Source organism: Formosa haliotis (assembly GCF_001685485.1).
GTDB classification, from domain to species: Bacteria; Bacteroidota; Bacteroidia; order Flavobacteriales; family Flavobacteriaceae; genus Formosa; species Formosa haliotis.
Genome location: NZ_BDEL01000001.1, coordinates 1,215,857 through 1,273,527 on the forward strand (window position 1 = coordinate 1,215,857; position 57,671 = coordinate 1,273,527).

32 protein-coding genes (2 of these 32 running past the window's edge) are annotated in these 57,671 nt (G+C 37.8%); all 32 read right to left on the reverse strand.

The window, feature by feature from the left end; all coding sequences use genetic code 11:
- Positions 1-848, reverse strand: the 5' portion of a protein-coding gene (locus tag A9D35_RS05145; protein ID WP_083191619.1) for a sulfatase family protein. 523 nt of this gene lie to the left of the window's left edge; only the first 848 of its 1,371 coding nucleotides appear in the window; the start codon lies at positions 846-848; its stop codon lies off the left edge, out of view.
- A 271-nt stretch (positions 849-1,119) separates the two neighbouring features.
- The gene (locus A9D35_RS05150; RefSeq protein ID WP_066219905.1) at positions 1,120-2,322 is read right to left on the reverse strand and encodes a glycoside hydrolase family 88 protein; all 1,203 of its coding nucleotides are present in this window, start codon (positions 2,320-2,322) and stop codon (positions 1,120-1,122) included.
- Positions 2,323-2,662: 340 nt separating this feature from the next.
- Positions 2,663-4,759 (reverse strand): T9SS type A sorting domain-containing protein, encoded by a 2,097-nt coding sequence (locus tag A9D35_RS05155; RefSeq protein WP_066219908.1) that lies wholly within the window; start codon positions 4,757-4,759, stop codon positions 2,663-2,665.
- Between the two features lie 355 nt (positions 4,760-5,114).
- Positions 5,115-6,749, reverse strand: a complete 1,635-nt coding sequence (locus tag A9D35_RS05160) for a GH39 family glycosyl hydrolase (protein WP_066219911.1) — start codon at positions 6,747-6,749, stop codon at positions 5,115-5,117.
- Between the two features lie 15 nt (positions 6,750-6,764).
- Positions 6,765-8,264 (reverse strand): glycosyl hydrolase family 28 protein, encoded by a 1,500-nt coding sequence (locus A9D35_RS05165; RefSeq protein WP_083191620.1) that lies wholly within the window; start codon positions 8,262-8,264, stop codon positions 6,765-6,767.
- A 170-nt stretch (positions 8,265-8,434) separates the two neighbouring features.
- Positions 8,435-9,802 carry a family 43 glycosylhydrolase gene (locus tag A9D35_RS05170; RefSeq protein WP_066219913.1) on the reverse strand — a complete coding sequence of 456 codons (1,368 nt, stop codon included), beginning with the start codon at positions 9,800-9,802 and terminating at the stop codon, positions 8,435-8,437.
- A gap of 37 nt (positions 9,803-9,839) precedes the next feature.
- Positions 9,840-11,210 (reverse strand): hypothetical protein, encoded by a 1,371-nt coding sequence (locus A9D35_RS05175; RefSeq protein ID WP_066219919.1) that lies wholly within the window; start codon positions 11,208-11,210, stop codon positions 9,840-9,842.
- A complete protein-coding gene (locus tag A9D35_RS05180; RefSeq protein WP_066219922.1) occupies positions 11,210-12,736 on the reverse strand; it encodes a sulfatase family protein in 1,527 nt (508 codons plus the stop codon). Before A9D35_RS05180 ends, A9D35_RS05175 begins: the two co-directional genes overlap by 1 nt.
- A gap of 36 nt (positions 12,737-12,772) precedes the next feature.
- A complete protein-coding gene (locus A9D35_RS05185) occupies positions 12,773-15,532 on the reverse strand; it encodes a GH116 family glycosyl-hydrolase (protein WP_066219924.1) in 2,760 nt (919 codons plus the stop codon).
- Positions 15,533-15,577: 45 nt separating this feature from the next.
- Positions 15,578-16,984: a right-handed parallel beta-helix repeat-containing protein gene (locus A9D35_RS05190; RefSeq protein ID WP_066219927.1), complete on the reverse strand. Its 1,407-nt coding sequence runs from the start codon at positions 16,982-16,984 to the stop codon at positions 15,578-15,580.
- A gap of 15 nt (positions 16,985-16,999) precedes the next feature.
- A complete protein-coding gene (locus tag A9D35_RS05195; protein ID WP_141675478.1) occupies positions 17,000-20,524 on the reverse strand; it encodes a COG1470 family protein in 3,525 nt (1,174 codons plus the stop codon).
- 5 nt (positions 20,525-20,529) lie between these two features.
- A complete protein-coding gene (locus A9D35_RS05200; protein ID WP_066219932.1) occupies positions 20,530-21,984 on the reverse strand; it encodes a hypothetical protein in 1,455 nt (484 codons plus the stop codon).
- Between the two features lie 187 nt (positions 21,985-22,171).
- The gene (locus A9D35_RS19435) at positions 22,172-23,407 is read right to left on the reverse strand and encodes a glycoside hydrolase family 31 protein (RefSeq protein ID WP_369692200.1); all 1,236 of its coding nucleotides are present in this window, start codon (positions 23,405-23,407) and stop codon (positions 22,172-22,174) included.
- Complete coding sequence (locus A9D35_RS19440; protein WP_066219937.1) at positions 23,404-24,801, reverse strand: TIM-barrel domain-containing protein; 1,398 nt, start codon at positions 24,799-24,801, stop codon at positions 23,404-23,406. Before A9D35_RS19440 ends, A9D35_RS19435 begins: the two co-directional genes overlap by 4 nt.
- Before the next feature lie 21 nt (positions 24,802-24,822).
- Positions 24,823-26,472, reverse strand: a complete 1,650-nt coding sequence (locus A9D35_RS05215) for a glycoside hydrolase family 172 protein (RefSeq protein ID WP_083191622.1) — start codon at positions 26,470-26,472, stop codon at positions 24,823-24,825.
- 11 nt (positions 26,473-26,483) lie between these two features.
- On the reverse strand, positions 26,484-28,013 hold the full coding sequence (locus tag A9D35_RS05220) for a sulfatase-like hydrolase/transferase (protein ID WP_218017727.1): 1,530 nt from the start codon (positions 28,011-28,013) through the stop codon (positions 26,484-26,486).
- 318 nt (positions 28,014-28,331) lie between these two features.
- A complete protein-coding gene (locus A9D35_RS05225; RefSeq protein ID WP_141675479.1) occupies positions 28,332-29,708 on the reverse strand; it encodes a right-handed parallel beta-helix repeat-containing protein in 1,377 nt (458 codons plus the stop codon).
- A 33-nt stretch (positions 29,709-29,741) separates the two neighbouring features.
- Complete coding sequence (locus A9D35_RS05230; RefSeq protein WP_066219947.1) at positions 29,742-31,559, reverse strand: sulfatase-like hydrolase/transferase; 1,818 nt, start codon at positions 31,557-31,559, stop codon at positions 29,742-29,744.
- Positions 31,560-31,866: 307 nt separating this feature from the next.
- Complete coding sequence (locus tag A9D35_RS05235; protein WP_066219949.1) at positions 31,867-33,927, reverse strand: hypothetical protein; 2,061 nt, start codon at positions 33,925-33,927, stop codon at positions 31,867-31,869.
- Positions 33,928-33,973: 46 nt separating this feature from the next.
- Complete coding sequence (locus tag A9D35_RS05240) at positions 33,974-36,418, reverse strand: glycosyl hydrolase family 95 catalytic domain-containing protein (RefSeq protein ID WP_083191624.1); 2,445 nt, start codon at positions 36,416-36,418, stop codon at positions 33,974-33,976.
- A gap of 11 nt (positions 36,419-36,429) precedes the next feature.
- Positions 36,430-38,085 (reverse strand): hypothetical protein, encoded by a 1,656-nt coding sequence (locus A9D35_RS05245; protein WP_066219955.1) that lies wholly within the window; start codon positions 38,083-38,085, stop codon positions 36,430-36,432.
- Between the two features lie 356 nt (positions 38,086-38,441).
- Entirely contained in the window at positions 38,442-40,976 is a 2,535-nt protein-coding gene (locus A9D35_RS05250; protein ID WP_235817856.1) for a glycoside hydrolase family 95 protein, read from the reverse strand.
- Between the two features lie 15 nt (positions 40,977-40,991).
- Complete coding sequence (locus A9D35_RS05255) at positions 40,992-43,448, reverse strand: heparinase II/III family protein (protein WP_066219958.1); 2,457 nt, start codon at positions 43,446-43,448, stop codon at positions 40,992-40,994.
- Positions 43,449-43,464: 16 nt separating this feature from the next.
- A complete protein-coding gene (locus tag A9D35_RS05260; RefSeq protein WP_066219960.1) occupies positions 43,465-44,400 on the reverse strand; it encodes an alpha/beta hydrolase fold domain-containing protein in 936 nt (311 codons plus the stop codon).
- Between the two features lie 14 nt (positions 44,401-44,414).
- Positions 44,415-47,156, reverse strand: coding sequence for an endo-acting ulvan lysase-like protein (locus A9D35_RS05265; protein WP_218017728.1), 2,742 nt, complete (start codon positions 47,154-47,156; stop codon positions 44,415-44,417).
- A gap of 62 nt (positions 47,157-47,218) precedes the next feature.
- Positions 47,219-48,718 (reverse strand): sulfatase family protein, encoded by a 1,500-nt coding sequence (locus tag A9D35_RS05270; RefSeq protein WP_066219963.1) that lies wholly within the window; start codon positions 48,716-48,718, stop codon positions 47,219-47,221.
- 94 nt (positions 48,719-48,812) lie between these two features.
- Complete coding sequence (locus tag A9D35_RS05275; RefSeq protein WP_141675480.1) at positions 48,813-50,726, reverse strand: hypothetical protein; 1,914 nt, start codon at positions 50,724-50,726, stop codon at positions 48,813-48,815.
- Positions 50,727-51,042: 316 nt separating this feature from the next.
- Positions 51,043-51,870: a 3-keto-disaccharide hydrolase gene (locus A9D35_RS05280; protein WP_066219965.1), complete on the reverse strand. Its 828-nt coding sequence runs from the start codon at positions 51,868-51,870 to the stop codon at positions 51,043-51,045.
- A 23-nt stretch (positions 51,871-51,893) separates the two neighbouring features.
- Complete coding sequence (locus tag A9D35_RS05285; protein ID WP_159427042.1) at positions 51,894-54,446, reverse strand: beta-glucosidase; 2,553 nt, start codon at positions 54,444-54,446, stop codon at positions 51,894-51,896.
- 263 nt (positions 54,447-54,709) lie between these two features.
- The gene (locus A9D35_RS05290; protein ID WP_235817857.1) at positions 54,710-55,666 is read right to left on the reverse strand and encodes an SGNH/GDSL hydrolase family protein; all 957 of its coding nucleotides are present in this window, start codon (positions 55,664-55,666) and stop codon (positions 54,710-54,712) included.
- Between the two features lie 90 nt (positions 55,667-55,756).
- The gene (locus A9D35_RS05295; protein ID WP_066225819.1) at positions 55,757-57,124 is read right to left on the reverse strand and encodes an alpha-L-fucosidase; all 1,368 of its coding nucleotides are present in this window, start codon (positions 57,122-57,124) and stop codon (positions 55,757-55,759) included.
- Positions 57,125-57,151: 27 nt separating this feature from the next.
- Positions 57,152-57,671, reverse strand: the final stretch of a protein-coding gene (locus tag A9D35_RS05300) for a PDZ domain-containing protein (RefSeq protein ID WP_066219970.1). Its footprint extends 1,850 nt past the window's final position; only the last 520 of its 2,370 coding nucleotides appear in the window; its start codon lies off the right edge, out of view; it ends in the stop codon at positions 57,152-57,154.

Sequence of the window (57,671 nt, forward strand, 5' to 3'; positions counted from 1 at the left end):
TGTTTTAAAGTCTTTAAAATTTCACCTACAGACCAATCTATTTCTTCTAACACATCGCCAAATAAACCGCGTTTGGTTTTACCCTTAAATTGTGACGATGCATACAAAGGCGTGTGTGGCATACTATGCGCTACATATAAAAAAAAGGGTTGATTTTTATGTTCTGTAATAAATTGGGTGGCTTTAGTGGTGTATTTTTTTGTGAGTAAGGATTGATCCACTGGCCATTCTATCACCTCATTTCCTAACATTAATGGTACTTTATTTCTAAAATTTTTCTTCGGATTTTCTGTTTTATAATCTGATTCGGTAAGATTTTCATTGAACACAACGTCCTTAGCTAATGGAGTTTCTGGATCTTGCCACATATCGTTACTATATGGGATCCCATAGTACATATCGAAACCCTGTGCTGTTGGCGAAAATTCAGGTTTATGGCCCAAATGCCATTTCCCAACCATACCGGTTTGGTATCCGTTTTCTTTAAGAATCTCTGCAATCGTTAGTTCCGAAGCCGGCATACCATCTTTGCTATAGGGCCAAAACACACCATCATCCTGTCCCCAGCGCTGCGCATATCGTCCGGTTAAAAGTCCAGCTCGCGACGGTGTACAAATGGAACTAGACGTTGAAAAATCGGTAAAACGCATACCTTGAGCAGCCATGGCGTCTAAATGCGGTGTTTCATAATCTTTAGCGCCGTAACACGATAAATCGCCATAGCCCAAATCATCGGTATAAATAATAATTACATTTTGATGACGCTCTAAGGGTGTTTTCGATTGTGATTGACACCTTAAACTGAAGATAAGTAGTGCTATTTGAACACATACAATTAGACCTTTCATAAATACCTTAACTTTTTGAATATATACCTAAATCGATTAACAACTCAAAAATACAAGACAAAAAGATTTTAGGCTATAAGCTATGTAGCTTTTACTATAAGTTATGACCCTTTAATTTGGAACCTATAGTTTTACTTCGACTTTTCTCTATAAATTAATGTTCAGTTCTTTTAGTATTTAACCGAGTTAAGCCCAATCCGAAACAATTCTTAAAACAATTCGTTACTAGAAGTAATTATGAATGTATTCCTAATATTTTCTAGAGTTGATGTTAAGATTTACTTTGTCCTTCGAATGCTCTCAACCGTAACAAAGCTTCCATAAAATAATAATCGGCATAAATGATGGAGGCATCAACTTCTGAATTTCGTGGATGGTGACCTGTAGAGTGTAGCAATAACGCATCATTTGTATCTTTACTTAGATAAGCATCAGACGACAGCACCGTTATGAAGTATTTAGCGGCTTTAGCATATTTTTCTTTAAGTTGATGGTCTTCTATTAAAGTAGCCAACTCTAACATACCACATGCAGCAATAGCAGCGGCCGAAGCATCTTTAGGGGCATTTGGAATTTTTGGGTCGTCGAAATCCCAATACGGAATACCATCGTCCGGCAAACGTTCTAGATATTTATCGGCTAACTTAATAGAGGCTTCTAAAAAATCTTTACGTCCTGTTTCTCTATACGAAAACGCAAAACCATATATCCCCCAAGTTTGTCCGCGCGCCCACATAGAATCGTCGGCATATCCCTGATGAGCAACCCCACGAATAAATTCGCCTGTTTTGTCATTAAAAGAGGCTAAATGATAGGTAGAATAATCAGGTCTTATTAAATTTTTCATGGTGACTTCGGCATGGCGTTCTGCAATATCATATAATCGCTTTTCTCCACCGTTTTTAGATGCCCAAAACAATAATTCCAAATTCATCATATTATCGATAATGGTATTATGAGGGTATTGCGGTTTACTAGGCCAAGAATGTATGGTACCAACTTGGGGGTTATATAAGGTTGCTAAAGTATCTGCAGCGGCAAGCATCACGTTTTTATAAGCTTGGTTGCCAGTTAAACGAAATCCGTTTCCAAAACTACAATATACCTGAAACCCAATGTCATGATCTGTTGCTTTAGAATATGCGATACTTTTAATAGGTTCTGTAAATTCTTGGGCTTTTAGTTTAAGCATTTCATCTCCAGAAAACTCATAAGCATACCATAAAACTCCGGGCCAAAAGCCAGAACACCAATCACGAACTCCTACCAATTCCCAAGACGTATCGCCTTTTAATATCGTTCTAGGAAAACTATCCCTTACCCGTAAATGTTTTACTGTTTGAATAATTTTATTGGTATTGGCTTGTAATACGACCTGGACCTCTATTGTTTCAGGTTTTTTTTGCGCCTCATTACAGCTATTAAACAAGAATACAAGTAATAGCACTACAAGAGTTTTTTCTAAAATATGCATGCTCTTCTAATTTTGGTTTTGCTTAAAGATTGATTAAATACTAAAATTAGCTTTTAAGATACAGACTATAAACAAATTAGCATTCAATATATATTAATTATGGCCCATTTGTGAATTAGAAACACCTTAATACTACTATTAAAAAAAAAAAAAACATGAGACCTAAAAGTTATAAACTTACTTTAGATTAGTTTAAAAAAACTGTATATAAAAATCTAATATTTATATATCGGATGCAAAAACAACTGTGTTTTTAAAATAGGAAAAGGTGAAATAAAAATGAAAAACATTTTATTTCACCTAAATCCTTAACAGATTTTAATTACTAGATATCAACCAGTTAGTGCTTGACAACTTTTTTAACTTGAGTTCCTGAATCTGATTCAATTTTAACGATATACATACCATTTAATAACTGACTTAAGTCTAATTGACTCATTCCTTTTTTCATAAATTTTGAAATAACCTTTTGTCCCGTTAAACTAAAAACCTCAACTTGAGCAGATCCTTCTTGTTTAATCTCTACATTTAATATATCGGTAGTAGGATTGGGAAACATTAAAATATCATTATTTAAACTTTCATTTTTAATACTAAGTGAATAATTTAAAACTTCAATAACTTCGAACCGTGATTGGTTGGTTGTATTTCCTGGAGCAACTAAAATAGCTTGATTAGATTCTGAATTAGCTCCAATTAACCTAGCATTATCGTTTGTTATATGATAAGTAAGTCTACCCTCTGGTTGCACTACTGACCACTGCACAGAAGCATCAGTTACTGTTTTAGCCGACATTACAGGTAATCCACTATCCATAGTTGCTGTTAACCTTGGTTTTTCACCTCCTCCAATACAATCTATATAAAAATATCCCTCTCTACCTTCTACTGGAGTAAAAGTCCAAAATGATTCCGTACTTGTTGGGAATAAGGTTTCAAAATCGTTTATTGTACCAGAATTAATATCGTCATGATAACTTAAAGAAAAAGCCTGATCTGTTCCATTAGCCATTACCCAAAATCTAAATCTGTTATTACCTAATCGATATGCTTTTTCTGGATTTGGAAATCCAGAGGCTTCTTCCGAGCAATCTAGAAGACTATTACTTACCCCTTTGTCTATTATCTCTCCAGCCCCACAAGTTTTTACAACTACACTCGTACTCATCTCATCTAAAACCACTGGCATATCTGTATAATTATTTAATTGTAACGAAGAAGCAGATAATGGATTTTGATTAGAAGTTACCCCCAACAATCTAATATTATTTTTATCTCCACCCACTTGAATTTTAAGGTCGTTATTAGACTCTCCTCCTCTTAAAGTTATATTGTGTGCTTTCCCTCCAATATAAGCAACCGTTCCACTACCATTATAATGATTATCACTTGGCAAAACTGTGATATCGATATCCGTATTACTATCGCTAGAATAGGCAAAACTTAAAACTGGTCCGTATTGCGCATCTGCACTACAATTAGACACCGTACCGCTACCTATAGAATAGCCTTGTTCGCAACCTAAAAGTGTGACATTATCTACTATTTTCGTTCCTGAGGCATGAGCTAAAGTCACCCCCGTTCTGGCATTTTTAACCGTACAATTTAACACAGTAGGATTGTCTGTTCCGCGTTGAATTTCTTCGCCGTCGATATAAGTGGTACCTGCATCGTAAGCTCTAATACCGCCTTCTTGAAGACTCATCATATATCCGGCAGGTAATTTATAGCCCCAAACTGTCATAAAATCTACATTATCGGCTGGTGTACCTGTTCCCGCTTCAGCCAACATATCGTCTGTAGAACGCATTTCGCCTTCAATATAACAGCCCTCAACAGTTGGATGACTTGCTGCTTGCATAAACACGATGTGCCCATACGATCTAGAAATAATATTACAATCTTTAAGGTGATTACGCAGTCCTCTTATTAAAACTCCAGAATGTTTTCTATGATTAATTACAGACCCGCCGCCTTTTCCAAACGCATCGCCATAACCATACGGAAAGGATCCTCGGATGGTTAAATCGAAACCTTCTATTCTATTATCTCTTCCATCCATTACTATAGATTGGGCTCTATTGGTAGGCGCCGTTGTGCCGATATCTTCAATCGTTAGATTTTTCAGCACATTGTCATTTCCTAAAATTTGAAATTCATTCACATCAACATTTCCGAATTTCGTTAAAACCTCTGTGCTAATTTCAATTTTTACATCGGTAAAATCGTAGACATTATTGGAGCCTTCAAATAAAAATAGCGGATTGGAGAATGTACCATCATCGATATCGGACCCGTTTATAGAATAGGTCCCTGGAGCCAGTTTTACATCAACATCACTTTGTTTTAAATACGGCAATAATTCTTCAAGTGAGTTTACTGTTACCGTTTGGGCAACGGCATGTCCCATCATAAAAAATAAGATAGGAATAAACATAAATAAAGTAGTTTTTTCATTTTGAAAATTTTAAAGTTCACCTGCAATGTATAATGAGCGACCTTAATTGATTATAACTTAGCGTTCAAAGTCTTTAAATTATCGGTCTTATATGCGAAATTCGCTATATATTGTTAAAATTTTACACAATGAATGATTTACAAACCCAAACATTTAATTATTTACAAAAAAACTCAAAAGCCATATTTATAAATTTCATTCTTTTAAACAGAAAGAGGCTGTCTAAAAAGTTGAAATTTCGTCAACCTGAATTTATTTCAGAATGACGGTTTAACACTTTTAGGACAGCCTCCTTTTGCTATTTATTGAGAGCTTAAAACGTATAAGTATAGGCTTAATTAATCTGCTCGATCAAGACCAAACTCCAAGGACTCAATTCGCGATCTAGAGTTAATTTTCCATTTTCACCTACTGTAACTAGTTCTGTCTTTAGGCCTTCGGCAGCTTGTTTCATCACTTTAATTTGCTCCCGTGTTGGCGGCTCTGGTTTTCCCATTTGTTCCCAATAATTATAAATATTCCCGTGATCTTTGTCTAAAGTTTCCAATTTAAATTGGGTACCCGGTTTTAAATCGGTAAGCTCCATTTTTAATTGACGTGGTTTTCCGTTTTCATATTTATCTATTTTTTTGATACTTGAAGGCACCGCATTATAATGGTCTTCTGGATAATTATAAGCCAAAGCCACTACTTTTCCATCTCCTGATTTTTTACTTACAAACAGATAATCATTTTTAAATAATTGTTCATCGCCTAAATGATGTAACATTCTATATGCATGATACGAAGGCTTCACTAAACCTTGATAATTAATCATACCGAAACCACCATGGAAGATACTTTCTCCTCCGCCTTTTTCTTCAAAAATATCTGTAAAGGTCCAAAACGCTAACGAATTTGTTAACCCAATACAATCTAAGTTTACTTTGGTAATATACGCTGCTGGTGGTAAAAAGTCGTGCATGGCATCTCTACTATTCGGACTCGTATTCCATTCGGTTAAATGGATTTCGGCATTTGGGTAAGCACTTTTTTTAATGGTTCTTTTTAACCATTCGATATCGTCTTTGGTAGAATTTACATATCTAGAAAAATCCTTCCCTTTTCCTGTGGTAGGATTAAACGGATAATCAGTTGGATAAGGATGTGTCGACACAAAATCAACAGGAAGCTTTTCCTTCTCGCAATATGCTAAAAAGTCTTCTATCCAAGAGCCTTTCCATTCTAGATCGTTAATATTATCTGCAGTAAACGTAATTAAATCCCCATCTCGACTTTCGACTTCGCCATCGTAACGCCCATCGGCTACAAAATTACTGCTTGAGGGTCCCCCTACTTTTAAGCGATTATCTACAGATCTCACTGCCAAAACAGATTGTTTATACAGCTCGAAATATTGCGATTTGGTACCATCAAAAAAGCCGTAATGTAAATTTGGCTCGTTCCATACCTCAAAATACCAAGTTAATACCTCATCAATACCATAACGGTCTACACAGTGTTGTGTAAAAGCTTTTACTAAATTATGCCATTCGCCATACTTCGATTCATCTGGTGTAATATTGGCTTTCCACCAAAATTGCGTTTTACTATTTTCGGCTGCCAATGGGGTTGGAAAAAATGCCAACTCTACAAACGGACGCACATTTAAATCTAACATTCTATCAAACAAATCGTCTATATATTGCCAATTGTAAGTGTATTTTCCTTCTTTTTCGAATACAGGAAACATATCGTCGTGAAAAATTCCGTGAAATCTTACAAACTCAAATCCGCATTCTTCTTGTACCTTTTCTAACTGCTCTAACCAACCGGCACGTAAACCTTCGTTTGCACGACCCGCGCCTACACTTTTGCTCCAAAAATGTTCAAATTTTTCGCCTGATTGGTTGGCTTTTACCTTTACCTCTTGAGCAAATGCCGTGAACATGGCCAACATAAAAACTCCGGTAATCCATAATTTCTTCATATTAATTTTATCTATTTATTTAAATTCAACATCCTTAACAAACGCATTCGTAGTTACTTGTTTTGCTTCTACTTTTTTGCCATCTAAAATCACATTATCAAATAGGATATCTTCTACTAAATGCTCAGCATCGTAGCCTACTAACTCCATACTTGCGTGGTCTTTTATCGTATACGGTTTCCAATCTGGCCCATCTTGAAAACCTGTAAGTGAGGTATCTATAGGTGCCGAGGTCGCCGTAATATTTTTAAAAGTTACATTTTTAATATGGCCGCGTTCTTCGGTTTCTGTCCATCGTGTTTTACCGATCCAACACGAAATTAATCGACGCGCTTCTTCAATTCTGATATTATCAAACATGACACCGCTAATTACAGCATCGTCACAATGATATACTCTTAAGGCAGTTTCCCTCCCCACATCGTGAATGACATCGCAGTCTTCGAAAAGCACATTGCTAATATTTTCGTGCACTTCAGCACCAATACTTAATGCGTGCGCCAATTCATTCCACACGACACAGTTGCGCGTATGTACATTGTTTACCTCTCCATAACCGCCAAATGATTTAATAACAACCGCATCATCAAAGGTTCTCATAAAGCAGTTTTCAACCAAAAGATCGCTACTGCTAGTAATATCTACACCATCGGCGTTACCGCGCCAACCAAAAATTTTAATATTATCGACATGAACCTTATCGCAACTCTGGATCGGAATGGTCCAATGGCTCGGGTCGAAAATGGTTACACCTTCTATGGTAACATCCTCTGCTTTATGAGCCAAAATAGTATAACGTCTTATTTTTTTAGGAATCGTACTTTGATCTATAATTCCGCGCCCTCTAATGCTCACGTTATTCCCTTCAAGAATAAAAGTTGGCTTTTTTCTTAAATGGCCACGGATTTCAATTTCGTCGTCCTGCTCTGGTACAGTACAACGGATATATGCCCCTCCTGCCAAATAAATAGTCTGGCCATCGGAAATAGTTAATTGGGAAACTTCATGAAGTCCTGGGCCAAAATAAATAACGTTCGGGTCGTCTGGATTTGGCACATTTTTTTCAAACGGATTGGCTAATATGTGTAAAGATTCGTGCCATTCGCCATTCACTTCAACCGTTACATGACCAGGTTCTGTTAATTGAAATGTGATTTTAGTGCCATCAACCATTGGTGTAATACCATAAGACGTTGGTAAAATTTTAACCGCATGCACTTGTTCTGGAGATTCTACCGTAACGGTAACCGCAGCATTCATATCTAATGAAGCAACTGAAGCTAATCCGAATTCACCTCTATTGGGGTTTAAACGCGGAATCGGATTATCGGGCGGAATTTTAGTGCTGTAAACCGGCACTTGTTGGTCTTCAACAGTCACTTTATATTTTTTAGACAATACAATCTCTTTTGGTGCAGGGTAGACTTTTACCTTGCTTACGGGTTGCTCTGCACAAGCGGATACTACTAACAGTAATATTCCTAATAATGTCATATGTTTTAATTGCTTTATCATAATTGAGGTTGATCTTTTTTGATATTCTACTTTAAGTTAAAATATTTTGTTTTCGTCATGCTGAACTTATTTCAGCATCTCATTTGTTTTATTAATCAAACTCTTATGTAGAGGCACTGAAACAAGTTCAGGTATTGAACAATGCTATAAGTGATTAATAATTTTCAGCTCTATTTTGAATCTATCTCATCTTCAAAAACTTGTTCTAACTTCACATAGTCTACAGCCAATTGCCCTGAAGAAGGTTTCCAATCTTTTTTGAAAATACGGATAAGATTATCGCCTGCTTTAAGTTCTACAATACCAAAATCGATTTCTGTAAAGGTTTTAGATTGTGGGAATTTAAACTCGCGGTACAAATGACTATTGATTAATACATTGTGATTAGACTCCCCTTCTGGTGATGCATAGCTCACTTTAAATCTAAATTTAGATGGCTGGGCAACTTGGGCTAACATAGACACATGGTCGTACGGATTATCGAAATTGGTTACATAGCCTTTTCCGCTATAGTCTTTTAAATACGTATCTACAAACACATTGTACAAGTTGCCTCCTGCCGCAAAACCGCTTTCGGCTTCCAATTTCATTGTCACTCTAGTACGTTCTGCTTTTCCTAAACCTTTTTTTGAAGGGATAATCGGAATGATATTGCCTGCTTTATCGTATTCTAAATAATCTGCCATTGCAGACCGTGTTTCACTCAAACCGCCAGACAACCAAGCGCTGTGATAAAACATAATATCTTTCCCTTTATAGTTTACAACTCCGCCGTGATTGGTCCCGCTTTGTCCTTCAAAATCATCTATAAACACACCTTTAAACGTGTATGGTCCTAATGGCTTATCAGCTACCGCATAAAACATTTTTTCTGGCCAGCGTCTCGGCGTTAAACCCGGATAGGTTAAATAATAGGTGCCGTTACGTTTGTGTACCCAAGGCCCTTCAAATACATGGGTTAACTGCTTGGTTAAATCAACATAGGTTTCGGGTTTTATAGACATAAGGTCCTCATTCAATTCTGCAGCATAACACTGTCTATCGTGACCCCAATACAGATAAGGTGTGCCATCGTTGTCAATAAAGATAGCCGGGTCCTGCCCAAACTCTACCCCCTTAACATAACCTAAATCTGTAAAAGGACCTTGCGGGACATCGCTACGTGCAATTCCGGTTCTAAACAATCCAATACCCGCTTCTTTCATACAGTACACCAAATAATACTGCCCACGATAATACGCGGCATCCATGGCCCAAGCATGACTCTCTGCCCAATCTACATTTTCTATATGAAGAATACGGCCGTGGTCTGTCCAATTCACCATATCTGTTGTAGAAAAGGCGTGGTAACCGGTCATGCCGTAATGGTTATTAGACCCAGGCTCATCGTGAGAGGTGTACACCCATAGTGTATTGGGATCGTCTGGCCACACATGAGGTGATGGATCTGCTGTAAATACGTTTGTGAAAATGGGATTTTGAGAGACCCCAATTGTCACACTTAAAAGCGCTGTTAACAGTAATAATTTGGTTTTCATTTTTAAATAGTTTGTCTGTAATTGTTTTAAAAGGCTATTATCTTTTGGTAACTTTTATAAGCGTTCCTTTGTTTTCTATAATCTCACCATTGGTGGTTATCATGCTATTACTAGCCTGAACACCTATTTTAATAGGCATTTTGGTTTCGTTTCTTAAATTTAAATTTGTGGTTTCAGCCTCCCCGTAAGGAGACATCGCTTCCCCATGCTCTGGATGCGTATATCCCACCAGAATGGGTAAATCTGTTTGACGCGTTTTTCCGTTTTCCGATTTTAATACTATGGTATTATCAGCCCCTTGAATGGTTGCTAAAGCATGCACCAGACGATCTGATTCAGCATCATCTACAATTAAATCGACTTTAACGCCACTACCCTCAACAAATAATAATGGTCCGTAATTAGCATCGCCTTTACAATTTTTAACCACGGAATTATCTCCGATCCAATACCCGCGTTCTGTCCCGATAGTTATACAGTTTTCTACGTGTGCTGTGTTAAAACGCAATTCGAATCCGGCACGTGTGTTTTTAGCGGTACAGTTTTTAAAGCTGATATTTTCGCAAACCCCATAGGTTCTAAAACCGTCTTCGCAAAGCGATTTCATATAGCCAGGAGTCACCACATATTCGCCTTCACGATTCTTTGTCCAGGTTTTAAAATTTACATCGAATGCTGGCCCTGAAGTTTCAGCCAGAATATCGTCGGTTGACCGGACTTCGCCTTCGGCATAACAATCTTCAAAATAGACATTCTTAGGATGTTGTTGAATAAAAAAACAATGCCCAAAAGACCGGTTATACACCTTACAGCCATACAGTTTCGTTTCATCTCCGGTCACCAAAAGGCCACTGTGTTTACGGTGTTTTATCGTGGTTTCTTTTTGTTTTCCTTTTCCAAATAAATCGCCATACCCATACGGATAAGACCCTTTAACATATAATGTAATGCCTTTTATAACATTAGATTCTCCAGCCACTTGAAGCACTGTACCACCTCGTGAGGTGCCTTGTCCGATACATCTAATCGTAAGTCCCACAACCGTGTTATGAGCACCTGTAATTAAAAATTCGTCTGTGTGAATAGGCGGATTTAATATCGTTCTAATTTCGGTATCCAATTCTATTTCTACACCTTCTAGGTTGAACACATTATTACTCCCACTAAACGTAATGTATTGATAGTCCTGATTTTCTTTACGTTTTTTAAGCTTGTCAGGAGTTAAATAATCGGTGAGTTTATATACTCCAGGCGCCATGGTAATGGTATTGCCACTTGCCGCTGCGTATTTGGCAAGCTCTTTAAGGGAACTGATTTTAATATCTTTGGCATTGCTGTTAGCACTTAGCAGCAATAATCCTAAAATCAACATTAGAGATTGTATTTTTATGTGAAATAGATGTTTCATTATGGTTTTGTTTTTCTGTAATTGCTTTCTTCTTTCCAGATATCAATATCGACGTCATTTTCTAGCAGGGTTCCTGTAGTGCTTCTTCCATTTTTTATATATTCTTTTAGTATGCCGACTAAAGCATCGACCTTTTCTGGGTACTGCGCCACCAAATTAGTTGTTTCACCTAAGTCTTGATTTAAATTATAAAGTTGCATCTCGGGTAAACTGGCTTCTAAAGCTTCAAAATCTTTAGGCGAACTCCAGCCTCCCGAACCTGGTGCCAATAACAATTTCCATTCATTTTGACGTATTGAAAAACGACCTTCAATAGAATGATGTACAATTTCGTTTCTCGGGTATTCTAACGATTTTCCGAACAATGCATTTAAGAAACTCTTGCTATCTTCTGCATTATATTCTGGAATTTCAAAAGAAAAATAATCTGCAAACGTAGCCATCAAATCCGCTAAACAGATTAATTGCTCAGATTGCGAATGCGCTTCAACCTGGTTTGGCCAGCGCACAATAAACGGCACCCTATGTCCGCCATCCCACAAATCGGATTTTGAACCACGTAAGCCCGCACTAGGATAATGCCCTTTAGACTGTAATTCTGGAATGTTTGCTAATTTAGACGTACCATTATCGGAAGTAAAAATTACAATCGGATTTTCACTTAATCCATTGCGTTCCAAAGCTTCTAAAACCTTCCCTACCGAACCATCGGTTTGTGCTACAAAATCGCCATATTTACCTAAATCGGTTTTACCGACCCATTCTTTAGATGGCACAATTGGTGTATGCGGAGCGTTCTGAGCAAAATAAATAAAGAACGGTTTTCCGTTTTTTGCGTCTTGAGCCTTTGTATCGATTAAACGACTTACTTCTTGTGTTAATGTTGGTAACACATCAACCACAGGTATTTCTTCGGTAATTTTATCGTTTCTAACAAAACTACTCATCGCTCTAGAATGATGAAAACCATAAAAAGAATTGAAACCTCTTGTTATGGGGCCATCCGGAATTTTAGTACCGATAGGAACATTCGCTAAAAATTTTCCTGCCTCTTTTTTAGGTGTAATAGCTTTTAAGCTGTCCGGCACTTGATACTGATACTCTAAATGCCATTTCCCAACTAAAGCCGTGTTGTATCCTTGCTTTTGAAACAAATGCCCCAAAGTCATTCTATCTGCTGCTATTAAAGGTTGCGCCCCGCCTTGAACCACCCCGCTTTGTAATCGCGTGCGCCAATTGTATCGTCCGGTTAACATGGTATATCTAGACGGTGTACAAACCGACGAACTGGTATGCGCATCTGTAAAAACCATTCCTTCTGAAGCTAAGCGATTAAGTGTTGGTGTTGGTATTTTACTTTGTTCTGGGTCTAGAGCTTCAATTTCTCCATAACCCATATCGTCTGCCAAAATAAGTACCACATTAGGCAATACCCGAGCTTCTACTTTCGATGTTGACGTACAACGACAACACAAAAGCAATAAACCTATACCAACGACTACAATTTTTAAATCACTTATTTTCATTTACTATTAGTTTGCGTCCCTGCAAACATTTATATTTTATACACTGTACTTTATTTCTAATTTTGAATTCAAATCCATACGTACCCCATTCTTGAATTGAATAACATAGGTATTTTGTTCTGCTTTAAAAACAGCATCTATCTTTTTCCCGTTTAATGTTACAATCACGCGATTTACCTGTATGCCTTTTACTTTATCTAAGGTAAATTCATGTAATTTTAAGTTTCCATAACGCAGGTTTAATTCTGCTATCAGCGTTTCATTTTCAATTTTTTGAATAAACTGTCCCCAGCCTTCTGCAGTTGTAAATGCCGCTTTAAAATGATCTTGTTGCATACGCGGTCCAAAAGCAAGTTTCCCTTCTGGGCCATCATATTTATAACCACACATCGCCATAAAAGCACTATAACTTGCTAAAGCTCTAGCGTAATGATCACCACATTCTACTTCGTTATAAGGGTTACGAAGGTTGGGTTGATAACGATCGCTAATGGCTTTACCAATAGCCAATCCTTTTTCTAGCATACCTTCCCAAATCATGTGTGCGGATACCTGCCATTCAAATCCAGACATGCACTCATTATAATATTTATGGAAATTTGTTTTTTGTGCATTTTCTTTTCCAAAAGGCCAAGTACACATTACCAATCCCGCATCGCCTTCAGCAGCATACCAACGTCCTTTAGGATGCTCTTTTCTGAAATCGCCAACATTTGGAGCGAAATTATAGGTCCATAGCGACTCTAAAGCTTTCCGAGCCTTGTCTCTTGGCAACAGCGGCTCTAATCCGACGTTATACAGCCAAAACTCACCAAGAACTTGATCGATATGGCACCCCGTAGTAGAACCTCGTGTTTTTTCTGGTTCTAATTCTGGAATATGAATAAAGTAATTAAACTCGTCTTTCCACATTAAATCTACCATCGCGGCAGCTCCTTTTGTAGCAAGCGTTTCGTAACGTTGTGCTACTGCGGTTTCATTCATTTGTTTGGCCATAACCGCCGATGCTCTAAGTGCTGCGATATACATATTTGTTAACCAATGTACTTTACCAAACCAGTTGCCATCTAGTGTGTTGTGTTGTGCCCCTGTCATAACCCCATCTTCATCCTCATCCCATGTTTTTATCACATAATCCATGGTTAATTTGGTACGTTCCCAAACACTTTTTAAGAAGGTATAATCTGTAGTCATTTGGCTTTCGCGAAGCACTCTTAAAATGGTTCCACATTGCCCATCTGGCGCCTCCTTAAATGCTTTGGTAGAACAGCGAAAATTCATCGCGCCTGTATCGGCTTTTAAACTTAAATCTAAATCTACTTGTTCGCGACATTCGCGTTCTATTACAGGAAATAAGCGGGATACCCCTTGGGCATAATGCCAAACATGTGTACAATTTCCTTCGCAACAGCTCACACCTTCGTCCAAGCCATATCTATTATTTTGCATCGCCAAGCGTTTGGCTAATTGGGTTTGCATACAATCTATCGGAATAAAAGTGCGTTCTAAAAACCAATAGGGCAAAGTTGAATCGTACCAGGTCTCTACCCATTTTTGAGTTTCACTTCTAAGCTCGTCTTCTTTTAAGGCGACAACCTTTGCAGAGGTACTGGCATTAGGCCATTGCGTCGCATAATAATTGATATCTCTAGACCATTCTGTTTTTCCATAACCTTCTACATATCTGGCATTAGGAAAACGCCATGATAGTGTAAAGGCAATGGTTTTACGTGCTCCGGGTTTTAATGTAAACTCACGACCTAAAGATGCATAGGCCTTATCGTTGAACGGGCGTTTTTGTATGTGTTTAGCTTTATTGTTCGGTTTATTGGCTGTAAACAGATTAACTTCTCCAGCTTGAGAGCGCATGGTATCTACAAAATCGGCTTTCTCCTCGCCTAATACCCCGAGTGCTACAGCGCCAAAATCGTTGGCGTGATGAAACGGGATTTTGTGGTCTTCACCGTCATCATCTAAAGATTCGGTCCAACATTCTACAACCGATAGTCCTTCTAATTCTTGATACTGACTTAAACGAACGCCGTTACTATTTTCTTTTCCTGTTCTATAATTAGAGAAATTCTCTATCCATCCGCCAATAGCGATATCCTGTTCTTCTTCAGATGTATTTTCGATGGTGTATCGCATCACGATTACCGGATAACTTGAATCATCTCGATTTAACGGAATAAAAGGGGTATAAGCTTCTAGGTGCACGGTTACAGGGCAATTGGTATCAGCATACTGCACATCTCCCATAGGGTACTTATTGGTAAACTTAATATCTTGAAAACCGTTCGCATCTAACCTAAACACCCGTTTCGATTTACCAGACCCTACTTGCAAGGCAAACCCCTGGTCTATTGGACTGTAAGGCGTATCCGGTTTCATATATTTATGTCCAGACCCCATTTCTTTCCAAACGTCATCCGGCTCCCCATCCAAATTCCAACGCCATAGTCGGCCATCGCCTCCTAAATAGATTTGCCCCGTACCAATACCATTTATTGGCATACCTATATATTTTAAATCTTGACCCGTGGCATGCATGGCCTCTCCTCTTGCATACAAACTTTCAATCCATGCTTTGGTGAGTTTTTTATCGGCAGGAATGACATGATCGAAATCCGTTTCACTAAAAGGGCCTGCCATAAGTTTAATAGGATTAATTGCTAACATAGCAGCCGATAAACTAACCGTTTTTATAAAACTTCTACGACTGTTATCTGTATTCTGGTTCGTTTCACAACAGCCTGAACCTGCGCAACAACTATTTTCATTATCCTTATTAGCCATATTTTTTAAAATTCTGTTTTACAATCAATACTTTATCAAACGTCCTTAGCGTTTAGTACGGTTGGCATCATTTACCATATTTTCAGCCTCGGTGGCGGCACGTACTGGTCCTACACTTTTAATTTTTGCATTTTCGGTACCTTTAAATTTGATGACCTCAGTTTCAGTTTGGTTGTCTAATTTAATATCTGTAGCATGCATCTTCGCGTTTTCATCAAAATTGCCATAGCCTTCCCAAACCGATAATTTAATAGCCATAGTTTCAGGAATAAATTTTGGGTCTGCCGTTTTAATAACAACATCGTGACCTGTACCATTTATTTTTGCCAATAAGGTATTCGCTAATCCATTCCGGCTATCTAAAATCGTCATCTCCACTTTCGCATTTTTGGCATTGGTATACGGAATACAAAAGGCCTCGCCATATTTAGCATCGGCACTACTATTTATTACTGTATCGCCATTCCCAATATTATACCCTGTAGCCACACAATCGCGTACCACACAATCAATAATGGTATCTCCCGACGTGCTTAAACCGGTACAAATCCCTCTTCGCATTTGGGTTACCGTACAATTTTTAATGGTCGTGTTTTTGGTTTTATGTCCATTATATTCTGGATACATACGGATACCATCTTCGCTGAGCGAAATGATTTCTCCTGGTAATATTTTACCATCTGCTGCCACAATGGTACCTTCTATATAATTGCCTTTAGCCGCGTAGAACTTTTTATCGAAACCATAACCTGAAGTTTCAGCCAACATGGCATCTGTGGTTCGTAACAGTCCATCGACTTGGCAGTTTTCGATCAGGGTGTTTTCCGCACCTTGTAAAAAGATAGCGTGCCCCATGGCGCGCATATGCACTTGGCAACCCAATAATTTTACATTTTTAGCAGGATAGCCTACGCGAATACCGTTCATTTTACGAACATCGCCGCCACCTAAACCATACAAATAGCCATAACCCCACGGATTAGACCCTGTGGTTCGGACTTCTACATCCTTTAAAGTCACATGTTCACCAACGATATTAAACATCTTGTTTTTACTTTGAAGTCCCGGTGTATCACCATACGTTTCAATATATAATCCTTCCAACGTCACGTGATTTCCAGAAATTTCGATGGCGCAATACATGCTATTACCATCATCACTTTTAACTAAATCGGGACGACTAAATAACTTAGTATCTACCATAAACCGAGCACCTCTTAAATCGTAATACGCATTATTACTGGTGATTTCAATGAATCTTATCTTTTCAGCAGCATCAATTTGATAATTACCCGGACTGAGTTTTACGTGAACGTTATCCTGATTTATATACCTTTTAAAATCCTTAAGTGTGTGTACTTCTATAACTTTAGGCTCTTTATTTTTTTCTTGCGCCTGACTTGAAAACCCCGTCAAAAAAACGGCGAGTAGTACTAAAATATATCGTTTCATAAGTTCTTGTAAGTTTTAATTTGTTTGTTCTTCTCTAACTAACTTTCCGTTTTTGTATTCTTTTACAGATACTTTTACCTTACCATCTTCAGCGTCTATATTTTCTATTTTAAGCTCTTGTACACGACCATCTGTTAAAGTAACAGTTAATTCACTTTCGTTTTTAGCTTCTACAGATTTTACTAAAGACTCCTTCTCATAAGGTTCTATTACAGAAAGGTATCTGGCTTGTTTTCCTTTAGACCTTACCGCCATCGATTTTAATCTTGACGCTTCATCACCCAACGGAAAATCGCCCCCTATTTTAGCTTCAAAACGTGCCACATCTAATCCGTTTAAATCTACGGTAATTGTCGCCAATCCTTTGTTATTTTTAGGCATAGCTGGTGTGGCATAATCCATAGGTTCGCCGGCTATTTTTATAGGTCCGCCATAATAATCTTTCCCTTTTACTTCTGGAATTAAAACATTGTCGTAGGTCATCGGTAACGTCGATAAACTCACTTTAGAACCATCTTTTAAAATGACTTTAGCGTCTCCCAAAAAAATGGTATTATTCCTAATTTTCCCTGGCGTTTTTGTGGTTAGTTTTAGCTTTCTACTTCCTGACACATCAACCGAAACATTTTTACTTCCTAAAATCCAGGCACCTGTACTATCATTTAGCACTTCTTTTTCATCAGCCAAAACGGAATACCACAATTTTTTATTGACATAAAACCCTTCTGTAGAAGTTCCTATCATGACCTCTGCTTTTTTAGGCCAGGCATTAAATACATCAATTTTTAAAGGACCATCTATACTATTTGGTAAGCGCACACCTTCATTATCGCAACCATCTCCCCAACACATTTCAAATTGTGTTCTTGAAGTCCCTTCTACATCATACCAATTACAATCGGTAATAAATTGAGCACTACTTAACGGATTAGCATTCATTTGATTGGTGTGACGATTAAACGTTGTTTTATTGGAAGTAATATTTTTAAACCCTTTAGCTTGAAACATCCAATCGAACTCATGTTCTTCGTCTCCTTTTAAGTAATCCGCTAATACAATATAATCATCCAGAACCACCATGGCACGACGTTGTAATACCGGTTCTGTATATGCTGTAACCTCACCAAATTCGGGCTGTGTTTCTGGCAAATCTATCGTTCTACTTTCTGCCCACATTTTTTCAGCAAAAGTTTGCTTATTATTAGGGATTCCGCCGTAAGGTGGATGACTCCATTTGGAATCGGTTTCAATGACCGTCGCCTGCATCATAGCGCCTGAATGAAATAACAATCTTGAATTTTCTACTGGTTGTTGCATTTTTTGATCAACGACAACCATATTTTTATTTATAGAGGTTTGTTTCCAAAATTTATACAAATAACTTCCGTAGCCATACCAAAACATAAGCGTACCGTAAAAACTTCGTCCATACCTACTCATGTGTACCAAATTAGTACGGTCGAAATGCCCATGATAACCACCGTGAGAACCGTAATGTAATGCTGCTTGAATTTGTTCGGGTTGTTCTCTATCTGCTGTTTGAGACCTCAATTGCACAATCCCCATATTATCTGCATAAGCCGAAACTTTCATTTTTTCTGAAGTCACTTGTGGTAAATCTGGAACCCCATAAAGTAAGTCTCGTTTATCACTTCTATTAATAATGGCTGCATACTCTGGATCCTTATACAAATAATATGCTAACTCGTATGATTTCCCCGAAAGCTTATCCTCAACAGCGTCGTTTACAGCTAACAATACGCCTCTAAAATCCATAAACGGAATTGAAGCATCCCACATGTCTTTTATTTTAACACTGTTTTTTTCAATTTTTCCCCATTTTTCAAATTCCATCCCCATAATGCCACCTTGTCGTCTGCTAGATAGTAATGAAAAGTGTTTTGTAGTCCCTATCGGGAAGGTTCTATCTTTAAAATTAATGCCCCAAGGTTCTAAGGCTAATGCAATTTCTGAAAATTCTGTTGCAACCCAAGTATTGTATCCAACAGCACACTCGTACCACCAACCATCGCTCATAATACCGTGCTCGAGATGCTTGTATATCCCTGTTGGTCCTTCTAAGAGTTGATTGATTAAGTGCCAATCTTGTAAATTTAAAGCACAATAAAAGGCCGCTGTTAATTCGGCTACATTCCAATTACTAATAGCCCCTTTCGTATTGCCTTTTAAAGTTTGGTTAACAAATAATCTAAATGTTTGCGCTGTTAAGGTTTTATCTTGTGCTGTAACTTGTGGGCTATTTCTAATTAAATCGTACATTCTTCCCACAGCTTGCCAGAATTTACCCTCGCCTACAAACGAATTACTTCCCCCAACCAAAGTCGCTGGATATCCTGTTTTTGGATCTATTAATCGTCGTAATAATTGTAAACACTTTGCTGCGTATGCTTCGTTCCCGGTTAATTGATAGGCAATAGCACAATTATAAATTTCTCTCCCATCTGTATGAAAAACCGACTGACCTAAAGGACGTTCGGTTGCCTTAGTAAAATCTGTTCCGTTTGGCACCTGCCATTTTTCGGCTTTGTTTACATACTCTTGCAAACCGTCCTTGGCCCAATCATACCTTTCTACTTTGTCTCTTACCTTTTGCCAACCCGTTTTGGTAAATACAATATTTGGAAAAGGAACCTGTATAGCTGTTGTAAACGTTATGGTAGACAGCGCTTCACCTTTCCCATTGGCAATAGCATTTACCACCTGATGCTCTCTGATCCCTTCTGGTAAATGCTTGGGAATATAAACGGTTAATTCGGCAGTTTTAACTTCTCCTGGTTCTAAAAAGATCTTTCTAGGATTCAGTTTACTGGTCATGGATTCCCATCCCATAGTTTGAAGTGTTAACTGAATAGCTTGTGGGGTGTTGGTCGTATTACCGACTTGAAATTCATACGTTACTTCGGTGTCTACTGAAGCTGATTTTCCTTGAATTTCAGCCTCTAAATAAGCGGTTTTCCCTTTAGACACCCGAATATTTTTAATTTTATACGTCTTATTTGTATCCGATTGTATTGACAGTAAGAACTCTTTTACCGCAAAAAGTGTTGCGGTACGCTGCCCAAGATCCACATCAAACACATCCCAAGGTATATAAACCGATTGCCAGCCTTTTCCAACAATTTCTACATGGGCTTTACTTATCGGATTTAAATCGCCATAATCTAAAGAATCGACTTTAAAGGTCGCTTGAATTTGAGCTACTGTTTCTTTCTCAAAATATACATCGAAAGCAACCCCTTTGTAGTTTGTCCAATCTGCCGCGTCGCCTAAAAACGGTCGACTGATCCCCGGAAAATATATTCTATTTTGATTGGAATAGGTGTACGAAATGGTATCCTTAGCTGCAACCGTAGCAACGTCCTTCGTTACTTTAGATAGCCCTTTCCAATCGGAAAAATCGGCGCTACCAATTAAATCCTTATTTTGAGCAATACCAACCTGAACACAAAACAATACGACACACCATACGATACGGTGTAAACTATTTAAATGATTTTGCTGTGAATTCTTATGTTCCAAATCGATTATTTTTTAATGTATTGTATCGTATTATCCGTTCCTAAATCTGTAATTTCACCTTTAGATGCTCCTGAAACTCCAGAGCTTTTATCTGATAAATACACCGGATAGGTTGTAAGATTATGAAGTTCGAAATCGAAACCTTTAAAATCATTTTGATTGGGTAGGTTCCCATGAAGTAATCTGATGTTCTTTTTATCGCCTCCCACTTTAATTTGTAGACCTTGATCTACCCCTTGGCTAGAACCCTGAAGGCTAATAGTATGCCCACTACCACCAATATAAGCCACAGCACCAGAGCCATTATAATAAGGTTCTTCGGAAGGTATCAGTGTGATATCCGCATTATACCCCTTATCGCTTTCGTAGGTTGAAGCGTAAGCAGGGCCATAAGTTACATCGGCTTTACAATTCACGACGTCACCAGAACCTAAAGAAAATCCGTTTTCACAACCTTTGGCAACACAACCTTCAACATATTTTTTTCCTGTGGCATGAGCAATCGTTACCCCTGTACGCATGTATTTTATAGTGCAATTTAACACCGTAACATTAGAGGTACCACGTCTGTAATTTTTACCATCAATTACGGTTTCTCCGCCATCGTAAGCTCGAATCCCGGCCTCTCCTGTACTTAGCATATAGCCTTTTGGAAGTTTATAACCCCAAACGGTCATAAAATCGACATCGAAAGCAGGTCCAGAAGTTTCTGCCAACATATCGTCAGTTTTTCGAACTTCCCCTTCCACTTCACAGCCCTCTATAATCGGATTGTTAGCGCCTTGCATAAAAATGCAATGCCCATAACTTCTGTGAATAAACTTTGAATTTTTTAAGTGATTAGATTCCCCACGCACCAAACACGCACTGTGCTTGCGATGCGGGATAACCGACTTCCCACCTTTCCCAAAAGCATCGCCATAGCCATACGGGAAAGACCCTTTGGTGGTGACATGAAATCCTTCAATTTTATTATGAGACCCGTCCATTACAATATTGGTGGCGCGACGTGTTGGCGCATCGTGTACCGAACCGACATCTGCAAGCGTTAAATTTTTAAGCACATTGTTATTTCCTATGATTTGTAATTCGTGAATTTGAAAATTACCAAAGGCTTGCAACACTTTTGTATCTACATTTATAGTTACTCCTGTAAAATCGTAAGTACTATTATTCCCTTCAAAAAGCAATAATACCTTGCTCGTATTTTTAATTATGGTTTCATCGGAAAACAGCCCCTTTTTAACATCTTCTGCAGTTATGGAATATACACCCGGTTTCATCTTTACTTGTACATTGTTCTGCTTTAAAAACGGTTTTAAGGCTTGTAATGAATTTACCATAGTTTGCGCTGTTAATTGAACGCTAGAAACACTAAAAAGTGCTATACTTAGTAATACTGCAAATTTTGAAAATGCCGGAATTTGTTTTGATTTTAATTGAAAATTAAATGTCGTCATGGTTTGATTTTAAGCTTAATTTTATCGTACGCTTTGAGAGATAAAAATAAAGAAGCGCTAGGGAATTCGATATAAACTATGATTCAATCGTTATAAATTATATCCCTAAACAGAAAAGGTGAAGCAAAAGGCTTGAAAAACCGTTACTTCACCTGCACCAAAATAAAAAGAATACTAATTTTAATTCTTATAATTTCAATTGTGTTTCTGCACCATTAAAGCTAATGGTTTGAATTTGTCCACCAATCAATTCAACTTTAAAGTTCATCGGGTTTGCAGAAAAATCTATATAAGAATCCTGTCCTTTTTTTATTTGAAGTGTTTTCTCAGTTTCGCTATAATTTAAGTGAATCTCCGAGTAAGCACCCTTTTCGTAATCGTAGGTTTCGCTATCATCAAAATACAAGGTAAATTGCGCATCTGCTCCAGGATATACTTTTATGGTGATAGGCTCGTTGGTTTCTTGCGTAGCGTACTGCACTTTTGGCCCGAATGGTATAATAGATCCTGCTTTAACAAAAAGTGGTGTTTCATCTAAATCGGCTTTTACAGCATGCTGTTCTCCGCCATTAAGCATTTCATTGGTCCAGAAATTATACCAAGTTCCCTTTGGAAAATACATGTTTTTTTCACGTTGTTTATATTCGGTAACGATGCCAACCATAATAGATTCTCCAAATAAAAACTGATCTTTAATTCCCCATGTCTTGTTATCATTTGGATAGTGATAAGCCAACGGACTCATTAATTGCTTACTATTGGTTGTGATTTGCCAGGCTTGTGAATAAATGTATGGCATCAGTTGGTAACGTAAATCGATAAATTTTCGGGCGGTACGTTCAAAGGCTTCATTATAGCGCCAAATTTCTGTTTCCGAAACATAGCCATGAATTCTAAAGATTGGACTAAAGGTTCCAAACTGAAACCAACGGGTTAATAGTTCAATAAACTCCGGATTGGTATATTGATTATCGAATTCTGGATTTATCGATTTTGAATCTCTAAAAAATCCACCAATATCATGCGTCCAGTACGGAACTCCTGCCATGGTAAAATTAAGTCCCGCCGAAATTTGCTCCTCCAACTGTTCCCAAGACGCTTCTACATCGCCCGACCACGACGTTGCACCATAACGCTGCTGCCCAGCATAAGCTGAACGCGTTAAATTAAACACACGTTCTTTTGGAAATTCCTCGCGGCGACCATCGTACATGGCTTTGGTTACGAGAAGGGAATACGGATTTTGAACTTCTTCAAAACGCCCTACGGCAGTCATTTGTGTTGCATCGTTTACACCTTCGGGTTCTGTCCCATCTAACCAAATAGAACTGACACCTTTATGAAACATGGAGTCGCTTAACATACGATAAAATCGTTCGCTTACCCCATCGTCGTAAATGTCGATGTAGTTACTACTCTTTATTTTTTAAGATTGTATTTTTTCTCTAACGCTTCGTTTTTCACTTCTGGCCAAACAGATACCATGAGTTTTAGGTTTAACGCTTTTAGATCTGAAACCATAGCATCTGGATCTGGATATTTTGCGGGATCCCACTCTGGCCCTTTCGTGCCTTTTGGCCAATAAAACCAGTCTTGAACAATATTATCAAACGGAATTTGGCGTTCACGCATTTCCCGTGCATTGACTAATAATTCCTCCTGATTGTGATACCGCTCGCGACATTGCCAAAACCCATAAGCGCTTTTTGCAAATAAAGGTGCGGTTCCCGTTAATTTCTGATATTGAGAAATTACAGCTTCAGGATTTACCCCCTGAACCATATAATAATCTATCGCCTGACCCTGTGTGCTACTAAACACCGTTTTGTTATAATCTGGCTCGTTGTAATACAAATTTCCAGGAATTTTAGCACCGGAATTTTGAAATATCACCTGATACGTTTTTCCGGCTTCTAAATGTTTTTTACCAGAATATCTGCGAGGCATCCAAATGGTTGAATAATTAATTACAGCATCGCCATCTATACTCACATTAATTTCGCCACGCATGCGACCGCCATGATCACTTAGGGCTAAAAATGTGTATTCTCCTGTTTTCGTAGGCGTGAATGTGGTTTCACGGATATTTTTTTCTGCCGCATCCGATTTCTTAATATGTGCCGCAACATCTTCTTTTTCACCTTCTACAGCAACCGTAGCAGAATCAGTTGATTCGGTAACAGTCTTCATGTCTTCAAATATAATTTCATGTTGGGGTGAATTAAAATCGGTTAGACTATAATTATGCCAATAAATACCATAACCTTTGGTAGACACCACAAACGGAATAGCGATTTCTTGATTGTATTGTTGCAGTCGGATGGGTACATGTTTCCAATTCATAATACCACTTTGAAACTGCCCTAAACCATACAACGCTTCGTCACCTGCTACAAAACCTTGAGACACTTTATGCTGATCTCCTTCAGGTTGAATATATGTTAGTTCTTCGGTTTCTGACAGTAACTCCCGATTCGCTTTCGTTGAATAGCTTATAATGCCATCGCTAGAAATAGTAACCTCTAAGGAATCTGTGCGCAACGTTAACAGGTCTTCGGATTCCTTTAGCTCCCAAGACACATTCTGAGGTTTTAAAACCGTAACATAATCTGGAAGTGCAGAAGATTCGTCGCCTAACTTTATCTTTTTAACGTGAATTATGGAAGGGTTTATAACCTCAACTTGAATACGGATACTGTCTTTGTGAATGCTTAGGCCATGCTCATTTTTTTCAAATTGATTTTTGAATTTCGATTGGCAGCTAACTACTACACTAAGTATAATTAGGCATAAAAGTAATTGAATTGGTTTTGTCATTTTTAGCTAGGTTTCGTTAATTTATTGTTTTGGAAATCCTTCTGGTAAAGGTGGTATGTTTAAAACTTCTTTTTCATTAGCAGATCTGTTAGATGTGGTTTGTTTATCACCGTACCAATACACGCCTACACCATACCCCATATCGCAATCGGTGCCGCTCCAAACTTCCATATCTAATTGTAAACTATGTTCAAAAGGCATAACATCTAGCGCTCTACTTCTAGTTTCTGTACTATAACCCTGTGTGTTTCGCTCTTGGGTCGTTTTTCTGTTTAGCTTATTATAAACATGGCTTTTAGGTTGCGCATGAAAGGGGTGTTCGTAAAAATCGGTACTTACGCCACCCCATGAATACGCATAATAATCTTCGGTTCCTGTACCAAAAATGGAAGGAAAATCTTCCCCGTCTACCCAAATGCGTTCATCGCCTTCTCCCCACCATTTTTTTACTGGATTCATTATGGTAAGCGCATCACCTACATACACGCCACGTCCTTTTAGTGTGACGTAATTCCAATCTGAAAACGGCCGTGTTGGCACCGGATATTGTCCTTTCCAAGCAGCATTAAAATACATGCTTTCAGCATCCCATTGCCAGTCTCCTACTGTTGCTTTTAAATCCACTTGAATAGATTCATCTCCCAAATTAACGACTGATATTTTAACCGACTTCTGGTATGGCATAACCCATCTACACGTCATCGTGCCATCTTCTCTTACCGTTCTATACCAACCTTGGTAGGGATTTAAACCGATGCCACTTCCGAAAAAATCGCCAATAGGACACCATACGGTTTGTTGGCCATCACATTCAATTTTTAAAACAACGGTCCGAGTAACTTCTGGATTTTGATAATTATCTAATTTTAAACGCAATTCCCGAATAGCCGCATGGCCTTTTGGTAAGCTTACCGACTTTTCTGTATTGGAATCCAATTGAGCTGTGAACGACACAACTTCTCCTAAATGTGCTACTTTAGGCTTTAATAAACGTTCCCCAACCTGTTTAACTAGGGGCAGGCTATTTTTAAAATCTGCCTTGGTAAGTGTTTTAACCGATACCTCATCATTGTAAGCACGATAGGTGAATTGATAAAAGAACGGCATCGCATCCGTGGTAATTTTACAACGCTTCGCAAAAGGAATAGGATAAAAAGAAACTGCCGAACGCATGGATTGGTGGGCTAAAGGATAAGGAATGGCGCCAGTACCATCTAATAAGCCCAACATATTGCCTTCAAAAACAGGCTCGTCGTTACCATCCAAAAAGATTTTAATTTGAATATCGGTATCGGGTTTATCCGATTTTAAAAACGGCATCCAAGTCCGTACGATAGCCCCTGGTCCCGTATAATCCATCAACACCCAAGATTTTTTACCGTTTTTTTCTTCTATTCTTATAAAATTACGATCCTTATCACTGCTGTTATAATCGTGATTTGTAAACCACCCTACGGTATCTTTCGGGGTTTTAGAAGCTCTGTTATAGCTACTTTCTTGTTTGAGTCTGAAATTGTGTTTAGGAAATCGAGCAACAGCATCACGGTCTACCATATCCTGAAGCAAGGTTTCAACCGTTATTTCAGGAGTCTTTTGTGCAAAACTCATCACCGTAAACAAGACACAAAATACGGATAAGGAATACGATCTTTTTGATAAGGGACTACGCATAAGGTTTCGGTTTAGTTTTTCTGAATAGCCTCTTGGTACAAGGTTTCGGTTCGTGTTCTCAAGGTGTTTAAAATATCGTTGTACGCCGGATTGTTGGCTAAATTTTGCTGTTCCATCGGATCTTTCTCCATATCGTACAGTTCCTCGATCCTAGGTGTATGCTCGTAATACACAAAATATTTCCAACGCTCGGTACGGACCCCATGTGCACGATAGGATTTGTTAGTTTTAATTAATTCCTGATTTATAGCATCGACATTGTCTTGGTAGCGTTCTTTAAACATAGCCACCAAAAACAAATCTTCCATAAAGACGGCATCTCGCCATTGCGACATATTTTGAGTATGATTTAATACGCCTGTAATATTGTTTCCTTGCATACTTTTTGGAGGCTCTATGCCTGCTAGCGATACAATGGTTGGCGCCATATCTACCGAAGACACCAAAGCTGGTTCCCGATATTTGCGTTGCGATTCGGCTTTGCGTCCGTCGTAAACAATCAATGGTGCTTTAACCGATTCGTCGTACAACAAACATTTATCAAATAATCCGTGAGATCCTTGAAAACGGCCGTTATCGCTAGTATAAATGATGATGGTATTTTCGAGCATGTCTTTTTCTTTCAGTTTTTCGATCAACTTACCTACTTGATCGTCTACCGAATATCCTTGAGTTGCAAAACGACGCACCAAACGCTGGTATTGCTCTGGCTTTGCCGATCGCTGACGGTGTAAATACACGCCTCTCGCATTTTCTTTTACAACCTCTGGTAACAGTTCGTTATCGCCTGCCACATAATTATCAGGCACCGAAAAGTCCTTGTTTTCAAACTGTTCAAAATGCGGCATATACATATCCTTATTGGCATCGTGCTTTACGGCATAAAAACTAACCGACAAACAAAACGGTTTATCTTTAGGCTGAGTGTCTATAAATCGTAACATGGCCTCCCCTGTTCGTAAGGTTCGTCCGGAATTCTCTCTATCTGCTTTATATATTTCTTGTAATGCAGCATCGTTTTCGGGCCAGAACACAAAACCTTTATCATCACGGGTTTCGCTACCGGCAAAGAAATCGAAAACATCACCTACATTATCCTTGTAGAAATGCGCTTTGGGTGTACTTGGTCTCACTGCCTCTTTAGTTACCGTAAAACCAAACTTACCTATAAAACCAGTTCGATACCCAGCCTTTTTCAAGATGGCGGGATAACTTTTATCAAAATCGGCTTGAGACAAGGTATAATCGTCGGGCGCTACAAAACCCACTCGGTGATTAGAATTGTAACGCCCCGTCATCATAGTTACCCGGCTAGGCATGCAAATGGCTACGGCATAAAAGGCATTATCGAAAGTAACGCCTTCTTGCGCTAATTTATCGATATGGGGTGTATTAAATTCTGGTCGTCCGTAACAGCCCATATTATCCCAACGCTGATCGTCGGTCATTAAAAAAATGATATTTGGTTTTTGGTCTTCCGAAGTCGAAGTAGTCGTTTGTGTTTGCCCACCACTCTGCGCATACCCTAGTATGACCGACAAAAAAAAGAAACTAAAACTTAATGTGTTTTTCAATTTATAGACTATCATTTTCCGCTGCTGTTTTTACACTCCTATTAGGGCTTTTCAATACCGTACCAGTTTTATTTTTGATGGATTTTAAAAAGCACAGAAGTCCTAAAACAATACTATAAAATTCTATTCAGGGATTCTATAAATCATGATTCATAAGTTATAAGCTATGATGTATTACTAGCCCTAGCGCGGGCTATAGCATAACATAATGTTTAGGAAAAGTAAAGCATTATAGAAAAGTTAGTTTTCAAATTCTTCAATTCGACACAAAACCAATCCTAGTTTTTACCACAAAATCTTGACATCTTTTGGCCACTGCTCAACATCGGTATACGCTTGATTGCCTGTTTTAAAACTGCTATTTTGAAATTTGACATCGCATTTTAATAAGCCCATATCAATTTTTTCATTATCAAAATAACTATTAATCACATACGATGGGCCACGAACAATGCGCCACATAGCACCCCAAGTGTTATTTACAATTTTGCATTTATTTAAAATAACATGTTGTGGCACCCACTTTGGATCTTCAGTATATTCAAATTTATTATAGTAGGATTCGCAAGGAAACCACAGCGCTACACGCTTAAAATTGGCCATATACAACTTATGAAAAAACAGATAGCCAGCCATATTATTATCTGCCTGTATGCCATTACCTTTGCCTTCTTGCATCACACAACGTTGGCTAAAGACATATTTCGCCGATGTATATTTATTCGATTTTCCTTCGGAAGGAAAAGACATATCGCAATCGGATTGTAACACATGGCCCACAAATAAAAAGTAAATATTATGATGAAGGCCGCCACGTGTTCCGTTATGTTGAAACACACTATTATCCATTATAATATGGTTTACCCTACTTATACCCACACCATGCGACCCCATGTTTTTAACGGTCACATTTTGCCACATTAACCGTTCGTGCCTGTTGTTATCGTCGCCGCGTAAATTTAAGCCACTTCCCGTTTCATTGCCCCCTAAAAACGTTAGGTCTTTAAACACCACATCGGTTAATTTCATCTTAGGCACTTGATTGATAAAATTGCCAGAACCAATATGTTTTATGGTGGTTAAATCGCGACCAGCACCACACAGTGTAACCCGACTTTTAATGATTAAATCGCCTGTTTCAAATACGCCCGACTCTAATAGCACGATACCTCCACCAGCATCATGCACCTCGTCAATAGCCCCCTGAATATCATCTCCAGGATTTAAAGTTAGTACCCGATCTAAATATTGCTTAGGATACTGCGCATGTTTAAAATCAGTTCCCCATTTATCATCCATTACTTTTAAAACCTCCTTCTCTATTTTAACCTTAGTTATAATATAATTGGGTCGCGGATTTGGCAATGGCTTCAGTTTTATTGCTAAAAGAGTATCTAACGCATCATCAACAAGAACAGGTTTGCTTTCCGGATAATACCCAGCCTTTTCAATTTTAAAGTGTATTGTTTTTGAAAGGTTATCTGTAATTGTCCAAATAAATTGGCCATCAGACTTCGTCTTCAGTGCTTCGTCATTATAACTTATTTCAACACCATCTAAAGGCGTATTATTTGCATCTGTAACAAGCCCACGCAAAACGTTTTGCGCCATGAGTATGGGAGCCATTACTAGAAAACAAAAGGAAGATAGAATGTACTTCATAAGTAATTCAAACCATTAATTTTTTAAAAAACCTTAATTCTGGACGGGTGTTACATAATTATAATACACAGCGCCTTCCATTTCACCCGTTTGATTATAAAACCAGGTTTGGATAAATGCTGGTCCTTTTGGTAGATTCTTCAAACTGAATGTTACACCATCTGCCTTAGGGTCTGCGGCTTTCTTTTCGTCGACATAAACCGTATCGCCATTCCAGATTTTTATTCTAGCACTCGCTATATCTAAAGCCTTTCCAAAATCGCCTCCAGAAGTTAAGTCCGTTTGCTTTTCAATTTCTTTTGGCCAACGGCGTAAATCAAAATTATACGTACCTGTTTTATCAAATTCTACTGCTATAAAACCGCTACCCGAATCTCCTTTTTTCACATTACTTTGATCCCAAATAAAGGTACCATGAAAATCGTGTGCATGCAGCGTTGTTTTAGGCTCTGCTTTATTGCCTATAATAATTCTCGTATACTCGTCGGAACGCGCCTCAACCAATTTCCACCAGGCTTCGTATTCCGCTTTTAATTCGGCAACCAAATCATCATATTCTGAATTTGAAATGATGTTGTTTTTTTGTTTTTCATCGACTAATACATCGTACAATTCCCAATCAGACGTACTACTATTTCGTATTAAGCGCCATTTATGAACAATAACATCGCCTTGCCAATCATCTTTTTTCACGGATAGTTTTTTGTATTTCTCTGGAAATTCTGTCCACATATCGTTTATAACTACCGCTCGATTTTTGTAAGCTATTGGATCATTTTTAGGGTTATCATCTAACATTGGAACAAAACTACGGCCTCTTATTTTAAGATTTTCTGGACGGTTTGCCACATCTTCTAAATCTAGCAGATCCATAAACGTAGGTAACCAATCGATATGTGCCGTTAAGGGCTGCACATCTTTACCTTGACCTGAACCACCCAAATGTCCGTTGGGCCATCTTATAAAACACGGCACACGTGTACCACCATCGTAATTAGACCCTTTGCCACCACGTAAATAGCCGCCATCACCGTTATCTGTAGTAAACACAAGAATGGTATTATCCGCTATGCCTTTATCGTCTAAAAACTTTAATAAACGCCCCATATTTTTATCGATATTTTCAATGGTTCCTTTTTTTGCACTAACGCCTTCGCGCGCATCTGGCGGCAATACATGCGGTGCATGAGCTGTTCCTAAAGGGATATAAGCAAAAAATGGTTTGTTTTTTTCGATGTTATCGGTCATAAAATCCATAGCCCGATTCATAAAAAAATTGGTCGTAAAAGCACCTGGAATACCATCATCTTCATCGGTCATTTCTACCAGCGTATCATTCACCCACATATGTGCGTGGTTATTGGTATTGCCCCAATAATCGGGTTGCTGACCGGTGCCACCGCCTTTAATCCAAGCCACATATTCAAAACCGCGATCTTTGGGTCTAAAAGGATAGTTGTCTCCCAAATGCCATTTAAAAAAGAGTCCCGTAGCATAGCCATTGGCTTTAAAAATATCGGCCATCGTAATCTCATCGGCACGCATCATATTTCTACCATTAATGGTATGCCAAACCCCTACAACATCGCTAGGTCTTCCTGTAAGTAAAGCCCCGCGCGTTGGCGAACAACTGGGCGAGACATGAAAATCTGTTAGCCTTACAGACTCTTTTCCTAATGCATCGATATTGGGTGTTTGTGGTGCATTCGCTTTGAAATAAGAAAACGAACTGTGACTAATATCATCGGGCATAACGAAAATTACATTGGGGCGATTTTGCATTTGGGCAAAACCTAAGTTTGAATGCGCCAAAAATATTGTTAAAAGTAAACCGAGTTTTGAAAGTTTCATATTTGTATATTTTGTAATGAGGTAAACTATTATATATTATTAAATAATTTGAACTTCATTTCAAATGGTTCTATAGCCTAGTCTCTCTGATTTGAAAGTCCTTTACTATTTTAATAGATTATTAGCATACAATAATACCCATAACCATAATATTATCTTATAAATTATGATTCATTGTATATAACTTATGAATACTTCAGAATAGTTTAGCACATAATTAAACCAAACAGAATCTATTTTACAAACACTGATTTGAATTCAATATTTAGAAACAAGAAAAGTGCTTATTTAGCTAAGCACTTAGTAATTACCATAGTAATTTTACATCTCCAGGCCATTGGTCCACTGATGAATAGGTTTGGTTTCCAGTAATAAATTCGCTATTTTCTATAGTTACATCGCAATGTAATAATCCCATATCTATTTTTTTGTTATTAAATGTACAGTTTATTACAAAAGATTCTTTGACACTACGCCACATGGCTCCCCAAGTATTATCGACCACATTACAACGGTTAAGGATGATATTTTGAGGGGCATATTTAGGATTTTCTGTATAATTATATTTATCGTAGTAATTTTCGCAAGGAAACCATAAAGCGACACGGCCACAACCAGAAATGTCGAATTTATGAAGAAAAATATAACCAGCTTCTTCATGGTCGGCCTGAATACCATTACCATTTGCATCTCGAATTTTACAGCGCTGGGCCAACACAAATTCGCAAGACGTGTACTTGTTACCTTTGCCTTTTATAGGGTTAGACATATCGCAATCGGACTGTAAAATATACTTATTATACAAAAAATACACATTGTGATACAATCCTCCTCCAGAACCATTATATTGAAAATCGCAATGGTCCATAATAATATTATCGGTACGTTTTAAATGCACACCTTGTGCCGACCAATCTCTGACTGTAATATTTTGAAACATAATTCGGTTATGACGACTCCCGTTTTTTCCGGACATACGTATACCATTAGCCTTGCCTTTACGAGTGCCTTGAAGGATTAAATCTTTTATTACAAAATCGGTCACTTGATGTTCTGGTTCTACATTTATTCCAGAGACCAACATGTCTGGCCCTTGCATAATAATAGTCTCTGCCTGACGTTCGCCCACAAGCGTTACATTACTCCTTGGTAGCAAGGTATCTTCTAAATAATGAATTCCTTTTTTTACTACAACAACCCCTCCACCTGCTGCACTAGCAGTATCTATAGCAGATTGTATTGATTCTCCAGGACTGACCTCTATAACATAATCTAAAAATTGCTCCGGATAACTAACATGTTTAAATGCATTGTTCCATTTATCCTGCATAATGGTATACACTTCAGACTCTATTTTAACCTTATCTATTTTATAATTCACATGTCTTTGAAAGGATTTAGTGTCATATAAAAAGTAGTGTGTTATCCACGTTTTTTCACCATTTACAGGAACTGAAATTGCAATACGGTTACCTAGAGAGATTAAATTACCATTTGCAAAGAGCTGTTCTTTAATTAAATTCTGATCTATAGACATGGTTAGTCCCACTTTAGAATTAGGATTTTCGATAGTTAGTTTAGTATTTGGTGTTATCGATTCAAATCCTTTTAAATTTAAGTTCACACTTAAACCTCCAAGAGCCTTGGTAAACTGAATGGCATTACCACTAATGTTTACATAATCTTCCAACGTATTTTCAGTTTTAATTTTATAGGGATAAATGATTTGAAAAGGAAGTTCTGCCTTGTTATTTTCTGCTTTAAATGATGTCGAAGTATTCCACTCTAAATGCATGGGCTTTGAACCTGTGTTTTGAATAGCATGTTCTACAACAAAACCCTGTTTAGACAGTTTTATTCTTTTTTTATAGATATAAGCATAGCCAAAATCACTAGAAATAGTATGAGTAAAATCTATCCAATCTGCCCCATAATTAATTTTCCATGTGCCATGATCTAGAATTTTGTATTCGGTTTGTTCCGAATTGTTTACAACACGCTTAGGCTTTTGAAGAATTCCAACACCTAAACGGATAAATTTTCCGCTATTAGTGGCTTCAGTATATCCAATAGTGGCCTCCTCTATAGGTCCCGAAAGATTTTCAATCGTCTTAGATTTCTGATTTAATGAAGAGGCTTTAAATATAGATTGTCCTTTATATTCTAAACTGGCTATAAGTCCCGACCAATCCCAATCCGATCCCTGATAAAATCCTTTTTTACGATCCGGTAAAAATAAAGACATAGTCACATTATCATTAGAAATTTCGGTATGGGGATATTTTAAATACCTTTCCTCTTGTGCATATCCTTGATTAATAAAACACCCTGCTAAACACAGCATGTATAACAAAATTTTTATATTCATAATCCGTTTTTATTAATTACATATAATTAAACACATGATTTTTCTATTAAAGTTTAAGATAATATCGTGTTCCTTTTACGGTGATAAATGCAAGTAAATCAGCTTGCTCTGATTTTAAAACTATGGGTCTTCCACTAGAAGTCGTTAGTGTTGCCTTAGTAATACCTTCATATTTCAGTTTACAAACTCCACCGCTTCTAGATAGAATTTCTAAGGCTTTAGCCTTACCGTCTTTCCAAACCACCGAAAATTCGAAATTACCCCTAGCCACCAAGCCAGAATAAGCACCAGTATTCCAGGCTTTAGGCAATGCAGGTAATATTTGAATATAATCTTCATGGCTTTGAATCAGCATTTCTGCTACCCCAGCCATAGTTCCAAAATTACCATCAATTTGAAATGGCGGATGTGTAGTCCATAAATTTGGTAAAGTACGCTCTTTTATAAATTTTGAATATACATTATGAGCCTTCTCGCCTTCCTTTGTACGTGCACGTGAATTCATACGATGCGCCATTGCCCAGCCCGTGGTGTTATTCCCTCTTAAATCTAAAGTATGACGAGCGGCTTGCATCCATTCTGGAGTGGCATCGTTAATTAAAGTGCCTGGATAAAGGGCACATAAATGCGAGATATGCCTGTGGTGCTTTTGTCCGATTTCGCCATAATATTCTTCTTCCCTAAATTCTTTGATCTGACCTGATTTTCCAATGATAATAGGATCTAATTTTGTTAATTGATCTTTAACGGTCTGCTTAAAACCATCCTGAATATCGAGAACATGGTAAGCTTTTAATAGATCGTGATGATTTTCCCAAACCAGTTCTTGATCAAAGGTCGTTCCAGCGGTAATATAATTATCTCCATTATGTTTTTGCTCTGGAGATGCCGATGGATTTACAAGTAACAAACTATCATTTACCGGTACTAAAGTTTTAGATAAAAACTGACTCATACCTAAAATAGCGGGATAGCCTGTTTCCTTCAAAAAGGTGGTATCTCTCGTAAAGTCGTAATAATCCCAAAACATTTTAGTTGTTAAAGCACCTGTTCCCGGCCCGGAATGTCCGCCAGGTCCCACAATTTTATAAGGTGTAGTGCCCGTTCCTATGGTCCAACCGTTTTCTAAGCTATCTTTGGCTAGCGCTTCTGGGTGGTGTGCTTTTAAATATTCTGTCGCTAATTGTTTTGCTTTAGGATGATAAGCTTTAAAGAACTCGATATACGGTGTAAAGGTTTCAGCTAAATTAGTATTAAATGCCCCCCAATAATTCATTTGCACATTAATATTATGCCAAAATCCACCAGTAAAAGGTGTAACTTCATATTGGCTCCAAACACCTTGTAAACCACAAGGCAATGTCCCTGGACGAGAAGTTGAGATTAATAAATAGCGCCCATAGTGAAACATGAGTTCTTCTAAATAAGAATTTGAGGCATCTGTCTGATAATCAATTAACACCTTTTTTGTTGGTTTATTTGGGATTTCTGTATTAAACTGAAGCTTTACATTAGAAAATAATGATTGATAATCGTCTATATGAGTTTGCTTCAATTTTTCATAACCTTTTTTTGATGCCGTTTGTATAATCTGGCTTACCTTCTCATGTGGATAAACATTAGGATCTAATTTTTTACTGTGATTATCTTCTAAAAACACAGCTTCTGTTAATTTGTAATTTGTTCCCGCACTTACTAGTAAAACTACGCTATCTGCATGGGTTACTTTTATTTCAGATTGCTCACCATTTTGACTGGTTGATAAGGTTCCTCCTGTAGGTATTACTTTTATCTGTCCTTCATAATTCACACTAAAATGCTCTATACATCCAGACATGGTTATGGTATTATCGGTGACGGTCATATATCCCGTTCGTGTGTTTTTCTCTGTTGGTTTTCGTAAATATGGAATTTCGGGCTTTAGTACGAAGGAAATCTGTCCTTTTTTATCGGCACTCAATTTAATTACCAACACATTATCAGGATAACTCATAAAATGTGTTCTGGTATAGCTTACGCCATCTTGTTTATAATTAACATAGGCTATGGCTTCGTTTAGGTTTATTGAACGTTTATAGTGAGTTGGATTAGTATGATTAAATTCTAAATTAATTTCTGCAAAACTTGTTAAACCCCCTATTCCGTATAAACCTTCGTTAGCCAATGTTTTTTCGGTAAGTTGTATACGCTCAACATCGGTTCTACCAAAAATATTTGCTCCCATATAACCATTACCAACTGGGTAAGAATGTAACTCCCAATCTTCATCGTACGGATATCCTCTCGCTTTGGTAATATTGAAATCCCCACCACGATTTGGAGCCGGTTCATCATCCCAAACCATATAAGTACGTTCGGTTAAATTTAATCTAGGATCTGAAGTTATCTGACTAAAACTAAAGTTGCAACTCCATAAAAAACAGAAGCATATTATAAGGTATGCATATTTACAAAAGGTATCTATTTTCATCGGGTTCTTAGTGCAATTCATTAAAATTTCATCTAGTTTTGGGATCTTAAGGCATTAACTTTGTCGTTAGCATTATGCTTGATGTGGCGCTTATAATCTTGGGTGTAGAGGCTGGCTACATTGGTGTATTCTTCGGGTAGTTTGTTGTAATTTGCCCAAGCCTTATCGTAAATCTTTATCCAATGTTTAACCCCTTCTAAATCACCTTTAGATTCTGCATCAGACATATACACAAGTGCTCTATAAATTTCATATAATCTTAGGCCATATTCGGCAGAACCAATGGCATGCTCTTTTGTAGCCTCATCTTGCCATGTAATAGACTTTGCTAGAGCTACAATCTCTTGCCATTTTAAAACCGATTCATCTTTTTGTGCTAAATTTCGTTTTTGCCCTTCAGCATCTTTTGCCGCTGCAGGCCAACCAATACCTTGATCTCGAGTCCACCACACATCGCTAATATCATTTTGCACCGTATTTCTACCTCGAATTACAGCTTCGGCAGACAATAGGCATAGTGCTCTAAATTTTGCAACATCATCTCCTTTTAAGTTTAAGCGTTCTGTAGCATATCTATTAAAAATAAACGCTTCTCTTTGGGTTGTGTTTTGAGCCCATTGGGCCATAACCCAAGCATTTAAATCGCACCACATTTCATTTTTTATATAAGGCCCTTCCCAGCCTCCTCCACGAGACCAGGTCCAAATACCGGCATATAAATCTGGAGTGGTTTCAACAAATTCTCGTATACTTTTTATTTCTGTTTCAGGCATGTTGGCATGCTCTTCAAAACCTTCAATAACCCCATTGGCAATATAATTTGGGTACGCTCCTTTACCTTCGTATTCTCGTGCAGCTTGCACTTCGATAATTTGAGGATGTCTACCCTGACCTATAAGTTTGCTAAATGGACGCGCTCTATGAAAATCGCCTTCACATTGTTTTATGCTTATGATTAGGTTTTTATGAGGTTCGATGGCATTACTCATCTTCATATATGTACTTTCATTTCTATCAAAAGCATTCCATGTTCTAAAAATGAGTTGTTTATCGCGTTTTATACAAATTTCTTCCTTTAAAATATGCATTAACGGAATAATGGTTTTATCGGCACTCGTTTTATCCTGAATAGCGCCTTGATGAAAGGGAGCATCATGTAAATAGGTTTCTCCTATGCGCACTACCAAACCATCTAAATCGGGGAACTGATCGAACATTTCGTTAATTTGAGCCCTTATAAATTTCTCGGTAAGCGGCCGATTAGGATCACCAAAGGTGTCTTCTATATGATATTTTTTAATTAATCGCTTTGGAAATAAAACCAGGTCGGACATGGCGTAAATGGCCATGCCTTCTGCTTTACATTGGGCATGCATTTTTTTTATTTGTTCTGCTTTGGCGTCTACCCAAATTCTATCTTCGGACCCTTTTGGTAAAATATCCTTATCTACAGATTCCCAAGTGATCGCTAAGGCAGGAGATTCGAATAAAAAATAAACCTTACCGTTATATCCCATCTCCTTAATCACAGCCGGATCGTTATAAACTGTTCGATAAGGTGCTTCTCCTGGATTGTGATGTACCATATCTAGAACCAACGGACTAGGGTATTGATGTTGCCCTTTAACTTTACCGCTAAAACAGACTAATACTATGATTGCTAAAAAAAATTGTAAACGTTTGTTCATATTTAAAATCTTCTTGTTCTTTTTATTTAGGCCAAGCTGCCAAATATGGAATATTACATGCCTAGCGATGGCGTACAACTGCATTTTGGCTGCTATTTTAAAACAGCTTACCCACAGTTCTAACACATACTAACCGCATGTAAGGTTCTCTGTTTACAGAAAGTAAAACGCCTTGACACCAAGTTTTTATTTTTTAAATTATTAACCTTAATTTCACCCTCTTGAACCCTAATTTCTTCCTAATCGGATTCTTTAAAATTAGGAATACCATTTCCCCACATGGGTCAATGCAAATGTTGGGCTATATCTGTTGCCCCTATTGAAATGAAACGAAGAAACAAATTAGCCCACCTGTACTATTTTTTAACAAGGGTTATCTCCTCTCCAACTTTAGTTTCAATATCATACACATAAGATGGTTTTAAAGTAACGCCTCTAAGGCTAGCTTTTGCAGAAATAATAGGATCTTTAATCTCCGGAACTTGATAGAAGGGGTTTGGGTTTTCGCCTGTAGCCATTTGTAAAACGCCTCCACTTTGAAGCTTTAATTCATTATACGAACGTATACGAAGATTCCCCCCTAAAGTCGATTTGATTACGGCTTTTACAACATTTCCGTCCTTCCATTCTAAAGCTACAATTTCGAAGCCACCACGAGCCCGTAATCCTGAAACTTGTCCGTCTTTCCAAACATCGGGTAAAGCTGGTATTAAATGAATCGCTGCATCATGACTTTGCACCAACATTTCGGTTAAACCTGAAGTGAATCCAAAATTTCCATCAATTTGAAATGGCGGGTGTGCATCGAGCATATTGGCATAAGTACCGCCGCCTTTAGGTGAATCTGGACGGCCAACTAATTTTATTTGATCGCCCATTAATTTATACGCATGATTACCATCTAACAACCGTGCCCAAAGGTTTATTTTCCAGTTCATAGACCAGCCTGTGGAAGGATCGCCTCGTTGAATTAATGTGTTTTTTGCCCCCTCAAACAATTCAGGATGTCTATATGGCGACATGACATTTGAAGGATAAAGACCGTAGAGATGCGAGACATGACGGTGATCGTCTTCAGGATCGTCCAAATCGTCCATCCACTCTTGGATTTGATTGTGTTGACCGACCTTTATTGGTGGTAATTTTTTTAAGGTGCTTTTCATTTTTACAACCAAATCGGCATCGACTTTTAACAATTCTGCTGCTGCAATTGTTTTTGTCAACATATCGAAAACCAACTGACTATCCATAGAAGCGCTTTCTACTATATTTACACTTTTTGGGCGTCCTTTTGGGCCATGTTCTGGTGAAATGGTTGGCGACATCACCAAATAGCCATTTGGATCTTCCGTTAAGAAACTCAAACAAAATTCTGAAGCCCCTTTCATAGCCGGATATACCGTTTTTAAATAAGCTTCATCTCCGTTAAACATATATTTTTCCCATAAATGCTGAGCCAACCAAGTGCCTCCTGTTGTCCACATCCCCCAAGTTGCACCGTCTACGGGTCCTGTAATGCGCCACAAATCGGTGTTGTGATGCGTTACCCAACCGTTGGCACCATACATTTCTTCTGCCGTTTCTTGTCCAACTACGGAAAGTTCTTTGACTAACTGAATTAACGGCTCATGCATTTCGGTCAGGTTTGTCACCTCCGCCGGCCAGTAATTCATCTCGGTATTGATATTTACCGTATAGGCACTTTTCCAAGGTGGTGTTAAATCCTTATTCCAAATACCTTGTAAATTTGAAGCTTGACCTCCCGGCTGCGAAGACGAGATTAAAAGGTATCGGCCAAATTGAAAATATAAAGCCGCTAAACTAGGATCGTTACTGCTGCTAAATTCTTTTATTCGAACATCGGTAGGTTTTGTTTTCGCATTGGTTTCGCCCAAATCTAATTGCACGCGATTGAAATACTTCTGATAAAACGCCGTATGATTGGCTACTAACTGATTGTAGTTTTTTTCTTCGGCCTTAGCGATATATTCTGAAGCGCGTTTGTGTGCATCGGCACTAACATCCTTATAATTGACAAAATTAGTGGCAATCGAGAGGTATAGTGTTACACTATTGGCATTGGTAACTTCCAGCTGATTAGTTGTTGCTGTTAAGATCCCGCCCTCAGGAACTATTTTCACACGCGCATCAAATTCAACTTTGCCTTTTATCGCTGGAGATTCCTTTGGTAAGCGTTTGTTTTTATTGTCACTACCAAAACCGGTCATGACTAACACATTATCATGTTCTGTAAACACCGAAACTTTTGCAGGCTCTGGCCGATCCATTTTTGCTGTAAAACTAATTTTTCCAGGCGTGTTGGCCGTTAATTTCATGACAATGACCTCATCGGGGAACGAAGTAAAAATGTCACGCCGATATTCGACACCATCAACTGTATATGTCGTGGTATTTATGGCATTTTCTATATCTAAGGCTCGGTAATAATTGGTATAATGCTCCTGATTTTTAAAACTCAATCTTAAATTCCCAACAGTTTCATAAGGCATCCCGTGCGAGGTTTTAGACAGTATTTTGGCATTTGCAAGATTGTGAGCTTCTTGGTACTTACCTTCAAACAACAAGGTCCTAACTTCAGAAAGTGCTGCTTTAGCATCGGGATTCGCATTGGTATGCGGGCCACCAGCCCAAAGGGTTGCTTCGTTTAACTGAATATTTTCTTCCGTTGGAATACCGTAAACCATCGCTCCCAAGCGACCATTACCTAAAGGCAAGGCTTCATTCCAATCGGCTGCTGGTGCATCGTACCATAATTTTAACGGTGAAGCTTGCTTTTGTGCTAAAATCACGCTGCCCATAGAAGCACATACAACAAAAAACACAAAAACTAAGTATTGTCTTCTATTTCGGTTAATCATAATAAATTTCATGTTATTATTGGTTAGTTAGTTACTAATTTCAGTCTTAATTAGCTTATTGAATTTAAATTCTTCTAAACGAATTATAGTTTGTCCTTCTTTAAAGTTTTGTATAGTAATTCTGTGCTCCCGCCCATCTTTAAAATACACAAACAATTCTTCGGGATTTTTAGAAACGATCTTATCTATTAGCGCTTCCCCTTGATAAGGTTCTAAAACATGTAAAAAATTGGTCGCTTTCTCATTTACACGAACAGCATAGGTTCTGCGCTCTGGATTGTTCCTATCGTTACGTTGCTTCCCGCCTACCGGATAATTTGCGATAAAACTTTTGCCTGCCTTTGGCCACAACGTATGCACATCGAGTTTGTTTCCCCCATCATTAAATGCAACCTTTGCGCCCTTTTTAAACGCATACCATTGGGCATTAGAAAAATACTTGTACGGCGAATCGGTTTCTGTACTTAACGAATCGTGTATGCTTCCTTGAGGTTTTACCCCTTCGATATTTTTGAATCCTACAGGGTGAATTAACCAATCGTAATGATGTTTGGTATTGGAAGCTAAACGATCTGCAAGAACCACATAATCATCCGTTACTATGGTTAAACGCCTTTGTTGTATAGGCTTAAAGCTAGCTTCAAAATCGGTGTCCTTCCATGGTGGAAACTGCTCCCCATCCCAAAGTGGTATTTTTCGCCATCGGGCTTCGGTTTCCACAACGGTTGCTTGCATGATATCGCCTTTAAAAAACAAGGTTTGTTTTGATGGCACCGCTTCCTGCTGAAGTTCGTCGACAATAACCATATTATGCGTAGCAGAAGTCTGAATACTTTCTTTATATCCTGGTTGGCCGTAACCAAACCAAGCCATTTCGGCTCCAAAATATTTGTAACCATTGCGATCTAGACCTATTAAATTCGTTCTATCAAAATGGCCATGCCACCCACCATGCGTTCCGTATTTTACAAACGCTTGAATTTGTTTTTCGGGTGTATTTCGCGTTCCCTGCGACCGTAAAGCCACTAGACCCACATTGGGTGCCACACTAGAATTGATCCGAGGATCTGCAACCGTTGGCAATTCCGGAACACCATACATTAAGGCTAGCCAAGAATCACGTTCGGTTTTGCTTAGTACCCAAGCCAGTTCTTTCAAATTATAAGCGCGGTAAGCCAGTTCGTAAAACGGTTCTGGTGCTTTTAAATTGGAATCGTTGGTAGCTACCACATTGGCATCTTCATCCATAAACGGAATGTATGGCGTGACCATATCTTCCAAGCCAACCGTATTTTTAGTAATTGGCCCCCAGTTATCGAATTTCATGCCTGTAAAGCCTTCTTTTATGTTTTCGAAATCTTTACTTTTAAATTTTACAGGGAATCGTTTATGATATAAATCCCAACCATAATTCTGAAACGCCTGCGCCACCAAACTATATCGCTGAACCACCAAATAGCAATAATTAGCGGTCCCCTCGAACCACCAACCATCGTCCATAACACCTTTACCAATTTGATCGGCCATACCGCCTGGCGCATCAGTTAAATACTTAACTTCGGAAATATCTTGCAAAAATAAAGCTGATAAAATAGCTCCTGCATTGGCACTCGCCTGGTGATTCATAATCCCGGAAGGATCCATATGTTTCCGATTTTGCGCTAAATAATACCGAAACGTGGCTTCAATATTGTCGCGATCTGTTTCTGAAAATTCGGGTTCGTTAAATACTATATCGCAGGCCGCTGCTAAATGTAAAAAGAAATTTCCTTCGTGTACTTGCACACCCGAAGTCGCGGCTCCAATAGATAAATACCCTGCTTCGCGATCGCAAACATCTTTAATAAATTGAATGGCTTTTTGTTTGTAAACTGCGTTTCCTGTTAATTTCCAAGCCAAGGTCAACTTAAAAACCAGTTCGCTATCATTGGGTTTATAATTAAAACTCGACCAAACTTTTACCGGTCTGGGTTTACTAACTATTTTTCGTTCGGGCACCTGATAAGTATCTAACTCTTGAAGCATCTTATCTAAATTGTTTTTAGCCCAAGGATACTGTTCGGTTTTAGCTTTGGTCTCTGCAATAACAGCATTGGTAACTAAAAGAAACGGATGTTCTTTAGTCCGAACCGTTACAAATTCCAGTAATTCTTTAGCTCCCGAAGTTCTATTTTCAATGGCTAACTGACTCGTTTCAAACCCACCTTTTGGCAAGCGCTTACTCATAATTACCCGGAGATGTCCTGTGTACTGTGCTTTCGGTTTTACCCTAATAATAGCATCGGTTAACAAATACGTACAGGCCAAACTTCTGGGGTTTTCTACCTGCACATGAAATTCTTGTACCGATGCTTTGTCATTTTTTAAATGAAATGTATGCGTGATGGTATCGCCAGCCTTCGCCGATTTACACGTATCATTGTTAGTGGAAAACCCTAAAAGCGAGATGTTACTAAAGATGAGAAAAATATATAAGTGTTTCATGCTTATTTTTTACAAATCATTTTTTTAAATGCTCTAAAACAAATGCCGTTGCATAATTATTTAGTTCGGTTATGGATGGTGAAATCCCTTCACCGTGAAAACTGTGTGCCGCATTTTTTATGGTTAATAATTCGACATCTGCACCTTTCTCCTTACCAACTTCTACCATATAAGTTGAATTAATAATAGGTAGTACCGTGTCCTTATCGCCATGAATTAATAATATGGGAGGACTGTTCTTTTTTAATAGTTCTGTTGGACTCAATAATTTTGCGAGCTCTGGTTTTTCTGCCAAGGGAGCCCCCAATAATCTTTCGAAAAGTTTACCATCTTCAAAAATAGAGCCCGGTCTTAAGTCGGGATTTACACAAGACGTAAATGGAAAATAAGAGACTACACATTTAAATTTAGGATTAAACTTAGTAAGTTCCTGATCTCCTTTAAAATCGGCATTATCACCTAAAGCCGTAACCAAACTTAAATGACCACCAGCCGATCCGCCCCAAATGCCATATTGTTTTTCATCAAGTTTGTATTGCTTGGCATGTTTTAATAAAAATCGCGTGGCATCTTTCGCATCCACAACCGCATCATAGGCATTGGTTTCTCCTTTTGCCAATCTGTACTCTATAGCCATGCAAATTACGCCTTGGTCTAAAAGACTTCTTAGGGTTTCCAAAGTGGCTTTTTTAAGGATATTATACGGACTCCCACCAGCCCATCCGCCACCATGAACATACATCATCCAAGGATTTTTCGCAGCCATTTGTTCCGGATTCGGGTAAAAGATAGTCATACTTAAATCTTTACCATCTACCGTTTTGTACACTAGTTTTTCTTTATGTAGAAAGGTATCCAGGATGTCTTGTTCCTTGGCATTTTGCGCCCATACAAGTACAGACGTACACAGGATAAGGAATAAGCAACACAACGATTTTATTGGATTATTCATGATAACGCTTGCTTTTAGTTTATGTTTATAGCTCTAAAATCACCCGCTTTAAACGTCATTTTTTTATTGTTGAATGTTATTTCGATAGGCACATTATTATCCAGTTGTAACTTGCCATTTTTGAATTCCAAAACCACATTCCCCACTTTCTCTGCAGTGATTGTATAACCTTTTGCTGAAATAGTTTGCCCGTTACCTACAAAAACAACCCAATCGCCATTCGTTTCTGTACCTACCAACATATAAGTAGCGTCAGATACTATGTCTTGATATTTTACCTGTTTATGATTTGCCGACGAAAACACCGCATCTTCGCGCCCTGATTTATGTGTGATATGTAATCCTACGAATTCCGTATTTCCATTTTCATCATCAAAACTTGAGATACTCTTTATACTTTTTCCATGGGCCGAGGTAAATGGTTCGTAAACCGATACAAAAGGTTTCTCCCAAGCCGCACCGTGTTGTCTGGCTGCTAACGTTAAATATGGTGCTTTATCTACCTCGTAAGGTAAACCACTATTTCCTTTAAACGCTTTATTAGGTGGCGATTTAATAGAAAACACCTCGCGCCCTTCTGTCCCTTTCATCCAAAGATTCATAAACACATCGTCTTTACCTTCAGGCATATCTATTTTCCATTCGGCTTGATAATCGGCTGCTGTTTTCTTCGATTGTTTATCCCACATATAATCTAGCGCATATAAATGACCGCCAGCAAATGCCATCTCTTCACTTGGAGTGAGCTCTAACGGAATGCCTTTTGCATCCATAATACTCATGGTTTGCCCCAAATTGTGGTAGAAATAATCATGAAACTTATCACCTTTGCGTTGCTTTTTAGATCGGAAAATATCGATATAATACCCTGTTGTTTCTCCTGTTTTAACGATACTAACTAATCGCGTTTGGTCGCTTTGGGTTTCAGGTTCTAAAAAGTACACATCGGAATACGTGATATCTGAATAATAGCCTTGTTTTTGTTCCGATTTAGGATATTCCCCCTTCAAATCGAACGCGTGGTAACTCAGCATTTCTGTATACGAAGACACGCCATCTACCATAACCGTATTATGTGCTGGAAACTGCGAATAATATTCTAAATAAACAGGTTGTAAATAGCTAGCACCTTTACCAGGATCGCCACCTTGTACAAATCCTTTTCCGTACAATTCCATGTTAATACCGTTGGCATGCATATGGTTACCAAGGGATCCATTTAATGACACCATCATGCCATCTTCTCCGGTTCCCATACGTTGCACATGCCAGCTTACATTAGGCGCATAAAACGATTGAGTCACGTAATCTTCTAGATTTCCTTTGTCATACTTTGGATTAAGTTCTAGAGGTTTACTAGCAAAAAATGAACTTATATTAGCTTTCGGTTTTCTCGTTTTTCCGCCTTTAGATTCTTGCGAAAAGATTTTATACAAACCAGTAAATTCTTCTTCCATCTTTTTATTGCCCGTTTTTTGAGCAATACGAATCATATCATCAAAAGCATCGGTACTTAAGGCTCCGTAATTACTGTCTCCAAAAGCAACTGTTTGTCCGTTAGGAAACAAGTATTGTGGCAGCATTTTTACAGCTGTTTCCATAACTGGCATATACGGTAGAATATTATGATCGAAAGTATTATTAAAATCTTCTATAAAATGGGTAAGATCTTTAGTCACTCCCAAAGAATATCCAGGGCATTCCGCCCAAACACCATTACTTTTATCGTAACCGTAATCCATAAATTTGTTTAACGACCACTGGCGCGCCGAGGTTTCATTTAAGATATAATTGATATAATATTCACGTCCTTTTTTGTCTTCATAATGCTTATCATCTTGAAGTACCATCGCTGCTTTTAAAATGATTTTAGCTTGGTGTAAATTCCAGTTGTTTTGAGGCACTCCGTTTTTAATAATTTGATCTATCCAACGCTTGATTGTTTTATCGTACATGGCTATATGCTTCGCGTGATTTGCCTCGATATAAGGATGAAGAAAATCGTAAAGTTCTGCTATATCTATAAGAACATTTTCGTGAATGACCTGAAAATTGGTAAAACCGACTAGAGTTTGAATGTGACCATTTAATAAATCTATTGGTTCGCTTCGGTACGACATACCTTCCATATAGGTATGAAAAATATCGTATGCAAACTTGGCATTAGCAGGATCGTTTTCTATCCAATACATAAAAGCGGCATCACGCCCTAATTCAATAATTCTTTCATTAATACTATAAATAACGCGACCCGTTTTAGAAATTTCTGCCCACTCGAACGGGTTTCCTTCCTTACTTCTATTAGGAAGCCACAACCCTCGTGGATCGTCCATATACGGTTTAATATCTTCTAATTTTGGTGTGCCATATGGCGAAGTATAATCTCGAGACCCAACAAAACGCACGGTTGGTACAGGCGCTTCACCATCGGCGTGTGAATAGTTGATCCCATTAACATACACGTTGGTTGATTTTGTTTTCCAATACATTTGAAGCCTCGAAACCATCCATTCTGGATCGGTTTTATGTTGCTCGACATAGTGATCGATACGATCGTGAATGCCTTTAGCCACCTCTTGTGCCCAAGCTTCTTTTTTAATCGTTTTTTGTAAATCCTTTTTTTCAGACTCCGTAATATATATCCGCGGATAGCCTTGGTTTAAATGGCCTGGTAAAGGGATTTTACTTTGGTTTTGGGCAACAAGTTGTTGTCCACCAATAATGATTAAAAGGATTAAAATACATCTATGCATCATTAGTTTAATTGTTTTGTAGTTTAGTTTATTATTTTTTATTAGTTAAATAGAAAGGCTTTCCATTAAGATTTTGCATTCATAAAATTCTCAAAAACAGTAGTGCAATCTATCGGGTCCTTCATTTTAATTTGTAGGTCTATATAGTCCTTAAACAATTGGTTTAAAATATGTTTATTCTTCTTTTTATCTGTAGCCAAATCATGCATTTCCATCGGATCGTTTTTCATATCGTAAACTCTCACCATATTAATAGAGGGGTACACTATCATTTTATAATTTTTAGTTCTAATCATGCGTTGCGATCCAAAATAGGCTCCATAAACTTCTGGATATTGGCTTATTTTAGCCGTTCCATTTACCATTGGCAAAAGACTATTAAAGTCTATATTAGCTGGTTTTTCTACTCCTGCAAGTTCTAAAGTAGTAGGCATAATATCTTGTAAATACACAAACTCGTCTACCACTTTTCCTTTGGGTACGTTGGGTCCACAAACTATCATAGGCACTCTCATACTACTATCGTACATATTTTGTTTTCCCATAAATCCGTGATCTCCTATGGCTAAACCATGGTCTGCAGTAAAAAAGATATATGTATTATCTGCTTTTCCTGAAGCTTCTAAGGCATCTAATAGCTTACCAATCTGCTCGTCCATATGGCTAATACTTGCATAATACTCTTGCCTGTTTACTTGTACTGCATATGTCGTTCTAGGAAAAGGAGCTAATTTTTCGTCACGTAAGCCTCTACCTGCTCTTGCCGCTTCGTTATAAGGATACTCTGGAAGAAAATTTTCTGGTACTTTAATTTTATCTACGTCGTACATATCGACAAAACGTTTAGGGGCTTGCCTAGGATCGTGGGGAGCATTAAAGGCCAAATACATAAAAAAGGGGTGGTCACGATCTTTAACTTGATTTAAAAAATCTATGCCATTATCGGCTAAAACTTCACTCCAATGTTTTCCGCCTTCCCAATATCCGCCCAAAGTCTCGTCATAAGGCGACCAAGTGTCGGGCTTATCTTTTTCAAAAGTTCGCGCATATCTTCCTTTAGTCTGATTTGGCATACCCGGACGAATGTCTTTGGTATAATCGAAAATGGCTTTAGGATCCACTTCTCCAACATGCCATTTCCCTGACATATAAGTATCGTATCCCGCTGCCTTTAGATATTGTGGCCAATATTGTTCTGGCATTTTAAAGCTAATGCTATTTTCAGGATTGCTTATAAGGTCATTTGTATTGTTAACCTTATTTCCTGTTTTAGAATAAGAAGCGGCTCTCCATAAATTACCGCCAGTAACGAGCATGGTTCTACTCGCTACACAAACTGCAGCCGTAAAAGACCCTTGATTAAAGGTATGCGAAAAGCTAATTCCTTGATCCATCAATTTGTCTAGATTCGGGGTTTTAACAGGGCAATCTTCTAAGGCGCCAATGGTGTTAAACGTCTGATCGTCGGCAAAAATGAAAAGAATATTTGGCTTTTGTTCTTGAGCAAAAGTTGTTAAAACCCAACAACACAAACACACTTGCATAAACTTTTTAAGACATTTCATAAAAATCAATTTCTTTTATTTCTTTTCAATTGTGAATAGAATCACTTTAAAACACAGCTTTGTTTAACCCCTAAAACATTCCAAAAACCCTTTCCTAAAGCGGGGTGTACACCACACTAATTTTTCCAGATTTTATAGGCTTTTCAGATTTTATTCCAATGCGATATGCTGGTCCACCTTCGCGTAAATGTTCTACTGGGACAAGCTCATCTGTGATTCTAATTTTAAAGTCTTCACTTTTAATTTCTACTTTTACCTTCTGATTTTCGGATGTTAAAATCACTGTATTATTATCGCTAATTTCATAAGTGTTTAAAGTCATAATAGCGGTTTCGAAGCTTACTGCTTCTGTGGCCACAAAATAATCTTCGATGGTGATAGTTCCTGTACCCGATTTATCGTTAGTCATGCTTCGTTCTAACACCTGTAAAGCAGGAAAATCGTAAGCTGGCTTTAAATCGATTAAGACTTTATCTTTATTGGCCTGAAAATCGGTTTGTTTAAATATCCCTTTGCGTGCTATACCATTAGACTGCAGTATCTCATTTAGTTTTGGCACCGGATGTCCCCAAGAACTACGTGCAGGATTTTCAGGCGAAAAAGCACCTGCTCTATACGATGGTGCGCCAATATCGCCCGACATGATATCTTGACCTAGTACCAAGGTGTAGGTACCCACATCGGAGTGATTGTGATTTTCGGCATTATGTCCGCCCTTAATTGCAATAGAAAATGGTGTTTGTTGTTTACCTCTAGAAATAACCATCCCAAAATCATCAAAATAAGTATGATTTGGTAATTCTGGTTCTTGAGCTTGCTTGCTTACTTCAAATAATGCTGGATGATTCCAAGTGATAAGTTGTTCGGCAGCCTCTTCCATACGAATCTCACTTGGCTGTATGGCTGAATAATAATGCGCAGATAACACATTAGCAAAATTACTGCCTTTATTTGAAACTCTAGATACACCATCGGCAAACGGCGCGCAACGCTGGTCTTGGATCACAAAATTCTCTGGAAAATTCCCTACATTTTTAAGCTTCTCTGGATTATCAAATTTAAACAAGTCGATTCGCCCTTCAGAATAATCGTATAATAGTTGAGCTAAATATAAATAATGTCCAAATCCGTAACCCCAATAGCCTAAACCTTCCGAGCAATAGCCATCGTCTCCAAAACCTGACAAATAATAAGTCATGCTATTTAAAGCCGATCCTACTGCTGCTAAACGCTTATCGTAATCTTGAGAATTTGTAATGGTTGCTAAAATGGTTCCGCTAGTACACACCGAATTCCAGTTACTCGTACTCCTTATCCAGGTGTTATTTTCATCGGAATACTGCGTACTTTTTAAATAGGTATCTGTAATTCGCCTTTGAATGTTGTTTGCTATATCGCTACGCAATTGTTCTGGTAACTTATCTGCCAAAAGCGCTTCGGCGATAGCCAAAACCGAACCGAATTTTCGTGCGCCTAAGTCTATCGACACACGGCGTCCTTCTAAAATGCCGTTATTGTTATCGTCGTGATTGGGATGCACCCAAGATTTCATGGCCATAATGGCATTCGCAAAGGTTGCTATTTGCGGTAAAAAATTGCCTTGATTTTCGATACATTCGCCAAGAATAAAATGTTCTAAACGGTCCATAGTTCGGTAATATCTTGGTTTGTAAATCCCACGATTACCATCTCTATTGGCGATGCGGTAAATACTATCTGAAATCGGTACTTCTGGTGTTTTATCTAATAATGACTTTGCTTTTTCTAAATAGGCTTGTCCAGATGGAGACGCTGCAATGGCATTCCAATACGTACGATCTGTAATTTTTGGAGCTGGCTGAAAAGCGTCTTTAGGTATAACTTTTTTAAGCATGGCTATTTGTGCAGCCGAAGGATACAACGTATCTGGACTTGCAGCATTTAAATAAGTTTCCATATTTAATGGCGCTACCGATGCTTGTTTAGTTTCGCTATTGCAACTTACCACCAAGGGTAAAGCTAAAAGCATGAAAAGAATTTTAATATTGAATTGTAACACGATACTTTTTTTAATGTTGAATTATACCACAAACCAAAAAGATAACACTGAAATCCAGATATTATCTTGGCGTAACAATGTTATCTTTTTTATTTGAAATTTCTTCTAAATCATAGTTCAATCCGTATAAACTATGTTTCATTATGGCTAATTCCCACAATATCTCAAATCTTGCTATTACAATTTAATTTATAACTACACAATATGATTTGGAATTCCTACAACACATCACAACCAAAAACTGTGTATTAATAGTCGACAATTTAAGTTTTACATTATTACTATTTTAGTCTAAAAAAGTCTCTATAGGCATACTATTCTCAAACTCTTTAATTTCAATATCTCGATAATAAATTTCTGCTGTTTCCGATTGAAATCCGATAATGCCTTCTTCCGGGGTTAAATTGAAAGCCATGTTTACTATCTCACCATTTAACTTATGAATGGTATACTCCGAACCCATAACTATAATTTCGCAACCATTCCATTTTCCATTAATTGCATTATAATTTTCGGTGGCTTTGGCTAAATGCATCCAATCACTTTTATCTTCAGGGATACCACCATCGTTTGGTGACAGAAAATATTTACCATCTTTTGTAGAGAACCAATCGTAACCAGCGCCTTTAGGTCTAATTAGATCTCCAGAATGATTCTTGTTGGTAAGATGATTGTATCTTATTTGATACTCTATTCCTGTTGGCCACACTTTGTCGTCGGACACATGATAATACACGCCAGCATCGTATTGCCATTTATCAAAATTATTGGTAATTTTCTTTCCCCATTTATACTCGAATCTTAAGATGTATTTACTGTATATTTTATTGGTATAAAACAAACCGTGAGTTGGATTTTTACCTGTATTAAGGTTTAAACTATCAAGCATATGCTTAAACACATGCACCACACCATCCTCAATAGCATAGACTTTTTTAGCCATTTCAGCATCGCCATTTCTTAATTTAAGATGCCAACCATCCCAATTTTCGCCATTAAATATAGGTTCAAATCCTTGGTTGTCTATAGATTTAGATTGCGCGTTAAGTACCTTAGTATTAAAAGTTAGAATCAGGACTAAAAGTATGACCCTTCTTAATTGATGTATTGTCATAATAGTTTATAATATGTTGTTAGTTATTTTACGGTTATAGTCTGTTTCAGGACAATTTCTTCTGAAGATTTGCCTATCTGAATTTCATAACGACCAGAGTTTACAACATATCTTTGTTTACTTACATCCCACCACTGCATATCGTCTATAGAAAAATGCAGTTCAACTTGCTCCGTTTCTCCTTTAGCAATTGAAACTCGTTTAAACGCTTTTAACTGCCGGATAGGCTGATATACTTTACTATCTAAATTGGTTACGTATAATTGAATCACTTCGTCACCATCCATAACTCCTGAGTTTTTTACATCTAAAACAGCGGTTATTTCTTTTTTATTCTGAGTAATTTTCAATCCTGAATAATCAAACGATGTATAGCTTAATCCAAATCCAAATGGATAAGTTACGTTATCTTTCATATACATATATGTTCTTCCTTTACTGATTTCGTAATCTTCGAAATCTGGTAATTTCTCAGGATCTGTGTAAAATGTAAGCGGAAGATGTCCTGAAGGATTCACTTTCCCTGTAATTAATTCTGCTAAAGCATAACCCCCTTCTTGCCCTGGAAACCATTGTAAAAGAATTGATGGTACGATGTCATTCAACTCAGATAATTGTATTACAGTTCCTCCATTTAACACGACCAACATGTTTGGGTATTTAGCTGCGAGTGCTTTTATTTCTTCCATCTGATCTTCTGGCATAATGGAATTCATACGATCATGAGATTCTTTAGACATGCTCCTAGTAAGCCCCCCAACGTATATTAGTAATTTTTCTTCTGGATGATCTACGGTTACAACCTCTTCTGGTTCTACCCATTTTAATAATGCACGAGCAGGCTCTGATTCTTCATTATAATACTCTACTTTTAAATTGACTGCTTTTCCAGCTTCTAGAAAAACCCCTTGATATTCTTCGTTCTCTAGTGCTTTACTATGCCAATTATCCAGTATTTTTTCATTGTTTATCCAAATACGGGCTCCGCTTAATGCTGTAATTGAAAAATAATGAAGTCCGGTGCGATTAGGCGTTAATTCTGCTGTCCAACGTACCGAAAACGTAGGCTGTGGAATTTCTGGGTCTATATGGGCTAAAGGTTTTGGTAAATCTAAATCGAAGCCGCGATCTGTTCTCACTGAAACAGGCTTACCTTCAAGTTTAGTCCCTGCAAAATATTCTCCTATTATACCTTTAGTCTCTGGCTTTCCAGGAACATTTAAATTGCCTTCGGGTATAAATAACCATTTCCCTCCTAATTGGCTTTTAATTTCGAATTGATTTCCTGCAATTTCTTTCAAACCAAACATTGGTGTTGCAGCTATTCCTGCGGCATTTCCACTGTAAGCTCCAAAAGGCGCATCATTAACGTAAGGTCCTGCAAAAAGAATGTATTTATATTTTTCTGGAGTTGCAGGAAGTACATTGTTTTTATTTTGCAATAAAACAGCACCCTCTCGTGCAATTTGTCTAGCAATAGCCAAATGATCATCTGAACCAACTACGTCTGTTAATATTTTAGTATACGGATTTTCATCGTCTGAACGTAAAAGTCCTAATTTAATTCGAGTGGTTAGACTACGAATAATTGCTTGATCTAAATCGGACTCTTTCATTAGCCCTTGTTCTACTGCTTGTTTAGACCATTCTCGCTCGTTAACTTCTCTAGCACTGTCCGAACCCGAATACACATCTACTCCAGCGGTTATCATCATCATAGCTGCTTCAGGACCATTCTTAGCATATTTATGTTTTTCAACCAAATGCCCTGGAACGCCAACATCGGTAACCACAGTCCCAGTAAATCCCCATTCGTTACGTAATATATCGGTCAACAACCATTTATTTGCAGAACACGGTATTCCGTTTAAACCATTATAAGCCGTCATTATAGATTCTACATTTTCACGTGCAATGACGTCGCGATAAGCCGGAAAATAGTATTCCCTTAAGGCACGTTCCGATACATCTGGACGTACATACAAACGATTATGTTCTGTATTATTTACTACAAAATGCTTAATAGTTGCAACAGTCTTTAAATAATTTGGATGATCTCCTTGTATTCCGTTTACAAAAGCAGATGCTAGTTCAGTGGTTAAAAAAGGATCTTCCCCATAAGTTTCCTCTGTACGTCCCCATCGCGGATCACGTGCCATATTTATAACCGGACTCCATAATGTTAATCCATGATAGCGTTTTGATTTGTCTTCGGCAGCATCTTTATTATTTAGAGCACGAGCTTCATCACTTATAGCAGTGGTCATTTCTTTTATTAAGGACGGATTCCAACCAGAAGCCATAGAAAGTGGCACCGGGAACTGCGTAGCTTCTCCTCGACGCGCTACGCCATGTAGTGCTTCGTTCCACCAATGGTGCCCAGGAATATCTAAACGTTCTATAGGCAAATTGGTCATTTCTATTAACCTGACTTTTTCCTCTAAAGTCATTTGTTTCACCAAGTTTTGCGCCTGCTTAGTAGCATGCTTATGAAGTGCTGTCCGATCTTGTGCTACACTAGTCTCCACCAAAAACATTGAAACACAACCAGCGGCTAATAGCATGTATTTTTTCATAACTTCTTTATTTATCTTTCTCTTTACCATTCTTTCAAAGTATACAGTACAAGGTCTTTAAGAATCGAATCTGCTTTTTTAATATTTAAAACGAACTAAAAAGCCTCATGACAACTTATATATTATTTATATTCACAATACTATCAATTATAAACTATAAAATATATAACTCATCATCCAAGACCTCTAAATTATGATCTGTTTTTGGCAATGATAGAATTTTAAGGAAGTTACATAGCCTTTTACAATTAAAATGTAAAAAATTATTTTAAAGCTTTAGATATTGCTGCTTTAACCATTGGCTCCATAATAAGATACCCGTCTACATTAGGATGTACGGTATCCCTCCCAAATTCTTTTTTTAAACCCTTTTCACTATTCACCATAGGAGTATAATAATCTAAATATATAATCTTATTTTTCTTTGCATACGCTTTTAAAAGAGTATTCAGCTCAATAATTTTATCTGCCGGTTCTATAGACGGACTCCAAGAATAGCTTGTTGCTGGGAGCACCGATGCTAATATGACTTTAATATTATTGGCTTTTGCCAACTCTGCCATAGAAAAAATATTTGCCGCAATACGCTCTAAACTTATAGAGCCTCTGTTTCCGGCAATGTCGTTTGTTCCTGCTGAAATAACAACCACTTTGGGTTGTAATTCAATCACATCTGGTCTAAAGCGTAACAACATTTGCGCACTAGTTTGACCGCTAATTCCTCTGTTGACGTAATTCGGATTTTCTTCAAAAAACACAGCATGATCACGCGTCCAATTATCGGTTATGGAGTTCCCGATAAATACGACTCTATTTTCGTTTTTACTCGGTGCTTTCAATTCAGCATTTTCTTGACTGTAACGCCCTAAATTAGCCCAATCTTCTGTAGGAATTAGTTGTATTCTAAGTACTGAAACCTGACTATCAGGAGCAATTTCTGGTAAGAATGCCGTTAGTTTACCTTCAATCAACTTAATTTTCACTTTTTTATCTGGATTAGAAAGTAATCTAGCTTCCCTAGGTTTAATGGCTCTATCTAAAACCAATTTACCATCTTCTGGCCATGTAAAAATATGCGCTAACAAAAAAACGTCTTCGCTATCTTGTGTATAGGCTCCCCAATTTGGTTTTTCGTAAGGTATGGTTTGAGAAAATCCAATCCCCATATTTAAAGCAAAGACTAGGGTATACACTAAACTAATTTTGTAAATATTAGCCATTTCTAGTTTTTCATATGTTATTAAACTAAAACAGACAAACCGTTCTAAAACCGTTTGTCTGCTTTTTATTTTCTGACAAATAATTCCTTATTACTTAGCCAACTCAATTTTCACTACAGAAACAGGACTATCTGGAGCCAACATTGGTACTTCTACAATTACTTCTCTAGAGGTACCTAAAGCTTTTAATTCTGTGCTTGGATCTGTTAATAAAGTTACTTTTTTAAACTTAATATCTTTGTTCAGTTTTAATAAACCATCCTTTGGCCAATTAAAAACATGCGCATACACTACACCATCTTTTTGGGTGTAACGTCCCCATTTTGGTTTTTCGTATGGACTAGCAGATGCACCGTAAATAGCCTCGCCATTCTTTTTTGTCCATTGTCCCAAGGCATCTAAACGACGAATACTTTGGGCTGGAAATCTACCAAAACCATCAGGTCCAATATTCAACAAGAAGTTACCGCCTTTAGAAACGATGTCTACTAACTTTTCAATTAAATCTTCACTACTTTTCCAATTGTTATCGTCCGGTTTGTAACCCCAAGTTCCATTCATGGTCATACACGCTTCCCAGTCTGAGTCAATTCCAGTATCTGGAATTTCTTGTTCTGGTGTCCCGAAATCTCCTGCAAATTCTCCAGGATTGTTGTTCATACCGTCCATTCCGGTTCTTCCTTTATCAACTCTATTATTTACAATTGTATTGGGTTGAATGTCGCGAATGTATTTATACAAATCTTTACCCATTTCGGTAGTATAATCTGAAATCCAATCACCATCAAACCACACCACACCAATGTCGCCATAATTCTTTAGTAATTCTCCTACTTGAGGTTTCATATAATTCTCATAATACTTTGGAAACTCTGGATTCACCACAGATGGATCGTCATGTTGTGAGATGTTGTAATTTGGATATAAATTTCCTTGTGCTTGTGGGTGATGCCAGTCTACAATAGAATAGTATAAACAAAACTTAATGCCTTGTTTTTTACAAGCTTCTGCTAATTCTTTAACAATATCTCTTTTAAAAGGCGCGGTATCCATAACATCGTAATCTGAAACTTTAGAATCCCATAAGGCAAAACCTTCATGATGTTTAGATGTTAATACGATATACTTCATCCCGGCATTTTTTGCCATAGTTACCCAAGCATCTGCATCAAACAATTGCGGGTTAAACATTTCTGGATATTTCTCATACTCTTCAATAGTATAATCTAGCTTATCCATGGCCCATTCGGCACCACCACCGGCTATTTTAGAACCGCGTTCGCCTCCTATAATAGAGTATGCTCCCCAGTGAATAAACATACCAAATTTGGCATCTCTCCACCATGCCATTCGCTCGTCATCCGACAGTTTTTTCTTAGAACTTGCTTGCGCCATCGCCGATCCAAAATTTAACATGACTAATACCACCAGCAAAGTCATATTTCTTAACGTTTTCATTCTCATAGTTTGTAATTTTACTTTCAATTAATTTGTTCTTATTTTTATAGGTGTTTCGGTTTGATTTCTCATCACTACAAGATCCATTTCATCACCTGGGTGTTCCACATTTATTCTGAAAAAATCTTGTACTGTTTTTACAGGTTGTCCAGCTGCTTTAAGAATAACATCGCCCTTTTTAATGCCGCCATTTTGAACGGCCGGGCTCGGTTTCCAAATACGCAATACAATAACGCCTTCTGCCGAATTTAATCCGTAAGCCGATTGTTCCTGAGGTGAATCTACAGATTTTAATTGATTCCGTAACCATGCCACAACAGGACTACTCGTATTTTCTGAAGGATCCTTAATAACCGGAACTTCTGGCGTTTTTGCAAGCTGCTTTAACTCTGGCTTTTGCACGCCAAATTGATCCATTGGAAAATTTTTAAAGCCCAATTTTAATGCCGGTGATGTTTCTGCTACCGTAAAATCTAAATGCTCTGGATCTTTAAACTGCGGATCGCCATAAGCACTGTGTAAATCGCGGTCGTAAATTTGAGATTTC

Bases quoted from the DNA above. Each gene is read 5' to 3' on its own strand.
- A9D35_RS05155 (WP_066219908.1), bottom strand. From the start codon at position 4,759: ATGTTTATTCCTATCTTATTTTTTATGATGGGACATGCCGTTGCCCAA.
- A9D35_RS05180 (WP_066219922.1), bottom strand. From the start codon at position 12,736: ATGAAAATAAGTGATTTAAAAATTGTAGTCGTTGGTATAGGTTTATTG.
- A9D35_RS05245 (WP_066219955.1), bottom strand. From the start codon at position 38,085: ATGAACAAACGTTTACAATTTTTTTTAGCAATCATAGTATTAGTCTGT.
- A9D35_RS05290 (WP_235817857.1), bottom strand. From the start codon at position 55,666: ATGGCTAATATTTACAAAATTAGTTTAGTGTATACCCTAGTCTTTGCT.
- A9D35_RS05295 (WP_066225819.1), bottom strand. From the start codon at position 57,124: ATGAAAACGTTAAGAAATATGACTTTGCTGGTGGTATTAGTCATGTTA.
- A9D35_RS05215 (WP_083191622.1), bottom strand. From the start codon at position 26,472: ATGCGTAGTCCCTTATCAAAAAGATCGTATTCCTTATCCGTATTTTGT.
- A9D35_RS05285 (WP_159427042.1), bottom strand. From the start codon at position 54,446: ATGAAAAAATACATGCTATTAGCCGCTGGTTGTGTTTCAATGTTTTTG.
- A9D35_RS05190 (WP_066219927.1), bottom strand. From the start codon at position 16,984: ATGAAACGATATATTTTAGTACTACTCGCCGTTTTTTTGACGGGGTTT.
- A9D35_RS05250 (WP_235817856.1), bottom strand. From the start codon at position 40,976: ATGAAATTTATTATGATTAACCGAAATAGAAGACAATACTTAGTTTTT.
- A9D35_RS05150 (WP_066219905.1), bottom strand. From the start codon at position 2,322: ATGCATATTTTAGAAAAAACTCTTGTAGTGCTATTACTTGTATTCTTG.
- A9D35_RS05280 (WP_066219965.1), bottom strand. From the start codon at position 51,870: ATGACAATACATCAATTAAGAAGGGTCATACTTTTAGTCCTGATTCTA.
- A9D35_RS05185 (WP_066219924.1), bottom strand. From the start codon at position 15,532: ATGGCTAATAAGGATAATGAAAATAGTTGTTGCGCAGGTTCAGGCTGT.
- A9D35_RS05175 (WP_066219919.1), bottom strand. From the start codon at position 11,210: ATGAAACATCTATTTCACATAAAAATACAATCTCTAATGTTGATTTTA.
- A9D35_RS05170 (WP_066219913.1), bottom strand. From the start codon at position 9,802: ATGAAAACCAAATTATTACTGTTAACAGCGCTTTTAAGTGTGACAATT.
- A9D35_RS05270 (WP_066219963.1), bottom strand. From the start codon at position 48,718: ATGAAATGTCTTAAAAAGTTTATGCAAGTGTGTTTGTGTTGTTGGGTT.
- A9D35_RS05165 (WP_083191620.1), bottom strand. From the start codon at position 8,264: ATGATAAAGCAATTAAAACATATGACATTATTAGGAATATTACTGTTA.
- A9D35_RS05235 (WP_066219949.1), bottom strand. From the start codon at position 33,927: ATGAATATAAAAATTTTGTTATACATGCTGTGTTTAGCAGGGTGTTTT.
- A9D35_RS05240 (WP_083191624.1), bottom strand. From the start codon at position 36,418: ATGAATTGCACTAAGAACCCGATGAAAATAGATACCTTTTGTAAATAT.
- A9D35_RS05255 (WP_066219958.1), bottom strand. From the start codon at position 43,448: ATGAAACACTTATATATTTTTCTCATCTTTAGTAACATCTCGCTTTTA.
- A9D35_RS05225 (WP_141675479.1), bottom strand. From the start codon at position 29,708: ATGAAGTACATTCTATCTTCCTTTTGTTTTCTAGTAATGGCTCCCATA.
- A9D35_RS05230 (WP_066219947.1), bottom strand. From the start codon at position 31,559: ATGAAACTTTCAAAACTCGGTTTACTTTTAACAATATTTTTGGCGCAT.
- A9D35_RS05265 (WP_218017728.1), bottom strand. From the start codon at position 47,156: ATGATGCATAGATGTATTTTAATCCTTTTAATCATTATTGGTGGACAA.
- A9D35_RS19440 (WP_066219937.1), bottom strand. From the start codon at position 24,801: ATGACAAAACCAATTCAATTACTTTTATGCCTAATTATACTTAGTGTA.
- A9D35_RS05275 (WP_141675480.1), bottom strand. From the start codon at position 50,726: ATGCTTTTAGCTTTACCCTTGGTGGTAAGTTGCAATAGCGAAACTAAA.
- A9D35_RS05260 (WP_066219960.1), bottom strand. From the start codon at position 44,400: ATGAATAATCCAATAAAATCGTTGTGTTGCTTATTCCTTATCCTGTGT.
- A9D35_RS05200 (WP_066219932.1), bottom strand. From the start codon at position 21,984: ATGACGACATTTAATTTTCAATTAAAATCAAAACAAATTCCGGCATTT.
- A9D35_RS05160 (WP_066219911.1), bottom strand. From the start codon at position 6,749: ATGAAGAAATTATGGATTACCGGAGTTTTTATGTTGGCCATGTTCACG.